Source organism: Peribacillus sp. NPDC060253, assembly GCF_042727425.1.
Taxonomy (GTDB): domain Bacteria; phylum Bacillota; class Bacilli; order Bacillales; family DSM-1321; genus Peribacillus.
The window spans coordinates 57,672-115,342 of the sequence record NZ_JBHXAS010000003.1; the positions used below are offsets into that span (position 1 = coordinate 57,672).

Annotated in this window: 61 protein-coding genes (2 of these 61 cut by a window edge); 7 read left to right on the top strand and 54 right to left on the bottom strand. The window is 40.8% G+C overall.

Annotated features, from left to right (window positions below):
• The 33 genes from pyrR to ACFWE9_RS01795 form a co-directional block, all read right to left on the bottom strand.
• On the bottom strand, positions 1-489 hold the 5' portion of the coding sequence (gene pyrR, locus ACFWE9_RS01635; protein ID WP_230158200.1) for a bifunctional pyr operon transcriptional regulator/uracil phosphoribosyltransferase PyrR. It extends 57 nt beyond the left edge of the window; only the first 489 of its 546 coding nucleotides appear in the window; its start codon is at positions 487-489; its stop codon lies beyond the left edge, outside the window.
• A 192-nt stretch (positions 490-681) separates the two neighbouring features.
• The gene (locus ACFWE9_RS01640) at positions 682-1,599 is read right to left on the bottom strand and encodes an RluA family pseudouridine synthase (protein WP_230158202.1); all 918 of its coding nucleotides are present in this window, start codon (positions 1,597-1,599) and stop codon (positions 682-684) included.
• Positions 1,592-2,062: a signal peptidase II gene (gene lspA / locus ACFWE9_RS01645; RefSeq protein WP_230158204.1), complete on the bottom strand. Its 471-nt coding sequence runs from the start codon at positions 2,060-2,062 to the stop codon at positions 1,592-1,594. Before lspA ends, ACFWE9_RS01640 begins: the two co-directional genes overlap by 8 nt.
• A gap of 289 nt (positions 2,063-2,351) precedes the next feature.
• Positions 2,352-5,120 (bottom strand): isoleucine--tRNA ligase, encoded by a 2,769-nt coding sequence (gene ileS / locus ACFWE9_RS01650; RefSeq protein WP_230158206.1) that lies wholly within the window; start codon positions 5,118-5,120, stop codon positions 2,352-2,354.
• Between the two features lie 392 nt (positions 5,121-5,512).
• The gene (locus ACFWE9_RS01655; RefSeq protein WP_057913479.1) at positions 5,513-6,028 is read right to left on the bottom strand and encodes a DivIVA domain-containing protein; all 516 of its coding nucleotides are present in this window, start codon (positions 6,026-6,028) and stop codon (positions 5,513-5,515) included.
• A gap of 85 nt (positions 6,029-6,113) precedes the next feature.
• On the bottom strand, positions 6,114-6,887 hold the full coding sequence (locus ACFWE9_RS01660; RefSeq protein ID WP_230158208.1) for a YlmH family RNA-binding protein: 774 nt from the start codon (positions 6,885-6,887) through the stop codon (positions 6,114-6,116).
• Positions 6,888-7,021: 134 nt separating this feature from the next.
• Positions 7,022-7,288, bottom strand: coding sequence for a YggT family protein (locus tag ACFWE9_RS01665; protein WP_230158210.1), 267 nt, complete (start codon positions 7,286-7,288; stop codon positions 7,022-7,024).
• Between the two features lie 6 nt (positions 7,289-7,294).
• A complete protein-coding gene (locus ACFWE9_RS01670) occupies positions 7,295-7,759 on the bottom strand; it encodes a cell division protein SepF (protein WP_230158214.1) in 465 nt (154 codons plus the stop codon).
• A gap of 21 nt (positions 7,760-7,780) precedes the next feature.
• The gene (locus tag ACFWE9_RS01675) at positions 7,781-8,452 is read right to left on the bottom strand and encodes a YggS family pyridoxal phosphate-dependent enzyme (protein WP_230158216.1); all 672 of its coding nucleotides are present in this window, start codon (positions 8,450-8,452) and stop codon (positions 7,781-7,783) included.
• Positions 8,453-8,454: 2 nt separating this feature from the next.
• Positions 8,455-9,279 (bottom strand): peptidoglycan editing factor PgeF, encoded by an 825-nt coding sequence (pgeF, locus tag ACFWE9_RS01680; protein ID WP_230158295.1) that lies wholly within the window; start codon positions 9,277-9,279, stop codon positions 8,455-8,457.
• A gap of 59 nt (positions 9,280-9,338) precedes the next feature.
• A complete protein-coding gene (locus ACFWE9_RS01685; RefSeq protein ID WP_230158217.1) occupies positions 9,339-9,608 on the bottom strand; it encodes a YlmC/YmxH family sporulation protein in 270 nt (89 codons plus the stop codon).
• Between the two features lie 231 nt (positions 9,609-9,839).
• Positions 9,840-10,619, bottom strand: a complete 780-nt coding sequence (gene sigG / locus ACFWE9_RS01690; protein ID WP_034313871.1) for an RNA polymerase sporulation sigma factor SigG — start codon at positions 10,617-10,619, stop codon at positions 9,840-9,842.
• A gap of 150 nt (positions 10,620-10,769) precedes the next feature.
• Positions 10,770-11,489 carry an RNA polymerase sporulation sigma factor SigE gene (gene sigE / locus ACFWE9_RS01695; RefSeq protein WP_230158218.1) on the bottom strand — a complete coding sequence of 240 codons (720 nt, stop codon included), beginning with the start codon at positions 11,487-11,489 and terminating at the stop codon, positions 10,770-10,772.
• Positions 11,490-11,547: 58 nt separating this feature from the next.
• Positions 11,548-12,474: a sigma-E processing peptidase SpoIIGA gene (spoIIGA, locus tag ACFWE9_RS01700; protein ID WP_230158219.1), complete on the bottom strand. Its 927-nt coding sequence runs from the start codon at positions 12,472-12,474 to the stop codon at positions 11,548-11,550.
• A gap of 561 nt (positions 12,475-13,035) precedes the next feature.
• The gene (gene ftsZ / locus ACFWE9_RS01705) at positions 13,036-14,193 is read right to left on the bottom strand and encodes a cell division protein FtsZ (RefSeq protein WP_230158221.1); all 1,158 of its coding nucleotides are present in this window, start codon (positions 14,191-14,193) and stop codon (positions 13,036-13,038) included.
• 44 nt (positions 14,194-14,237) lie between these two features.
• The gene (ftsA, locus tag ACFWE9_RS01710; protein WP_230158223.1) at positions 14,238-15,536 is read right to left on the bottom strand and encodes a cell division protein FtsA; all 1,299 of its coding nucleotides are present in this window, start codon (positions 15,534-15,536) and stop codon (positions 14,238-14,240) included.
• Positions 15,537-15,800: 264 nt separating this feature from the next.
• Positions 15,801-16,166: a small basic family protein gene (locus tag ACFWE9_RS01715; protein WP_098371078.1), complete on the bottom strand. Its 366-nt coding sequence runs from the start codon at positions 16,164-16,166 to the stop codon at positions 15,801-15,803.
• Positions 16,166-16,876 (bottom strand): DUF881 domain-containing protein, encoded by a 711-nt coding sequence (locus tag ACFWE9_RS01720; protein WP_230158225.1) that lies wholly within the window; start codon positions 16,874-16,876, stop codon positions 16,166-16,168. The genes ACFWE9_RS01715 and ACFWE9_RS01720 overlap by 1 nt, the downstream gene beginning before the upstream one ends.
• Before the next feature lie 42 nt (positions 16,877-16,918).
• Positions 16,919-17,611 (bottom strand): DUF881 domain-containing protein, encoded by a 693-nt coding sequence (locus tag ACFWE9_RS01725; RefSeq protein WP_230158227.1) that lies wholly within the window; start codon positions 17,609-17,611, stop codon positions 16,919-16,921.
• Positions 17,598-18,380 (bottom strand): cell division protein FtsQ/DivIB, encoded by a 783-nt coding sequence (locus ACFWE9_RS01730; protein WP_230158229.1) that lies wholly within the window; start codon positions 18,378-18,380, stop codon positions 17,598-17,600. Before ACFWE9_RS01730 ends, ACFWE9_RS01725 begins: the two co-directional genes overlap by 14 nt.
• Positions 18,381-18,518: 138 nt before the next feature.
• Positions 18,519-19,427: a UDP-N-acetylmuramate dehydrogenase gene (gene murB / locus ACFWE9_RS01735; RefSeq protein WP_230158231.1), complete on the bottom strand. Its 909-nt coding sequence runs from the start codon at positions 19,425-19,427 to the stop codon at positions 18,519-18,521.
• Between the two features lie 361 nt (positions 19,428-19,788).
• The gene (gene spoVE / locus ACFWE9_RS01740) at positions 19,789-20,889 is read right to left on the bottom strand and encodes a stage V sporulation protein E (RefSeq protein WP_230158234.1); all 1,101 of its coding nucleotides are present in this window, start codon (positions 20,887-20,889) and stop codon (positions 19,789-19,791) included.
• 162 nt (positions 20,890-21,051) lie between these two features.
• Positions 21,052-22,404 carry a UDP-N-acetylmuramoyl-L-alanine--D-glutamate ligase gene (gene murD, locus ACFWE9_RS01745; protein WP_230158236.1) on the bottom strand — a complete coding sequence of 451 codons (1,353 nt, stop codon included), beginning with the start codon at positions 22,402-22,404 and terminating at the stop codon, positions 21,052-21,054.
• Entirely contained in the window at positions 22,405-23,382 is a 978-nt protein-coding gene (gene mraY, locus ACFWE9_RS01750) for a phospho-N-acetylmuramoyl-pentapeptide-transferase (RefSeq protein ID WP_230158237.1), read from the bottom strand.
• Positions 23,383-23,472: 90 nt separating this feature from the next.
• Positions 23,473-24,945, bottom strand: a complete 1,473-nt coding sequence (locus ACFWE9_RS01755; RefSeq protein WP_230158238.1) for a UDP-N-acetylmuramoyl-L-alanyl-D-glutamate--2,6-diaminopimelate ligase — start codon at positions 24,943-24,945, stop codon at positions 23,473-23,475.
• A 158-nt stretch (positions 24,946-25,103) separates the two neighbouring features.
• Positions 25,104-27,026: a stage V sporulation protein D gene (locus tag ACFWE9_RS01760; protein WP_230158239.1), complete on the bottom strand. Its 1,923-nt coding sequence runs from the start codon at positions 27,024-27,026 to the stop codon at positions 25,104-25,106.
• A gap of 117 nt (positions 27,027-27,143) precedes the next feature.
• Positions 27,144-29,300 carry a penicillin-binding protein gene (locus ACFWE9_RS01765; RefSeq protein ID WP_230158240.1) on the bottom strand — a complete coding sequence of 719 codons (2,157 nt, stop codon included), beginning with the start codon at positions 29,298-29,300 and terminating at the stop codon, positions 27,144-27,146.
• Between the two features lie 2 nt (positions 29,301-29,302).
• Positions 29,303-29,659, bottom strand: coding sequence for a cell division protein FtsL (gene ftsL, locus ACFWE9_RS01770; protein ID WP_377355346.1), 357 nt, complete (start codon positions 29,657-29,659; stop codon positions 29,303-29,305).
• A 25-nt stretch (positions 29,660-29,684) separates the two neighbouring features.
• Positions 29,685-30,623, bottom strand: a complete 939-nt coding sequence (gene rsmH / locus ACFWE9_RS01775; RefSeq protein WP_230158242.1) for a 16S rRNA (cytosine(1402)-N(4))-methyltransferase RsmH — start codon at positions 30,621-30,623, stop codon at positions 29,685-29,687.
• A 52-nt stretch (positions 30,624-30,675) separates the two neighbouring features.
• A complete protein-coding gene (gene mraZ, locus ACFWE9_RS01780; RefSeq protein WP_230158244.1) occupies positions 30,676-31,107 on the bottom strand; it encodes a division/cell wall cluster transcriptional repressor MraZ in 432 nt (143 codons plus the stop codon).
• A 349-nt stretch (positions 31,108-31,456) separates the two neighbouring features.
• Complete coding sequence (gene bshC, locus ACFWE9_RS01785; protein ID WP_230158245.1) at positions 31,457-33,085, bottom strand: bacillithiol biosynthesis cysteine-adding enzyme BshC; 1,629 nt, start codon at positions 33,083-33,085, stop codon at positions 31,457-31,459.
• Between the two features lie 109 nt (positions 33,086-33,194).
• Positions 33,195-33,587 (bottom strand): DUF3397 domain-containing protein, encoded by a 393-nt coding sequence (locus ACFWE9_RS01790; RefSeq protein ID WP_377355347.1) that lies wholly within the window; start codon positions 33,585-33,587, stop codon positions 33,195-33,197.
• A gap of 4 nt (positions 33,588-33,591) precedes the next feature.
• On the bottom strand, positions 33,592-34,476 hold the full coding sequence (locus tag ACFWE9_RS01795) for a 2-dehydropantoate 2-reductase (protein WP_377355348.1): 885 nt from the start codon (positions 34,474-34,476) through the stop codon (positions 33,592-33,594).
• Positions 34,477-34,930: 454 nt separating this feature from the next.
• On the opposite strand from ACFWE9_RS01795, the gene ACFWE9_RS01800 reads away from it, so the two are divergent.
• The gene (locus tag ACFWE9_RS01800; RefSeq protein WP_230158248.1) at positions 34,931-35,419 is read left to right on the top strand and encodes an N-acetyltransferase; all 489 of its coding nucleotides are present in this window, start codon (positions 34,931-34,933) and stop codon (positions 35,417-35,419) included.
• Positions 35,420-35,461: 42 nt separating this feature from the next.
• On the opposite strand, the gene ACFWE9_RS01805 is transcribed toward ACFWE9_RS01800, so the two are convergent.
• The 4 genes from ACFWE9_RS01805 to ACFWE9_RS01820 form a co-directional block, all read right to left on the bottom strand.
• Positions 35,462-36,082, bottom strand: a complete 621-nt coding sequence (locus ACFWE9_RS01805; protein WP_230158249.1) for an RsfA family transcriptional regulator — start codon at positions 36,080-36,082, stop codon at positions 35,462-35,464.
• A 77-nt stretch (positions 36,083-36,159) separates the two neighbouring features.
• The gene (locus ACFWE9_RS01810) at positions 36,160-36,915 is read right to left on the bottom strand and encodes an enoyl-CoA hydratase/isomerase family protein (protein ID WP_377355357.1); all 756 of its coding nucleotides are present in this window, start codon (positions 36,913-36,915) and stop codon (positions 36,160-36,162) included.
• 158 nt (positions 36,916-37,073) lie between these two features.
• Positions 37,074-37,247, bottom strand: a complete 174-nt coding sequence (rpmF, locus tag ACFWE9_RS01815) for a 50S ribosomal protein L32 (protein WP_034313929.1) — start codon at positions 37,245-37,247, stop codon at positions 37,074-37,076.
• Between the two features lie 65 nt (positions 37,248-37,312).
• Positions 37,313-37,834: a YceD family protein gene (locus tag ACFWE9_RS01820; protein ID WP_230158250.1), complete on the bottom strand. Its 522-nt coding sequence runs from the start codon at positions 37,832-37,834 to the stop codon at positions 37,313-37,315.
• Positions 37,835-38,052: 218 nt separating this feature from the next.
• On the opposite strand from ACFWE9_RS01820, the gene ACFWE9_RS01825 reads away from it, so the two are divergent.
• The gene (locus tag ACFWE9_RS01825; RefSeq protein WP_377355349.1) at positions 38,053-39,261 is read left to right on the top strand and encodes a nucleotidyltransferase; all 1,209 of its coding nucleotides are present in this window, start codon (positions 38,053-38,055) and stop codon (positions 39,259-39,261) included.
• Between the two features lie 84 nt (positions 39,262-39,345).
• Here the strand turns inward: ACFWE9_RS01825 and ACFWE9_RS01830 are convergent, their stop codons facing one another.
• Entirely contained in the window at positions 39,346-40,371 is a 1,026-nt protein-coding gene (locus tag ACFWE9_RS01830; RefSeq protein ID WP_377355350.1) for a SepM family pheromone-processing serine protease, read from the bottom strand.
• On the bottom strand, positions 40,361-41,158 hold the full coding sequence (locus tag ACFWE9_RS01835; RefSeq protein WP_230158253.1) for a patatin-like phospholipase family protein: 798 nt from the start codon (positions 41,156-41,158) through the stop codon (positions 40,361-40,363). The genes ACFWE9_RS01830 and ACFWE9_RS01835 overlap by 11 nt, the downstream gene beginning before the upstream one ends.
• A gap of 309 nt (positions 41,159-41,467) precedes the next feature.
• Between ACFWE9_RS01835 and ylbJ the strand changes: the two genes are divergently transcribed.
• Positions 41,468-42,685, top strand: a complete 1,218-nt coding sequence (gene ylbJ / locus ACFWE9_RS01840) for a sporulation integral membrane protein YlbJ (RefSeq protein ID WP_377355351.1) — start codon at positions 41,468-41,470, stop codon at positions 42,683-42,685.
• 41 nt (positions 42,686-42,726) lie between these two features.
• Here the strand turns inward: ylbJ and coaD are convergent, their stop codons facing one another.
• Both coaD and rsmD read right to left on the bottom strand, forming a co-directional pair.
• Positions 42,727-43,218, bottom strand: a complete 492-nt coding sequence (gene coaD, locus ACFWE9_RS01845; protein ID WP_230157451.1) for a pantetheine-phosphate adenylyltransferase — start codon at positions 43,216-43,218, stop codon at positions 42,727-42,729.
• Entirely contained in the window at positions 43,219-43,794 is a 576-nt protein-coding gene (gene rsmD, locus ACFWE9_RS01850) for a 16S rRNA (guanine(966)-N(2))-methyltransferase RsmD (RefSeq protein ID WP_230157860.1), read from the bottom strand.
• A 458-nt stretch (positions 43,795-44,252) separates the two neighbouring features.
• On the opposite strand from rsmD, the gene ACFWE9_RS01855 reads away from it, so the two are divergent.
• Entirely contained in the window at positions 44,253-44,642 is a 390-nt protein-coding gene (locus tag ACFWE9_RS01855) for a DUF7147 family protein (protein ID WP_230157454.1), read from the top strand.
• Positions 44,643-44,686: 44 nt separating this feature from the next.
• On the opposite strand, the gene ACFWE9_RS01860 is transcribed toward ACFWE9_RS01855, so the two are convergent.
• Positions 44,687-44,962 carry a YlbG family protein gene (locus ACFWE9_RS01860; RefSeq protein WP_230157456.1) on the bottom strand — a complete coding sequence of 92 codons (276 nt, stop codon included), beginning with the start codon at positions 44,960-44,962 and terminating at the stop codon, positions 44,687-44,689.
• Between the two features lie 137 nt (positions 44,963-45,099).
• On the opposite strand from ACFWE9_RS01860, the gene ACFWE9_RS01865 reads away from it, so the two are divergent.
• A complete protein-coding gene (locus tag ACFWE9_RS01865; RefSeq protein ID WP_230157457.1) occupies positions 45,100-45,423 on the top strand; it encodes a hypothetical protein in 324 nt (107 codons plus the stop codon).
• Between the two features lie 214 nt (positions 45,424-45,637).
• Here ACFWE9_RS01865 and ACFWE9_RS01870 read toward each other — a convergent pair whose 3' ends face one another.
• From ACFWE9_RS01870 to ACFWE9_RS01890, 5 genes are all read right to left on the bottom strand, one after another.
• The gene (locus ACFWE9_RS01870) at positions 45,638-46,087 is read right to left on the bottom strand and encodes a YlbF/YmcA family competence regulator (RefSeq protein WP_230157863.1); all 450 of its coding nucleotides are present in this window, start codon (positions 46,085-46,087) and stop codon (positions 45,638-45,640) included.
• A gap of 60 nt (positions 46,088-46,147) precedes the next feature.
• Positions 46,148-46,573 (bottom strand): hypothetical protein, encoded by a 426-nt coding sequence (locus ACFWE9_RS01875; protein ID WP_230157459.1) that lies wholly within the window; start codon positions 46,571-46,573, stop codon positions 46,148-46,150.
• A 60-nt stretch (positions 46,574-46,633) separates the two neighbouring features.
• Positions 46,634-46,876, bottom strand: a complete 243-nt coding sequence (locus ACFWE9_RS01880; RefSeq protein ID WP_230157461.1) for a YlbE-like family protein — start codon at positions 46,874-46,876, stop codon at positions 46,634-46,636.
• A gap of 12 nt (positions 46,877-46,888) precedes the next feature.
• Positions 46,889-47,320: a YlbD family protein gene (locus ACFWE9_RS01885; RefSeq protein ID WP_230157463.1), complete on the bottom strand. Its 432-nt coding sequence runs from the start codon at positions 47,318-47,320 to the stop codon at positions 46,889-46,891.
• Between the two features lie 370 nt (positions 47,321-47,690).
• A complete protein-coding gene (locus tag ACFWE9_RS01890) occupies positions 47,691-48,725 on the bottom strand; it encodes a CAP domain-containing protein (protein ID WP_377355352.1) in 1,035 nt (344 codons plus the stop codon).
• 345 nt (positions 48,726-49,070) lie between these two features.
• Here ACFWE9_RS01890 and ACFWE9_RS01895 point away from each other — a divergent pair, with 345 nt between their 5' ends.
• On the top strand, positions 49,071-49,433 hold the full coding sequence (locus ACFWE9_RS01895; protein ID WP_230157467.1) for a YugN family protein: 363 nt from the start codon (positions 49,071-49,073) through the stop codon (positions 49,431-49,433).
• Between the two features lie 107 nt (positions 49,434-49,540).
• On the opposite strand, the gene ACFWE9_RS01900 is transcribed toward ACFWE9_RS01895, so the two are convergent.
• The 7 genes from ACFWE9_RS01900 to cyoE form a co-directional block, all read right to left on the bottom strand.
• Positions 49,541-50,002: a DUF420 domain-containing protein gene (locus tag ACFWE9_RS01900; protein ID WP_377355353.1), complete on the bottom strand. Its 462-nt coding sequence runs from the start codon at positions 50,000-50,002 to the stop codon at positions 49,541-49,543.
• Positions 50,003-50,228: 226 nt separating this feature from the next.
• Positions 50,229-51,131, bottom strand: a complete 903-nt coding sequence (ctaG, locus tag ACFWE9_RS01905) for a cytochrome c oxidase assembly factor CtaG (protein ID WP_230157471.1) — start codon at positions 51,129-51,131, stop codon at positions 50,229-50,231.
• Positions 51,132-51,284: 153 nt separating this feature from the next.
• A complete protein-coding gene (gene ctaF, locus ACFWE9_RS01910) occupies positions 51,285-51,620 on the bottom strand; it encodes a cytochrome c oxidase subunit IVB (RefSeq protein WP_230157472.1) in 336 nt (111 codons plus the stop codon).
• A 3-nt stretch (positions 51,621-51,623) separates the two neighbouring features.
• Positions 51,624-52,253: a cytochrome (ubi)quinol oxidase subunit III gene (locus ACFWE9_RS01915; RefSeq protein ID WP_230157474.1), complete on the bottom strand. Its 630-nt coding sequence runs from the start codon at positions 52,251-52,253 to the stop codon at positions 51,624-51,626.
• On the bottom strand, positions 52,253-54,124 hold the full coding sequence (gene ctaD, locus ACFWE9_RS01920) for a cytochrome c oxidase subunit I (RefSeq protein WP_230157475.1): 1,872 nt from the start codon (positions 54,122-54,124) through the stop codon (positions 52,253-52,255). The genes ACFWE9_RS01915 and ctaD overlap by 1 nt, the downstream gene beginning before the upstream one ends.
• Before the next feature lie 24 nt (positions 54,125-54,148).
• Complete coding sequence (coxB, locus tag ACFWE9_RS01925; protein ID WP_230157476.1) at positions 54,149-55,231, bottom strand: cytochrome c oxidase subunit II; 1,083 nt, start codon at positions 55,229-55,231, stop codon at positions 54,149-54,151.
• Between the two features lie 252 nt (positions 55,232-55,483).
• A complete protein-coding gene (gene cyoE / locus ACFWE9_RS01930) occupies positions 55,484-56,422 on the bottom strand; it encodes a heme o synthase (RefSeq protein ID WP_230157477.1) in 939 nt (312 codons plus the stop codon).
• 603 nt (positions 56,423-57,025) lie between these two features.
• Here cyoE and ACFWE9_RS01935 point away from each other — a divergent pair.
• On the top strand, positions 57,026-57,671 hold the 5' portion of the coding sequence (locus tag ACFWE9_RS01935; protein ID WP_230157478.1) for a COX15/CtaA family protein. 341 nt of this gene lie beyond the right edge of the window; the window shows 646 of its 987 coding nt (coding positions 1-646); its start codon is at positions 57,026-57,028; its stop codon lies beyond the right edge, outside the window.

Below are 57,671 nucleotides of genomic sequence, written 5' to 3' on the forward strand. Positions count from 1 at the left end.
AATTTTTTCAGATTGTGATGTCGGAACGTTTTTCCCGACAAAATCGGCACGTATCGGCAATTCCCTATGTCCTCTGTCAACTAACACTGCGAGCTGAATTTGTGACGGTCTTCCCAAATCCACCAGAGCATCCATTGCAGCTCTAACAGTCCTTCCGGTGAAAAGAACATCATCAACCAAAATCACTTTCTTGTCGCTGATATTGACCGGGATGTCTGACCCTTTTACGACGGGTTCACCATCATTGCTCTTTTTCGAGAGGTCATCGCGGTAAAGTGTAATATCCAGTTCACCTAGCTCGATTTCCTTACCTTCTATTTGATTGATCCGTTTAGCAAGTCGATCAGCGAGGAATATCCCACGTGTACGAATCCCGATTAAGACGCAGTTTTCAATGCCCTTATTTTTTTCAATGATTTCATGGGCAATTCTCGTCAAGGCTCTGCTAATGGCCTGTTCATCAAGTACTATCGCTTTCTCATTCAACATATCGGCCACCTCGATCCCTTTTTACTGATAGGTCTCCTTCAACAAAAAATCCTCATGCCAAGAAGGCATGAGGATTTTATCGCCATGGGTAGAATTATCCCACTAGCGTATCCGTTTCCTTCTCAGTCTCTCTGTACTGTGTTAAAGGTTCTTGTTAAGTTATTATTATAATATATCATATAAACGGATTTGTCAATCCTTACTTCTGCGTAATTGATTAATTAGCTTTTCAAACTCTTCCGGAATTGGAGCTTCGAATTCCACATACTCATTTGTACGCGGATGAACGAAACCAAGAAGACCGGCGTGCAATGCTTGTCCATCTAAATTAAGAGTCTTCTTCGGACCATATTTCGGATCTCCTGCAAGCGGGAAACCAATATATTTCATGTGAACACGGATTTGATGTGTCCTTCCTGTTTCAAGCTGGCATTCCACTAAAGTAAACGCATTGAAACGTTCGATGACCCGGAAATGTGTCACAGCATTTTTAGAATTGGTATCTGTTACAGTCATGCTTTGACGATCCTTTTTATCCCGTCCGATCGGAGCATCAATCGTTCCGAAATCATGCGGGATGACACCATGTACTACTGCTTGATACTTACGGGTAACCGTTTTGTCAACAAGCTGCTGTACAAGTTTTTCATGTGCCATATCATTTTTGGCAACCATCAATAGACCTGATGTATCTTTATCGATTCGATGAACGATACCAGGGCGCATTACTCCATTGATCCCAGAAAGATCTTTGCAGTGAGCCATCAATCCATTTACAAGCGTTCCAGATACATGTCCTGGTGCTGGGTGGACGACCATGCCGCTCGGTTTATTAACCACGAGAACATCTGCATCCTCATAATAGATATCCAAATTCATTTCCTCTGCCACTGCATCCAATTCCTCAAGATCTGGAATCGTAACTTCGATCGTATCGCCAGGAACGGATTTGTAATTAGTCTTAATAGCTAAACCATTTACTAAAACATGGTCGTCTTTAATCCATTGCTGGACTTGAGTACGCGACCACTCCTCATTCAAAGTGGAAAGAGCCTTATCAATCCTGACTCCTTTTAGTGTTTCATCGATGCTGTATAACCTTTTATCCATTATCTTTCTCCTTACCGTTTTTTTCTTCTAAAAACATATGAATCACGAGCAGTCCGACACCAATTGAAAGCGCAGCATCAGCAACATTAAATACCGGGAAACTGTAGCTGAAAATATAGGTGTGAACGAAATCCACTACTTCTTGGCGAGCAATACGATCGATGAAATTACCAATCGCACCTCCTAGCATGAGAGCAAGGGCCACTCCCAGCAAACGGCTTTCCTTCGCCATTTTCTGAATATAATAGACAAGTCCAATAATGACAGCGATGGTGATGATGTAGAAAAACCACATTTGACCTTGTAGAATTCCCCATGCTGCCCCACGATTACGATGCGAGGTGATATATAGAAGGTTTTCAATAATTTCAATGCTTTCTCCGTACTCCATTTTTTTCACAATCATCCATTTTGTCAGCTGATCGAGAGCTATGACCAAAAGGGCAATCAAATAATAAAACACATTTTTTCCCCCAAACTAATCAAATCTTCACTTTTGAATTGTAGCATAAACTAGAAATAATGACTAATACGAAAAACAAAAGGCTGTTAGCTGTACCTGGAGAATACAGGGCAGATTTGAAAAGAAAACAATACCTTTTGGATGATGATCTATTTTCAATATGAATTTTAGCCTTTTCTGTTTCCATTCCCACAAAAAAACCGGTCCCTTTACATAGGGACCGGTTTTTATTGAGCTTGTCTACAGTCTGACCGATCCCATCATTTAGGGACCGGCATTCGTTTTGAAATTACTGATTCACATAATGCTCTTTCACGACTGTTGCACAACGTGGGCAGAGTGTTGGGTGCTCTTCCACTTGACCTACCTCTTTCGAAACATTCCAGCAACGTTCACACGTTTCACCTTCTGCTTTTGTAACAAGAATCGCGATATCCTCAAGTTTAACTGCTTCTGATGGGGCACTTGCCACATCGCCAGCGATTTCAAATTCGGATACGATGAATAATTGTTCAAAGCTCTCCTTGATACCATCAAGCAGATTCTTTGTTTCTTCATTAACATATACCATCACTTTAGCGTTCAGGGATTTTCCGATGACCTTCTGGTTACGAGCTTCTTCTAATGCTTTTAGTACATTATCACGGAGATTCATGAACGCCGTCCATTTTTCTTCAATGACTTCAGCATTATCGATGGAAATTTCTTCAGGCATCAATGTCAACTGTACACTTTCTTCCGTTACACCAGGAATGAACGCCCATACTTCATCAGCGGTATGCGAGAGAATTGGTGAAACCAATTTCGTTAAGCTTACCAATGCTTCGTAAAGGACCGTTTGAATGGCCATACGCTCTTTACCGTTTGGTGCTTCACAATATAAAATGTCTTTCGCATAATCCAGGTAGAACGAACTTAAATCCTGTGTACAGAAATTATTGACCATATTATAAATTGTAGCAAACTCATAATTTTCATAACCCAGTTTCGACTGAGTGATCAATTTATTCAATTTAACTAACATGTAGCGATCGACTTCAGGTAATTCGTGGACTGCCACTTTATCGGTATCTGGATTGAATCCATCCAAGTTTCCTAACAGGAAGCGGAATGTATTCCGGATTTTACGGTACACTTCCGAAACTTGTTTTAAAATAGGATCGGAAACCCTAACATCCGATTGGTAATCCACAGAAGCAACCCAAAGGCGTAAAATATCTGCACCCAATTGGTTCATGACCTTAGATGGAAGGACAACGTTCCCAATAGATTTACTCATTTTACGGCCTTCGCCATCTAAAGCGAACCCGTGGCTCAGAACTCCCTTGTACGGTGCCTTTCCTGTTACGGCAACACTTGTAGAAAGTGATGAGTTAAACCAGCCGCGGTATTGATCGGAACCTTCCAAATAAAGGTCAGCCGGCCGCTGTAAGTCGTCTCTTTCTTCAAGTACCGCTTGATGTGAAGAACCTGAGTCGAACCATACGTCCATGATATCCGTTTCTTTCGTAAAGATACCATTCGGACTGCCTGCATGTGTATAACCCTCCGGCAGAAGATCTTTCGCTTCCCGTTCAAACCAGATGTTCGAACCGTGTTCACGGAATAGGTTTGAAATATGGTTGATCGTTTCATCCGTAATGATCGGCTCGCCGTTTTCTGCATAAAGGACTGGAATTGGTACGCCCCATGCACGTTGACGGGAAATACACCAATCCCCACGATCACGGACCATATTGAATAGGCGAGTTTCGCCCCATGCAGGTACCCATTTGGTTTCTTCAATTGCTTCCAGAAGTTCACTGCGGAAGTCTTTGATTGAAGCGAACCATTGCGCCGTTGCACGGAAGATTGTCGGTTTCTTCGTCCGCCAGTCATGTGGATATGAATGTGTAATGAACGTCAAGTTCAATAACGCGCCTGCTTCTGTTAATTTTTCAGTAATTGGTTTATTCGCTTGATCATAAAATAATCCGGCAAATTCCCCCGCCTCTTCCGTCATGACACCTTTTTCATCTACAGGACAAAGTACATCCAAGCCGTATTTTTGTCCAATGATAAAGTCATCTTCACCATGTCCAGGAGCAGTATGAACACAACCCGTACCAGCTTCAGTTGTTACATGCTCACCCAACATCACTAATGAATCGCGGTCATATAGAGGGTGTTTGGCAACGGCGCGATCCAACTCGCTCCCTTTTACCGTTTTCAAGATTGACGGGTTATCCCAACCTAGGGTTTCTGTAACTGATTCAAGAAGCGCCTCAGCAATTAAGAATTTTTCATTTTCAACAGCCACTACCACGTAATTTAATTGCGGATGCAATGAGATACCAAGGTTTGCAGGAATCGTCCAAGGAGTTGTCGTCCAGATGATGATTTTTACGCCCTCTTCGATTACACCTTTGCCCTCTGTGATCTCAAAAGCAACGTAGATCGATGCAGAACGTTTGTCTTGATATTCGATTTCAGCTTCGGCAAGGGCTGATTCACTTGATGGAGACCAGTAAACAGGTTTTTTGCCTTTATAAATATAGCCTTTTTTCGCCATATCACCGAAGACCTTGATTTGCTGTGCTTCATATTCAGGTTTTAACGTGATATAAGGATTATCCCAATCTCCACGGACCCCTATTCTTTTAAACTGCTCACGTTGATTGTCAATCTGAACGTAAGCATACTCTTCACAAAGCTTTCTGAATTCAGCTACGGTCATTTCTTTCCGTTTCACGCCTTTTTTTGTCAATGCCGTTTCGATTGGAAGCCCATGTGTATCCCAACCAGGAACATACGGTGCTTGAAAACCGCTCATTGATTTGAAACGGACAATGAAATCCTTTAATACTTTGTTCATTGCATGGCCCATATGGATATCACCGTTAGCATATGGAGGTCCATCATGCAAAATGAATAAAGGGCGCCCTTCCGTTTGTTCTTGCACTTTTTTATAGATGTTCATTTCTTTCCATTTCTCTTGGATTTCCGGCTCACGTTTCGGCAAGTTTCCACGCATTGGAAATTCAGTTTTAGGCATCAATAAGGTATCTTTGTATTCCATCATAAAATCCTCCATCCGTCTTTACAAAATTTCATTAGAACCTAGACATAGATATCCGGCCAAAATAAAAAGCCTTCTCATCCCTAAAAAAGGGACGAGAAAGCTTTGCTTCCCGCGGTACCACCCTGGCTAGAAGGATTCACAAAGTGATCCAACCTCTCGAGCATTCGTAACGTGAATGAAACGCTTCGTTTACTTACTGCAAAAGCAGGTTCAACTCAGAACTCAAGGGTGATCTTCAATAACTTCGCTTATTCCGGGCTTTCACCATCCCCGGTTCGCTAGAAATAAGTGTGTGAAGTATTTACTTTCCCTGTCATCGTCTAATGTCATCATGAATAGTATTGTTAAAAAATTATATGCGAAAAAAGTGTTCCAAGTCAAGGAATCGGTTAAATTTCCTCTTCCACTCTCTCATTTAATTCTATTTCAGTCGCATCTACTTCATAATCAAGAAGATGGTCCCAATCATCATTGTCCAGTAAATCCAGTTGTGCACCGACAAGCATTTTAAAACGGGTCCGGAATACTTTGGACTGTTTTTTCAAGTCTTCAATATCCATCGCTATTTTCCTTGCTTTCACAAGTGACTCATTGACAATTCGGTCGGCATTTTTCTCTGCTTCCTTAATGATCAGTTTCGCTTCTTTTTGGGCATTGCGCCTTAATTCTTCAGCTGCTTCTTGTGCGACAATAATCGACTTATTAAGTGTACCTTCAATTGTCGTAAAATGTCCTAAACGATCATAAGTCTCGTTCAGTTTATCTTCAATTTCTTTTTTCTCCCTCAAAATCAGTTCATAATCTTTAATGACCTGGTCGAGAAACTCATTTACTTCATCTTCATCATACCCTCGAAATACTTTGTTAAATTCCTTATTATGTATATCTATCGGGGTTAAGGGCATTACGGCACCTCCAGAACGGTTTCTACTCTAGTATATTAAAACTCTATATTCGACAAAAAATGTATGAATCCTGCTTTATATTGAATTATTTTTGCCTGCCTAACGAGATTCTCCACTTATCCTTCTTGGTTTTTCCATCAATTGACGCTATTTTACATCTGCCAAAACCTCTGATGGAAAGTGTATCACCCTCACGGCATTCTTCCGAAACGTTTTCCGTTTGCTTGAAATTCACCTTTACTTTCCCTGAAGTTATCAAGGCTTGGGTTTTTTGACGGGACATATTCAAAACGGACGAAAGCACACTGTCTAGCCTAAGAGAACTAACGGTGGTGACTTGCTCTTCCCATTTTTCATTCACTTGGATGATATTCTCGATAGGAAGCCGTTTGATGGCAACGGAAGCGTTACCTATTCTTTCTAAATTTCCTGTGAGATATAAATCCATCTCCTCGGCCGCAATAAATTGAATATGATCCTCAGTCACTATGATATCACCAAATTTTTCTCGTTTTACCCCTAGTGACATCAAGGTTCCAAGTATTTGCCTATGTTCAAGCGTAACAAATTTCTTTGGATAGGAGATATCATATAAGGAGATATTGAAATCCGATTGTTCAGGAGAGTAATAATCAGGGTAAATGAGCACACGTTTTCGCTCAACGAAATCGCTCCCGCCATTAAATTGCAGCTTCGCATCCGGATCATTCCCTATTAAGGAAGTAAGGATTTCCTGCTGGCGCGGATCAAGAAAATCAGATAGTTTCGGAGCGTAAGAATTTTTCACCTGATCAATCCAATTCATTGCCTGGTCAATAAAATCTTTTTCCTCCGGCCTGAAATGCTGATAAATACTCATGATTGAATAAAAGCTCCTTAGTTATCAAATTAATGGTCGACCATAAGGAATTGATTAAATGATTCTTCGTTGCTACTACACAGCGGAGTCTCATCCGACTGTGTAGTGAGATGCATGTTCAGGTTCATTGTTGATTATCCTATTAAAGTCTGTAAGTAAAAAATTCCATAACCGCTGGCAAAGTTAAGCACCAGCAGAGCTACAAGCGGTGAAAGATCGATCATGCCAAGTGGTGGTATGAACTTTCTGAACGGTTCTAAATATGGTTCGCAAATCTTTTCCAGGAATTTCCCAATCGCTGTTTCCCTTGCATTGGGAAACCATGACATCAATATGTAAACGATTAATGCCATTGAATAAATTTCAATTAAATAATATAAGCCTTGAAGCACTACACCCATTAATCATTACCACCTCGCTTCTTCGTACTCCTCTTCCGCGGCGAAGCCGGTGATATTACCGGAAACATCGACATTGTCCGGGGTACATAAGAATATATCTGTTCCAATTTTTTGGATATCCCCACTGATTGCATAAACAGTCCCACTTAGAAAATCGATGATTCGCTTTCCTTGATCGTGCTGGATCCGTTGAAGGTTCACGACAACAGCACGTCTGTTTTTTAAATGGTCAGCTACCTCTTGGGCTTCTGCATAAGCACGAGGCTCCAATAATACTACTTTAGAAGATTTTTGTACGCTTTGCAAACTTACGATATTCTGATTGGTATTATTCCCTGCAGAAGCGGGCTGCTGCTGTTTAGCTGACTTCACGACTTTTCGTTCAGCCTCCTCTTCTTCCATCTCTTCATCCGTGTACTCATACTCATCATCCAGCGCGAAATAAGATTTAAATTTTGATACGAACGACATCTAAAGCGTACCTCCTTAAAATTATTCGCCTACAAGTGCAGTACCAATCCTAACCATTGTAGCGCCTTCCTCAATGGCAATCATGAAATCGTTGGACATCCCCATGGACAATTCAGTACAGGGAGCATACTTCAACCCAGCATTTTGTATTTCCACCTGTATGCCCTTCAGTTTCCGGAAGCATTCCCGCAAAACTTGTTCATCATCCGTCAAAGGCGCCATCGTCATCAGTCCTGCAACATTCACCTTATCAAAATCTGATAACCCTTTTATGAAATCCAGTGTGGCTTCAGGATTCAAGCCATGTTTTGATTCCTCACCTGAAACATTTACCTGCACTAAACAGTTTATCGGCTCGCTTGCCCGTTTTTGAATTTCTTCTGCCAAAGAAATGCGATCCAATGAATGGATATACGCGATTTTGTCGATGACATTCCTTACTTTGCGTGTTTGCATGGAACCAATATAGTGCCAGTTGGGCTTGTCCTTCAGCACTTCATATTTTTTTAAAAGCCCCTCGTCACGATTTTCACCTAAATCGCTGATTCCGGCTTCCAATGCTTCCATTGCTCTCTCGACCGAAACATATTTCGTCACGGCAATTAACTTTATATCTTTACGGTCCCTGCCACTATTTTCACATGCTATATTTATTTTTTCTTCGATGTTTTTTAAATTGTCCGCTACTTTCACTGTTACCCTAAATCCTCCTTCCAACCGATAAAGCTCATCAATCTACCTGTCTTTCCGTTATCGCGACGATGTGAAAAAAACAAATCGTGATTGCAGCTTGTACAGTATGATGTAACGTCGATCTGACTTTTTGGAATTCCTGATTTTTGAAGAATCAATGCATTTAGTTGCTTAAGATCTAACTGATATTGTCCTTCACTGATTAAATTATATGGCTTTTCGTCATTATCTTCCAGCATATTCTGCACTAAATCTATGACTTTATCATCAACCACATAGCACTTCGAACAAATCGACGGTCCTATTACAGCAAATATCTCCGTTTCCTTAATACCCTCACTCCGCCATGCTTCAACCATTTTTCGTGCAATTCCATTAACGCTACCCTTCCAACCAGCATGTGCCACCCCAATCATACCATGTGCCGGAGCAAGAAAGTATAAGGGCACGCAATCCGCATAGCAAAGGGTCAATAAAGTTTTTTGATCCTTCGTATAAAATCCGTCAGTAGCTTTAAAGGCCGAAATATAATCCACTGCACCTTTCCCACCATCGAGACTGGTCACTTGCTGGATTTGCGTTTCATGCGTCTGCTCGGCTCCTATCCATTCAGTCAGCGGAAAAAACAGCTTTTCCGCTAAAGTCCTGCGGTTTTCCTGGACATCTTCAAGCTTATCCCCTACATGAAAACCGGTATTCAATGTTTGATAGTCACCTGAACTGACTCCTCCATTTTTCGTGGTGAAGCCCGCTACGAGCTGGAGATTTTGTTTTCTCCAGCTGTCTATGAGCATATATTGGTCTTCAATTATAACAAATGGCTCTATCATGATTTAAACCTCTTTATTTTTAGTCTAGTGTATCATATATTTGCGCGATGTACCCTTTAAAACCGTTCATCTTTCAGTTCTGCTTGAAATACCGTCTGATGTTCAACAAGAATGACATCTGCACCGATTTTTTTTATTTTGCGCCATGGAATTACAATATCCTGGTCCTTGCCGAAGAAACCCATTAACCTGGTGCCATTTGAAACCACTATGGCCTCAATTTTCCCTGTGGCCGTATTAATTTCAAGATCTGACATATTACCCAATTTCTTTCCGTCTGCTATATTGACAATATCCTTAATTTGAAATTCGGAAATCCTCGTCACATCACTCAGCTCCTCAAAATTTCATCATAGATGAAGGTCCTATTCTTATGTATATGACATGATTCACTCAAGGATGAAGAATACGATAAATAAACGTCACTTCAAATCAGGAATTACCTTTAAAAAGGGGGGGAACATAATAAAAAAGCCGCTATGGATAAGTTGCTGAAGAGCGGGTAATCTACATTTTTGCACTACCCGCTTCAGCTAACTTATTCTCATGCTCAGCTTCTACTGTTGGATATTTTTATTCATTTGCTTTATAGCCGCTTTTTCCAACCGGGACACCTGCGCTTGTGAAATGCCAATTTCCTCGGCTACCTCCATTTGCGTTTTCCCTTGGAAAAACCGTTTGCGAAGGATCATTTTTTCCCGGTCATTCAACCGTCTCATGCCTTCATTTATCGCTATTTCATCAATCCAAGTACTATCTTTATTCTTTTCATCACTCAGTTGGTCGAGTACATAAATCGGATCCCCGCCATCATTATAAATCGGTTCAAAAAGTGAAACTGGATCTTGTATAGCATCTAAAGCAAAAACTATTTCTTCATGAGGTACTTCCAACACCTTGGCGATTTCTTCAGCTGTCGGCTCACGAAGAGTCTGACTAATGAGCTTTTCTTTAACCTGCAAAGCTTTGTATGCGATGTCTCTTAAAGAACGGGAAACCCGAATCGGATTATTGTCACGAAGATATCTCCTGATTTCACCAATAATCATCGGTACAGCATACGTTGAAAACTTAACATTTTGACCTAAGTCAAAGTTATCTATCGACTTCATTAACCCTATACAGCCTACCTGAAATAGATCATCTACATACTCTCCCCGATTGTTGAAGCGTTGAATGACGCTTAGAACGAGTCGAAGATTCCCGTTTACCAGTTTCTCTCTTGCTGAAATATCGCCATCTTGCAGTTCTTTAAAGAGTTTTCTCATTTCTTCATTCTTTAAAACCGGTAATTTTGATGTATCCACACCGCAGATTTCAACCTTATTTCGAGACAAATTTATTCCCTCCTCACAGGAGCGCTGTACAAAAAACAGTATTTCCGCGGGAGGGAAAAATATGCACATGGCTAGAACAGAAAATCACCATTATTTTTCAATATCGTTATCAAAGTATTGATTTAATTGGCATTTAAGCACTTTATTTTTTTACACCATTTTATTAAATTCTTTTCGAAGCCTCTTAATAATCCTTTTTTCCAAACGTGAAATGTAAGATTGGGAAATCCCCAGCATATCGGCAACGTCCTTTTGCGTTTTTTCTTCTCCTCCTGCAAGTCCAAATCGAAGTTCCATAATCTGTTTTTCGCGATCGGATAGCTGTGTAAGTGCTTTCGTCAGCAGCTTTCGGTCCACGTTTGCCTCGAGGTCTTTCGTGATAATATCATCGTCAGTACCTAGGACATCCGACAATAGAAGCTCATTTCCATCCCAATCAATATTCAGAGGTTCATCAAAAGAAACTTCAGAACGGATTTTGTTATTTCTGCGTAAATACATTAAAATTTCATTCTCGATACATCTCGAGGCGTATGTAGCCAATTTTATTTTCTTCTCGGGATTGAATGTATTCACGGCCTTGATCAAACCTATGGTACCGATACTTATTAAATCTTCAATATTGATTCCCGTATTTTCAAATTTCCTGGCAATATAGACAACCAGCCTCAAATTCCGTTCAATTAAGATCGATCGTGCAGCTTCATCGCCCTTAGGCAATTTATTGATCAGTATTGCCTCTTCTTCCTTTGAAAGGGGCGGCGGAAGTGCCTCACTCCCTCCAATATAAAATATTTCGTCCGTTTTCAATCCGAGCTTGAACAATAGTTTGTACCAAAAATAAGTGAGCCGAAGAATGAATTTCTTCAAAATAATTCTCCCTTCTAATAAACGGATTATGGGTCAAGTTTTAGAGTGAATCAATAGTTCAGGAGGCATTTTGCACCGGAATCCCGGTTAACATTTTCGGGTGAACGATAGATTGATAGCTATTGTCGGGAGAGAGTTGCAAGAAGGTAAACGAAACGAGACCCTGCTTGACATGATATTCATTTTCCCCTTGAATGATTTTGATGTAATCCGGTTTGATTGCGGTTAACAATTGATGATCATGGCCCACGACTTTATAAGGAATGACCCGCATTCGTCCTGTCCATGAATACTCGGGTTGTTCTTCCTGCTTAATCAGGTTATCAGGGTTTTTAAAGAGCTCTAGCATATCGTGGGGAATCCCTGCTTCCCCACCTGAAAGCGAGATTATCATAACTGGTGAACGTGATATGGGATCATATAATTGATTGCCGCTATCCACAAGTCCATGAAACGTTCCTTCAAAGTCAGAAATTTTAACCGAGACCGTAACCATTTGTTCATGTGTAAGCTTTGTCATCTCCATCCCTTCGAGTGTTCGCTTGGAGAATTGCCAGGCGAGCGGGAACCCTATCATGACAAATATCCAGCTGACAGGATCGCCAAATCGATTGATTCCTGCATATTTAACAGGGTCCTTTGAAACGATTTGAAATTCAAATAGATAGTGAAGGCCCAGAAGGATTCCTCCCGATAAAAACGTTACAAAGTATAAAGTGGCCACCGATTTCATGAAGAGTTTTAGCCTAGTAAACCCGAATGTTGCCAAAACCATTACCAGGGATACTAAAATCTTCATGTACACTCGGTCGGCAAGAACATAAAAAGGAGTGAATGCCAATACGATAATGAAGGAACCAATCAACCCGCCGATACATACTCGCCAAAGCGCTACCCTTCGTTTGAGAATGATTGCGGTCCAATATAAAAGGAGGCAGTCAAATAACCAATTCAACAACCAGATAACATCTAAGTATAAGGTCAAACACCCTCCCCTCCTTATAGGAACTAACCTTCCACTAGCAAAAAGTATAGCGTACCTGCCCTAAGAAAGTGTGTCACTTTTTGTATTGAAAACTTAAGAGTTTTTCAGTCATTTTTACCCTTTTTGTAGAAAAACAGCTATTGATATTTTCAATACTTTCTTAGAGACTATCCTGCTCCCTTTTGCTTCTGTCGATTTATGTTATAAAAGTTTCAGAATTTCTTGACGCTCCTTTCTTTTTTCCTCATCGGAATGACAGCAAACAAGTGATGGAGACCTCGACCCCCTTACGCCCTCCAAACCATCTAATTATGAAAAAAGTTCAATAATGAGGCATTCTAACATATGGAATAAAAGGATTTTTCACTGAACCTTCAATCAACACTAAAAAGGTGTTCCAGATATCGATTATCAGGCCATTCGGTGATCAGCGAACGATCGGAAAAGCACCAATAAGATAAAGGCCATTGGACGCAAATATATAGCATCTCCTTCAAAAGGAATTCCTTTTTACACACAAAAAAAACCGTCCCCGAATGGGAACGGTATATGACGTCGATATTAACGGCGTCTATTGCGGTTACGGAGGAATGTTGGAATATCCAAGGCCTCTTCACCTTGATTAGTATTACGTGCGGGCTGTTCATTTACTTCTTCTCTCTTCACTTCACGCTTCACGTTTGACTGTGGCGTTTGTTGTGTCTGAGGTCTTGATTGCTGCTGCTGCCCAAGTGTTGGACGACCAGCAGGCCTTATTGTAGCTTCAACCTCGTTAAAGCCCGTTGCAATTACTGTAACGACGATTTCATCTTTTAGGTTTTCATTGATAACCGAACCGAAAATCATATTTACGTCCTGATCGGAGGCAGTAGCCACGATATCGGCTGCTTCCTGGACTTCAAAAAGACTTAGGTTCGTTCCGCCAGTAATATTCATCAGTACGCCTTGTGCACCATCAATCGATGTTTCGAGCAGGGGACTGGAGATGGCTTTCTTCGCCGCTTCTGCTGCACGGTTTTCACCGGAGGAAATCCCGATTCCCATTAGAGCGGAACCTTTGTTGGACATGATGGTCTTAACATCGGCAAAGTCCAAGTTAATAAGACCTGGAACAGCTATTAGATCTGAAATCCCTTGTACACCTTGACGAAGTACATTATCTGCTTCACGGAATGCTTCAAGCATTGGCGTGCTTTTATCGACGATTTCAAGGAGACGGTCATTTGGAATGACGATTAGTGTGTCAACCGATTCCTTCATGGATGAAATGCCGCCTTGTGCTTGTGTTGCACGTTTTCGGCCTTCGAAAGTAAATGGACGTGTAACTACACCCACTGTAAGCGCTCCTAAATCTTTAGCGATGCCAGCGATGACAGGAGCAGCCCCCGTTCCCGTTCCGCCGCCCATTCCAGCAGTTACGAAAACCATATCGGCACCTTTAAGCGCTTCTTCAATCTGCTCTTTGCTTTCTTCTGCTGCTTTTTTTCCTACTTCCGGGTTGGCACCCGCACCCAATCCGCGTGTAAGCTTCCCACCGATTTGCATTTTAATTTCAGCTTTTGATAGATTAAGAGCCTGTGCGTCAGTATTGACAGAAATAAACTCAACACCTTGTACGCCATGCTCGATCATTCTGTTTACCGCATTGTTTCCGCCGCCGCCAACACCTATTACTTTTATCGTTGCTAATTGTTCTAAATTAGAATCAAACTCCAACATGACAATCCTCCTATTTTGACGAAATTCCCGATTCTTTATGATTGTTATTCAAAAAAGTAACCCAGGATTTTTTTGAATTTAGATTCACCTTTTTCACCTTGTTTTTTAGCCAGGTTCTCTTTGCTTTTTTGAGAAACCTTTTGGCTGCGCTGGTCGTTATCTTCTTGTGCTTGTCCAGCTGCTACAGGAGTTTTATTGGCGGTGTTTTTTAGCATTCTCTCTTTCTTGCATGCGTGTTTAATCAGACCAACCGCTGTCGTATATTGGGGTTCCCTAACACCGATGTAATTCGGCTCGGCCGTCCTTACACGGTTTTGGAACACATACTGAGCAAGCTCCAGGACTCCCGGCATCTTGACGACACCCCCGGTCAACACGAAACCACCCGGTATATCCTGGAAGCCAAGTCTCCTCAAATCATCTTGAATCAACTCGAATATTTCGGTCACTCGCGCTTCAATGATATCCGAAAGCATTAACTGGTTGCAGGGCTGCTGCTGGTCGCTGCCGATGATTGGTATTTGGAATACTTCATCTTCAGAAGCGTCATCATAAAAGGCATGTCCATGCTTTACTTTTATTTTCTCAGCCTCTTCCATCGTTGTCCTTAGAACGATGGAAAGATCCTTCGTCAGTGTTTCCCCGCCTATAGGTATCACCGACGTGTATTGTAAATAGCCTTGTTCGAAAATTGCCAGAGTCGTTGAACCTCCGCCAATATCGACCAGAGCAACACCAAGTTCTTTTTCATCCTTGGATAAAACAAGGGAACCTGCGGCTAAGGGTTGAAGAGCGATATCGGTTATTTCTAACCCTGCCCTTTCCACACACCGCAGCGTATTATGTAAAATTGTCCGAAGACCTGTGATTAAAATCCCTCTCATTTCCAACCGAACACCTATCATGCCCCTTGGATCACTGATTTCATCAAGTTCATCAACCTTGTAATGGATTGGAACCACGTCGATAATTTCCCTGTCGGATGGTATCGTTATTAACTCCGCTGCTTCTCTAACACGAAAAACATCATGTTCGGTAATTTCTTTATTGTCACTGGATACCGCTACTACCCCATGACATGGCTGAAGCGTCACGTGATTTCCGCTTATACCGACGATTACCTTTTTTATCTCCATCCCTATCATCCGTTCTGCTTGCTCTACAGCCTTTTGAATGGATTGGACGGTTTCATCAATACCGACGATCGAACCTTTTTTAAGCCCCTCTGATTTAATATTTCCTACGCCAATTATATTTAATGTGTCATTGACCATTTCCCCAATGATAACTTTTACACTGGATGTACCGATGTCAAGACTTACGTAAATTTCGTTGCTGTTCATTCCATGGCACCTCCTTCAGTTTTATACATGTTTTAGTAGAATAACATTTTTATATCGAAGACCTATTCATTATAGAATGACAAAACTGATTACAACAACTCGCAAATTTCATAATAAGCGGTTCATTTCATATTTCCCAAACAATACTCGCAGATTTCTCACTTTATCGTGCCTTATTGTTCGCTTCTCAATGAAACTGCTATCATTTCTAAACTAGATACTGCCATAAACTATTCGTCATTTATCACGTAATTCCCTTTAAAATTATAGATTTTTTTTCTGCTTTTTCCGGGAAATGGACCATTTTTCAATTAGGATCCTTCTAATCAGGGCAATATTTTGAAAGAGTCTTACGCCGAACACAAAGATTGCGGCTAAATACAAGTCTACACCAAGATGTACACCTAGAAAAGCCAAACCTGCGGCCAAAACAATATTAAAGAAGAATCCGGTAACAAATACTACTTCATCATAAAGATTTTGCAGATGAGCCCGTATGCCTCCAAATAAGGTATCAAAAGCTGCAAGCACCGCAATGGAGAGATAATTTGAATATTCATGTGGAATATCGAAATCCACCAAAAAACCGAGGGTGATTCCAATCAGGAGTCCAAAAACTGGCAGCCACATTACGATTCCCCCCCATCCATAATGGGTTTCATATGCTCCACATTAATCTCATTTTGGTATGCCGGCAATGTCAACTCACCAGAAGGCGTCTTAATTTGCACTTCAAAATTATCTATAAAGAAATCATCCATTAGTTCAGAACCTTCTATACGCTGCTTCAGCTTCTTTGGATTAACGGTCAGTGCCTGCATTTCGACAGGGTAATCAACTAGGGGATATCCATCTATTTTCGGCTGACCATTAATATCACGAATCACCGAAGATGATATGTACCTTTGTCCTGAAATGGAAATTTCGTCAGCACCAAACCTATACATCTCATTAATGAGCCTTCTTAGCAATACAGGTGAAATGTACTCAATCCGCTCACCAAGAAGGATCTCTTCTTTAATCGGTTGTATGGACACGATTACCCCACTGCCTTTTATTTCGGTCAAACCTGCGTCAGTCTTTAATTCCGTCAGGGTGTCACGCAATACTTCTTCTTTACTCTCATTTTTCTTTGTTTCATAGGATGCAATCTTTCCCTCAAGCTTACTAATATCCTCTATTAAATCCACCTGGGTCTGCTGTTCTTTCAATAAATCATTTTTCAGCTCCCACATATCCCTTGTATCGGAAACGACAGGTTGATTCACCAAATTGAATTGAATAGCGAGCATGAAGCCAGCAATCAAAGTAACCAAACTAAAAGCAAGCTTTTTTTTCATTTCCAGTTTCTCACCAATCTTTCATCAAATCCGGCGATCTAATCAACCTCCAATAATTGGATCAAAAATGATATTCTTTTGCTTTTCCACTGTAAAGATAATATTTTCATTAACCAGCTGTTCCTTAATGCCACCAGGCAAGTCCAGGGAAGCACCAAGTACCTCAGGGTCCCCAATTGCAGAAATGATAAATGGAGCAGGATGCTGATGGCCATCGATTGTTATCACAGGTCCATTACAGATTATATAGGAATCATGATTTAACCGTTGACCATTAATCGCAATAGCCTCTGCACCTGATATGTATAGTTCATTGACAACCTTGAAGACATGCTGCTCATGAACCAGGTAGTTATTTACATTGGCTTCTGAGCCCATGTCTGTACCATCTTCAAGGGTCACCTGAAGGCCCGTTCCTTTTACTTTCACTTTTCCGAGATACATCCGGTATTTCTCCGTATCCTTTGCCAAATTGAAAAATAGCTGCTTTTCCTGCGCTAAGTCTTTTTCAATTTTGGATACATTTCCTTGCTTTTGAAGGAGTTCCCTCTGAAGTTCCCGGTTTCGTTCCTCTTGCTCGATCAGTTGCTGCCTGAGTTCATATTCTTGATCCCAGGCTTTGTCCTTCCTTACTCCTTTACCATCTTTAGTCAGATTGTAGGAGAAGGCAATCATAAATCCGAGAACCACGCAAACCAGGGGTAAAACCACCCGTTTGCCCTTAATTTTCATCATTCGTGTCTTCCTTTTGGTCAGCGTCTTTATATGCTTTGAAATAAGAACCCACTTCAAGATCGATGACTCCCTTTACCTTTGGATCCAACTGACTGACAATCGATGGATAGTGAATCATTTTCTCGTATAAAGTCCGGCTTGTCGCACTTACTTCAAACCCATCGTTCATAAACATGACAATATGGTAGACATCGGTTTTGGTTGGATCATAATGAATTTCCGAAATGGCATTCTGAATCTCAACAGGAAGCTTGTCCAGCTCTTCTAAAAGCAACTTTAATTCTTTACCCTCTTTGAAACCAATTAAAACTGGGGCAAATACTGGAATTTCGCCAGTTGCTAACTCATCCAAAACGGTCCCGTTTTCCAAAATGGGAGCAAACTTCCCATTATTGGACAGATATGCCATTCTGTTATGCTCCGAAACCGTAATTTTAATGGAATTAGGAAATACAGGAGTTACCTTAACGCTTTTTATTTCCTGATTTTTTTTAATATTAGCGGCTGCTGCCCCAGTATCAACCTTCCAAATGCTCCGATCCTTCTTCACTTTACTCAATTTAATGATTTGCTTGGAAGTGAAATAGCGATTCCCTTCTACCTGCACGGATTTCACATAGCTTAACGGGGATAAGAAATAAAGCACACAAGCAACCAGAATGAAGAAAAGGGAAAGCAAAAGAACAAGTCGTCTGTTTGCTTTGCTTTTTCTTAATTGTTTTAATTTCGGGATGCGGTCCTCAATGGAAACGATTTTCCCCTTTTCCATCCCTTTCACCTCTTCCTGAAAAAATGGATGGTTTTATGTCACAATACGAAAACTAGACAAGCTCAAAATTCGGTATTTCTAAACTTAAAAGGTAACACATTATACCACAAAATTTGGATATAAAGAATAAATCCTCTATTATTTCCGGCCGATGATTTCCACTTCTGTTTCCATTTCAATGCCAAACTTATCATACACTGTATCCTTCACATGCTGGATCAAGGCTTGAACATCCGCTGCACTTCCATTACCTGTGTTAACGATAAAGTTACCGTGCATCGGGGAAATCTGCGCTCCGCCAATCGAGTGGCCCTTCAGGCCGGCATTCTCCACCAATTTACCTGCATGATGGGGAAGCGGATTCCTAAATATGCTCCCGGCACATGGAAGATTATACGGTTGGGTATCTTTACGATAGTTTTTGTTATTCTGCATTCTTTCAACGATTTCGGTTTTATCGCCCTCAGTCAATTGAAAAATGGCTTCCAATACGATTCCGGGTCTTTTCTTTTGAAGTAAAGAAGTACGATAAGAAAACTCCATTTCTTCCTTAGAAAGCCAAGCCAAAGTTCCATCATCAAAAAGAACATGTGCCTCCTTAAGGATTTCACTCATATCGGAACCGTGTGCACCAGCGTTCATATAGACAGCGCCACCGACCGAACCGGGGATCCCACTGGCAAATTCCAATCCCGCATACCCTTTTTTACTGATTTGAACGGACAAGCTGACAAGTGACACACCTGCGCCAGCTTTAATCTCCGCGCCATTTATCTCAAGGTGGTCAAGTCCTTTCCCCAGTTTAAGCACGGCACCTTCAATTCCGCCATCACTGACAAGGAGGTTTGAGCCCCTGCCAATCGCCCTCCATGGTATGGCTGTTTCTTTGATGACCTGCATCGTCTTCTCTATATTTTCAATGGAAGATGGCACGATGAATAAATCAGCCGGCCCTCCAATTTTCATAGTTGTATGATTCGCAAGTGGTTCCTGTTCAAGAACTTTGCCGATTTTCATTTCAGTTAATTGCTTTATCACTTTATCCATGATAAACCTCCTCGTTGTTCCAAAAACTCCAAATAATGATTTTCATTTCCTCTTCCATGAGGTCACTTATTTTACAAGAATGATAACACCTTTTAAGCAGAAAAATGAACAGCAGCAAGCGCCAGTACGGCCTAACCCTCTTATACTATAGTCTAAACAAAGACGTATTGCCAATATTTATTGTGGATTCCCCAACATTCATTACTGGTAATATTTAAGCGTCATTTCATTTTTTTCTAAATTTCCGAAAGATGCCCTTCAATATCGTTTTCCTGCAAAGGTTTTCAATTTAAAAATAAAAAAAGGGAAGCCCCATGTTTAACAGGACTTCCCTTTTGCCATACCTTTTATTTTCTTGATGTCAGAACCTTGAATAGCGGCTAATATTCAATAGCACCCCGATTGCCATCAACATGAGTGTCAGCGATGAACCGCCATAACTTAAGAGGGGCAAGGTGATACCCGTAACTGGCATCAATCCCGTTACTACCCCTATATTGATCATCACTTGAATGGCCACCATTGCAATGATTCCGACCGCTACAAGGCTCCCATACAAATCAGGGGCTCCAAGAGCGATTCGAATGCCACGCCAAAGCATTAGCGCGAATAACAAGATGACCAGAGAGCCTCCGATGAACCCCAGTTCCTCGGAAAGTATGGCAAAAATGAAATCGGTCTGCGGTTCCGGTAAATAGAAAAACTTCTGACGGCTTTGCCCAAGCCCCAGCCCGAACAATCCCCCGGGGCCGATTGCATAAAACGATTGAATCATTTGAAAGCCGCTACCCAAAGGGTCTTCCCATGGATCCAGAAATGATGTGATCCTCTTTATCCGGTAGGGCGCTGACAAAATCAGACCGATAAAACCAGCTATCCCGATTAACCCCAAGCCTAAAAAATGGCTGACTTTTGCCCCGGAAATAAAAATCATAACGATGCATGTTCCTACCATTACCGTTCCCGTTCCAAGGTCGGGCTGTAACATGATTAATCCAAAAGCCAAAAATACTAACCCCAAGGACGGAAGCATTCCTTTTTTAAAGGAGGTGATCAGCTTTTGCCGTTCGGATAAAAACTTAGCTAAAAAAGCGATCATTGCCAGCTTCATAAACTCAGAAGGTTGGACAGAAAAGGCACCTACACCAATCCAGCTCCTCGATCCATTCCTCGCCATCCCTATACCTGGTACAAGCACTGCCAAGAGCATAATGAAACAAATGATGATCAAAATCTTGGCCCAAGTCCGCCACGTCCAATAATCCACATTCATGATGAAAAACATGGCTATGACCCCAACGCAGGCAAACAGCAACTGTCTTTTTGCAAAATAAAATGAATCATCAAATTTATATGTTGCCCAAATGGCACTCGCGCTGTAAACCATGATTAACCCAACGGTCAAAAGACTTAAGGTGACGATAATGAGAATGAGATCGGGATTCGATTTTTTTAATGGCACGGACATCCACCTCTAGGAAGTTTTTCGAGCCTGTACGAATATAAAACTCAATGGCTGATTGCTTGTCAGCACTTTAGTCAAAAAAAAAGCGATAACGGCTCATTATCGCTTTTTTCCAAGGTGTCAACGTAGAAGCAGGTTCACTTCTTTCTGCGAAAGCTGTTACTTAAGTTTATGCACGGCCTCCATAAACATGTCTCCTCTTTGCTCGAAAGTTTTATATTGATCCCAGCTTGCACAAGCTGGGGAGAGGAGAATACAGTCGCCTTCATTTGATAATTCAAATGCAGCCGGTACGGCCTTTTCTACATTATCGACACGTTTTATATTCGTTATTCCTATTTCTTTGGCTACCCGCTCTATTTTTTCAGCTGTTTCGCCAAAAGTTATCACCGCTTTGACATTTTTCATAGCCGGTTTTAACTCATCGAATTCATTTCCGCGATCCAAACCGCCAGCCAATAAGATGACTGGTTCCGTAAAGGATGTTAGCGCTTTGGAAGCTGCAAGAATGTTCGTCGCTTTTGAATCATTATAAAATTTGCGATTTTCGATCGTTGTTACGAACTGCAGACGGTGCTCCACACCATAAAATGTTTTCAGTACAGTCTGAATGGCTTCGTTTGCGACACCCTTCAGTTTGGCCGCTGAAATAGCTGCTAGCACATTTTCCAAATTATGTTTTCCAGGAAGGGCGATCTCGGAAACTTCAATGATTTTTTCTCCACGGAAGTAAACGGCTCCTTCTTCAACATAGGCTCCATTTTCATGTTTCACTTCCGTTGAAAATGGAACAAGTTCAGCCTTGGTCTTTTTCGCCATGGATATAACAGCATCTTGATCTGCATTATAAATCATGAAATCTGAAGCTAGTTGGTTTTTTGCAATCGCAGCTTTTGCTTCTGCATATTCCTGTTTGGAGCTGTGATAATCCAAGTGCGCATCATATAAATTTGTCAAGATAGAGATTTCTGGACGAAATTCTTCTATTCCCATTAGCTGAAACGATGATAATTCGATGACGATCGAATCATCGGATTTTGCTTTCTCGGCGACACCAGAAGCTACAGTCCCGATATTCCCAGCGATAAGCGGTGATTTCTCACCGGTCTTCAACATTTCGAAAACCAATGTAGTCGTAGTCGTTTTCCCATTTGTACCCGTGATGCCTATGAAAGGCGCCTCACTAATCTGATAAGCTAATTCAACTTCCGTAATAACCGGGATTCCTTTTTCCAATGCACCTTTTACTATAGGGTTCCGATAGGGGATTCCTGGGTTTTTCACGATCAATTCGAAGCCCTCATCAAGAAGTTCAATCGGATGACTACCGCAGATGACTTTGATTCCCTGTTCTAGAAGTCCTTGAGCCTCTGGATTTTCCGATAATGGCTTCATGTCATTAACCGTCACGAATGCACCTAATTTATGTAGAAGCGAAGCTGCCATCACTCCGCTTTTTGCCAATCCCAAAACCAATATTTTTTTCTCTGAATACTTGACTGTCTCTTTCAATTATATCCACACCTCTAAATAGATTCCGAGTACCGCACACAGCAGGCCTACTGTCCAGAAGGTCACGACGACGCGCCATTCAGACCAACCAGAAAGCTCGTAATGGTGGTGCAGCGGACTCATTTTAAAAATACGTTTACCAGTCGTTTTAAAAGATCCTACCTGTAAGATTACCGAGAGCGTCTCTATAACGAATACTCCGCCAATGATTACCAGGAGAATTTCAAGCTTCGTTAATAAAGCGATGGTAGCGATCGCCCCTCCAAGTGCCAAGGACCCTGTATCTCCCATGAATACCTTTGCGGGATGTGCATTGAATACTAAAAATCCGAGTACTGCACCGACAACAGCCACCGAAAATATAGCGACATCATATTGTGACTGACTCCAGGCCAAAATGGCAAAGGCACCAAATGCAATGGCTGACGTGCCTGAGACAAGTCCATCAAGCCCATCCGTTAAGTTGACGGCATTCGAAAAACCTACCAGCCAGAAAATAACGATAAAGAGATAGAACCAGCCAAAATCAACAGAAAAGTCAGTACCTGGAATCGTCAATTCCGGATTAAAACGGTCTGTCTGCTTAAAGACGAAGTAAAAGATGACCGAAATCACTATTTGACCAATCAGTTTTTGCTTAGATGTCAGTCCTAGGTTACGCTTCATGACCACTTTGATGAAATCGTCCAAGAAACCTAGTAAACCAAAGCCCAAAGTTACGAATAATAATAAATACGTTTCTGTTGAAGGTACCGAAAATTTAAAAGTCATAACCAATGTAGCGATGGTAACCGATAATAAAATGACCAAACCGCCCATGGTGGGTGTTCCCGTTTTCTTAAGATGCGATTGTGGGCCTTCTTCTCTGATACTTTGCCCGAATTTCAACCTTCTTAAAAACGGGATGAAAACCGGCGAAAGAAGTACGGTTACTAAAAACGCCACCAAAATCGTATAAAAAATTACTTGTTCCAACATTCCTTACTCCCTCATTCCTAACACAATTCAAATATAAAATTCTGCTTGTTGTCTTTTCTTGTTTGCAGCCGGGGCTAATTCAACGTTGATTCAAACTGAACCTAAACGTCTTTGAATCGCCTTTTCCGCTTCTTCACGGTCATCGAAGTGAAGCACTTCGTCACCGACCAATTGATATGTTTCATGCCCTTTTCCGGCTATTAAAATAACGTCGCCCTCTTCCGCCTTGGAAACAGCATAAGCGATAGCCTGCCTGCGGTCTTCAATAACCGTATATTCTTTACCCACTACACCAGCTTCCATATCCCTAAGGATTTGTGCTGCATCTTCACTTCGTGGATTATCCGAGGTGAAAATAGGGTCAGTAGCCAAGCTGCATGCAATTTCAGCCATGATAGGGCGCTTTGTCTTGTCTCGGTCCCCGCCGCAGCCCACTATCACAAAAATTTTCTTTTCTGCAAACTCACCCACAGTTTTCAGTACATTTTCTAAACTGTCCGGAGTATGGGCATAGTCAACTATGACTGGGAAGCCCTGATTTGCTGTAATGAGCTCAAAACGGCCCGCAACACCTTTTATTTCCTCGATGGACCTAATTGTCTCATCCAGATCGTTCCCAGCGCATAAAGCGCTTGTGATGGCTGAGAGTACATTATAAACACTGAATTTCCCAATGAGCTTCAGCTGAATGTAACGCTCTTCTTTACCTGCTGTCAAGGTGAAAGATGTGCCATTTGCATTGATTTTTATATCCCTGGCCCTAATATCGGCTTCTTTGTCTATGCCGTATGTGACGACAGTAGCAGCGGTCGCTTTAATGAAATCACCCGTTGCCTCATCATCAGCATTAAGTACAGCATATTTAGGACGATTTTCTATGTAAGCATTTCCGAGCTGTGAGAAAAACAAGGATTTTGCCTGTCGGTATCTGTCCATGGTTTTATGAAAATCCAAATGGTCCTGTGTGAGGTTCGTAAAAACAGCAATATCAAAATCACAGCCATGAACGCGCCCAAGTTCAAGTGCGTGCGAAGAAACTTCCATTATGGCCGTTGAGACAGACGCTTCGGTCATTTCATGAAAAGCCTTTTGCAGCGTAACGCTATCAGGCGTCGTATTCTTGGTTTCATATACCGTATCGGCAATTTTTGTATACATCGTGCCTATCAATCCTGTTTTTTCATGTCGATCCTCGAAAATCTTTTCAAGTAAATGACTGGTGGTCGTCTTTCCGTTCGTACCTGTAATTCCAATAAGACGCATCTTTTGGGTAGGATGACTATAATATGCATCGGCAAGTACCGCCATCGCCCTGTTTGAATCCCTGACAACGATCACGGGTACTTCCAAATCAAGCGGCCTTTCGGCAATGATTGCCGCAGCTCCATGTTCAACAGCAGATTGGGCAAAATCATGACCATCGACTGTATAACCTTTTATACAAACAAATAGACTTCCGTCTTTGACTTTACGGTTGTCATTTTCAATGGAGGTGATTTCAGGATTCTCTCCTTCATAGGTGAATAAGGAGTGTAAATAAGATAGTAATTTGTGAAGCTTCATTTTTCCATCCCTCTCAACTTAATTTGAGGATTCATTATATGTGATTAGCCTTGGCTTGTCGAGAAACCATTTTTAATTATACGGGGTTATCTCGACTCCGTAAACAAAGCGGCTGATGTTTCTTCAGCCGCTTTAACTATTCATCTATTATATTATACTTATTCTGTATTTTCGCCAAGATAAATTCTTATTGTAGAGCCTTCTTTTACTTTAACACCTGGATCTGGTGCTTGATTTATGACTTTATCCCCATTACCGGCAATATCCAGCTTAAGATCAATGAGCTGTGTTTGCAACTCTTTCTTGCTCAGGCCCACAACATCAGGTACCTCGACCATTACTGGATCTGTCCAGACCGCCTCTTTCTCAATCTGGTTTTTTCTAGGCTTGACACCCATGGCCCTAAGTGAATCCTCCATGATATTCCCAACGATCGGAGCGGCAACGACCCCACCGAATTGTACCGTACCCTTCGGATTATCCACCGCGATATAGACGACGATTTGTGGATCATCAGCTGGAGCGACACCAATAAATGAGAGAATATAATTATTTTCAAGATATCGGCCATTTTCAGCTTTTTGCGCTGTACCTGTCTTCCCGCCTACTCGGTACGACTCCACGAACGCTCCTTTACCGCTGCCTTGCGCTACAACAGATTCAAGTGCTTCACGGACTTTCTTTGAGGTCGCTTCCGAAATCACCTTTTTCTTGGCCTGTGGGGTCTTTCTCATTAATACTTCACCAGTTTTTGGATCAACCAGTTCCTTGGCGATATAAGGCGTATACAAAGTTCCACCATTCACTGCGGCCGATACCGCTGTCACCTGTTGAATGGGAGTTACTGCAACACCTTGTCCAAACGCAGTGGTTGCCTGTTCAACCGGGCCAACTCGATCCATATTGAACATGATTCCTTTTCCTTCTCCTGTTAAATCAATTCCCGTTTTTTGTCCAAACCCAAAATCATTGATATATTTAAACAGCTTGTCTTTACCAAGCCGGTTCCCTAATTCTACAAATCCAGGGTTACATGAGTTCTCGACAACTTCAAGAAACGTTTGGTCCCCATGTCCTCCGCTTTTCCAGCAATGAAGCGTTGCCCCCGCCACTTCTACATGCCCGGAGTCATAATAATGTTCCCTTTGTAAATCTACCTTCCCTTCCTCCAGCGCTGCAGCAAGGGTGATGATCTTAAAAGTCGAACCCGGTTCATATATACTCCAAACTGGTAAATTGCGATTATACACTTCGGAGGGGACATTTTGAAAATTGGCCGGGTCAAAGGTCGGCCTGCTGGACATCGCTAATATTTCGCCGGTATTCGGGTTCATAGCTATGGCAATTAGGCCATCCGGATTATACGTTGCCTCCGCATTATCGAGCTCCCTCTCCACGATTGTCTGGATTTTGCTATCGATTGTCAGCTTCAAGTTATCTCCATCAACTGGAGGCTTATAGTCATCGGCCATATTCTCAAGTCTTTTACCTTTGGCATCCGAATAAAATTTAACAAATCCTTTCTCCCCACTTAGCTCCTTATCATAAGACAATTCTATTCCCATCAATCCTTGGTTATCAGAGCCCGTAAAACCAAGAACATGTGAAAGATATTCTCCAAATGGATAGTGACGCTTTGAGTCTTCAGCGATATATACACCTTTTATACCTAATGCCTTAATTTCCTTCGCCTTTTCATGAGATATCTTTCTGCCTTCCGGGATTCTGACACTCATCGCCTGTTTCGTTAACCATTGATAAGCCTTTTCCTTAGTCATATCCAATATTGAAGCAAGCTGTTCCGCCGTCTCCCCAGGATTTTCAATCTGTCTCGGGATGACATAGACGGTTGGTGCTGATATATTCGTTGCCAGCTCCACACCATTCCGATCCAAAATCTCTCCTCGCTTCGCTTCAAAAGGAATATTCCTGCTCCAGGAGTCTTTAGCCAGACCCGTCAACTTATCCCCAAGGTAAAATTGTACAATTCCCAAACGGATATCAATGATAAAAAAAACAACGATACCTACTGCCAATGCGATCGCCAGCCGTTTTCGGACAGTAACATTCGAAACACGCAAAAACAGGCACCTCCATTTCATACATGCTTCAATATATGCTTGTCTACTCCAAGCTAGACTAAGAACAATTCAAAAAAATAAAGAGGGTGATCCGTTTGGATCACCCCCTCCTCATTTTCACTCGGTTTTCTCTTTAGTCGGTATATCTTCAGAAGCCCCTTCAGGCTGGGATAATTCAATTTTGAAGGAGTCACCTTCCTTCATCTTTTTCCCTGCCTCAAGATTTTGTTTACTCACATACCCAGTTCCTGTAGTTTGCAGATCCAGCTTCGCAACCTTAGCTAATTTCATAACATCGCGTAAGGACCAACCTTCCATATCAGGAACTTTCATTTCACCTTCCGTTCTCAAGATTATTTTTTCACCCTGCAGGAGTGTACTCCCGGATTTCGGCGATTGATCGAGTACTTTCCGCCCACTTCCGATCGTGCTTACATCATAGCCAAGTTCCTTCAGCTCCCTGAGGGCTGAACTCTCCGTTTGATTCGTATAGTCAATGATTTTATTTGCTTTTTGTTTTTTCACATCAGAAGGCTTTATGTTTAAATATTGCAAGCTATTTTGCATAACAGGATTGAATATCTCTGACAATGGGTCTGCCCCAACATAAGATACACCTAGCTTTGGCTTCTTGACCGCCACATACATGACCAATTGCGGATCATCTTTTGGAGCCATACCTAAAAAGGAGAATACATAGTTATTTTTCCCTACTAAATATTTACCTGTCGGACCAGCTATTTGTGCTGTACCGGTTTTCCCTGCTACATCATATCCATCAATGGCATATTTCTTCCCTGTTCCATTTTTTGAAGAAATTACCGTTTCCAAATAGTCACGGACTTGTTTTGCACTTTCTGCCGAAATCGGTTCCCCGGTCACTTTTGGCTTTGTCGTTTTCAAAACCTTTCCAGTATCCTGATCCGAAATGCTTTTAATCACGTACGGCTGCATCATTTTTCCGTCATTAGCTATCGCGGAAGCTGCTTGGATCTGTTGTATCGGGGTAACGGTCGAACCTTGTCCAAAGGAAGTTGTCACTTTTTCAAGCTTATACTTATATTGAATTTTACCGGTTATCTCGTTTGGCAAATCTATCCCCGTTTTTTTATCGAAACCGAACTTGGTCAAATACTCACGGAAGGTATCAGCTCCGATCTTATCCATAGCAAGAGTAGCAAAAGCTACGTTGGAAGAACGTTGAACCCCTTCAAGAAAAGTCATGTTTTTTCCTCTTTTAATGCCACTATGATCATGAATTTCCCCTGAACCCGCTTTATAAGTTCCTGATACAAAACTATCATTTGGATTAAAGACCCCTTCCTCGACAGCCGCGGCAAGGGTGAATGTTTTCATGGTTGAACCTGGTTCGAAGGTTTCTTCAATAGCAAGGTTACGCCATGTATCCGTTAGCCCCTCTTTTGTTGTTGGATGGAAGGTAGGCCTTTGCCCCATCGCCACGATCTCCCCCGTTTTGGGATTGGACACAATTGCTATGATTTGTTCGGGATCATATTTTTCTTGCACTTTGCTCATCGAATCTTCCAAGAAAGTTTGGATCTTCTTGTCGATGGTCAATGTGACATCACTGCCATTATCCGGTGCAACCACCTTTTCTTTCGTATCCGGTAAGAGAAGACCCCATGAGTCACTGTCATATGTCAACTCCCCGTTCGTTTCCTTCAATTCTTTATTAAGGTACCTTTCAATTCCGAACTTACCAGCCATTTCTCCTGTTTTCTCATCTTTTTCTACATAGCCAATCAGATGGGATGCGAAGATACCATTTGGATAAAAACGTTTATTGGTTCTTCCAAATGTTATTCCCGGCAGTTCCAATTTTTCTATTTTCTGTTTGACGACCTGGGTCAAATCCTTGCCGGCACTTCCAAACTCCACCTGGTATGCTTTTTCTTTCGTAAGGCGCTCATAGATTTCCTGTTCATCCATGTCGATATATTTAGCGAGCTTGGCCGCGGTCATTTCCGGATCTTTGACGTGCTCCGGTTCCTTTTCACTGAGCACAGCCCTTAAAATATAGGAAGAGGTATCCTCGGCGATGACTTCACCATTTGTATCGAGTATGCTGCCCCTTTTTGCCTCTATGACCTGTTTTTTTTCATATTTCTTCTCCATTTTCGATGCCAGTACTTCCCCACCAGCCGTACCTGTCACCTGAATATACAAAAAGCGGCAGATTAAAACAAAAAAGAGCAGGCCGAATAAGAAGAATAATCCGGCTGCCCCATGCTTCATATTTTTTTGTTTCTGCATTATCACTGCACACCCTTCACATTATTCTTATTTAACTTGAACCCTAGCGCTGCAGCTTTTTTCCAAATTCTCTCGTATGTACTAAGTTCAGCAACCTGCACCTTCAAATCATCATTCACCTTACTCTGTTCATCAATGGACTTTTCAACTTGCTGGATCTCTTTATTCGTTTCATAAATGGTCGCTTGATCGGAAACTATTTTCACACCCATAAAGGCAACCATAATAGCAAGGGCACATAGTAAGAAAACTTCACCAATGGATATCTTCGCTTTACGGATGACCACTGTTTGATGTGTCTGTTGCTGCTGTTGGTCTTCATATTGCTGTTCTTGTATTTTTTTGGCTATGGAACTCATTCATGTTCCCCCTTACTGTTTTTTTCTATAATTTTTGCTTTTCGGCGATTCTTAGCTTAGCGGATCGAGAACGATTATTCCCTTCCAATTCATCCTCTGAAGGTAAGATTGGTTTTCTCGTTATTATTTTCATGGATGGTTTGAATTCTTCCGGGATAACCGGTAGTCCAGGCGGAAGGTCTGGCAAGCTACTAGCTTTTTTGAATACCGTTTTACATATTCTATCTTCAAGCGAATGGAATGTAATGACAGATATTCTTCCTTCCAAATCCAGGAGTGAAATCGCCTGCTCCAAGGAATCTTCAAAGACGCCAAGTTCATCATTTACAGCAATTCTTATTGCTTGGAATACTCGTTTCGCAGGGTGTCCGCCTTTACGTCTTGCCGGGGCCGGTATCCCATCTTTAATAAGCTCAACTAGCTCAAATGTCGTTTCAATCGGTTTAATTTCACGTGCCGCTTCAATTTTCCTGGCAATTTGCTTGGAAAACTTTTCTTCTCCATATTGAAAGAAAATTCGCATCAATTCATGGAATGACCAAGTATTCACGACATCATAGGCAGAAATGGCAGCACTTTGGTTCATCCTCATATCCAAAGGGGCATCATGGTTATAACTGAATCCCCGCTCCGGTGTATCCAATTGTGGCGATGACACACCTAAATCATAAAGAATCCCATCCACTTTCTCGATTCCCCGGGCATTCAGCTCTTCTTTTAAGTATTTAAAATTATTAGGAACAAGAACAATACGTTCGCCATAGCTTTCCAATTTTTCCTTAGCATTCCGGATCGCCGTTTCGTCCTGATCAAAAGCATAAAGCCTGCCCTTGTCAGAGAGCTGTGAAAGCAAGTATTCGCTGTGACCGGCTCCTCCTAAAGTACAATCCACGTAAATTCCATCAGGTTTGATGTTCAATCCATCAACCGTTTCTTTTAATAACACTGTTGTATGTTGAAACATGCTAGACATCCTTCCAATCGGTTATTGAGTGACTCTATTTCTGAGGGCAGCCTTAAATATCAAAGCCAATCATATTTTCTGCTATCTCAGCGAAAGAATCCTCCGAAGCTGAAAAATAGTTTTCCCAAAGGGATTTGCTCCAAATCTCAATACGATTGGTAACACCAAGAATTACACATTCTTTTTCCAATTGGCCATATGAAGTAAGCGGCGTGGGAATATTAATTCGCCCTTGTTTATCTATTTCGCATTCTGTTGCTGCTGAAAAGAAAAAACGGGTAAAGGCTCGGGCATCTTTTTTTGTTAAAGGCAGGGCTTTAAGCTTTTCTTCAAGCTGCTTCCACTCTTCCATAGGGTAACCAAATAAACATTGATCGAGTCCACGGGTCAGGACAAATTGCTCCCCGAGATTATCCCTGAATTTCACTGGGACTATCAAACGACCCTTTATATCGATGTTATGATGGTACTCTCCCATGAACATACCCAATACCCCCACATTCTAATCTCAATGTACCACATTCCCCCACCTTTCTCCACTTGTTTTTACTTTCTCTTTCCAAGCAAAAATTCCCTTCTTTTCTAAATAAGTTTATTTAGTCAATTTATTTAAGAAAACCTGAAATTCGCTCGAACGAACTCATACGAAGGCGCAGACCCACTTTTACTGTCGAAGCACTACCTGCCCCGTGTTCTTGGAACAGAAAAAAGACAGGCTGGACGCCTGTCTCTTTTTCCATTTTTCATTTATCCCTCGTCAGGATAGGAATGTGGAAACTGTTAATCAAATGATCAGTTCCCCACTTTCCCCCAAAAACTCATGGTTCGTCGTTCTACATGAAAATCAATTTATGCTGATTATTGAACCGGTATTCCAGTTTCATGATATCGCGAACGAAATCCGGTCCATATTGATTCAGGTAATAAAAAACATTCCAGATCCTCTCCTGGGGTGACTCCAGAGGATACAACGAATTTGCTATCCGTTCATATTTTTTCAATATAACCGAATGACGTTCCTTTGTCCGGTCACCGATCTTCCCATACATGAAATCCAATTGCTTTTGGATGAATTCAATGTTTTTATGTAACATCGGCTCAAGTCCTCTATCTAAAGAAACGGCGTGTTCGAAAAGCTTTTCATGGTTCTCTTCAAGCTGCGATTTCAGCGTACCGAATAGATGATCGATCGTCTCATCTTTCACGGAATCAAGGAAACTTTGTACAGCATTAGCGGTACCCTCAGTCAGAACAGTTTCCAAACCGAGTTCCATTTCTTCAAGATCCGTTTGGACACTTCGTTCTACAAGCGTGATGTTTAATCGAGGAATGATTGGCGGCATCTTCATTGCGAACAACTCAAATGCCTGTTTTAATTCTGCCCAATAGGCAATTTCCCCTGGCCCAGAAATGAAAGCCAATACAGGGAAAAGCATTTCCTGCATAAGTGGGCGTGTAATGACATTGTTGCTAAGTCGTTCTGGATTATTTTTGGCTATCTTCAGGAGTTCTTCCTTGGAAAATGATACCTCACCATTTTTCCCGCTGAAACCGCCTTCTACACGTTCGAGTAAACATCGATCCTTTTTTTCTGGATCATAATAAAATAAATTCGCGGCTTGTTTATCCATTTCTATCATTTTTGCGTACCCTTTGGCATGCATGTATGTTTGTTGTTCCTCGACCACTTCAGCAATCCGTTCACTTTTATTGATCATCAACTCAAAGTAGCCCTTCTCGATTTGCCTTAATTCCGAATCTCCGGCATCGACAAGTAAAAGGCCATATTCCTGAAACCACTCATGAATCAGCCGTGCAAAAAAGTCAACAAAGGTTTTCGATTGACTAATCGTTTCTTTCATATCAATCAGGAGTTTATTCGTAAAGGCAGTTTCTCCATAGGTTTCAATAATTTCTTCAAACCACTTCCCTGCCTTTTCCGTTTCAAGCTCCACATCTGAAACCATTGTTTTATACGGCTGATAGGAAGGATAGGTTTTTTTGTCCGGTTTACCGTTTTTCATAACATAAACATGATTGACTTCAGCCAAATCATGATCTTCTCCAGCTATCCAAAAAACTGGAATGACTGGCCGCCCCAGTTCTTTCTCTTGTTCTTCCGCAAGCTTAATGATCGATATCACTTTATGAATGGTATACAGCGGACCTGATAATAACCCAGCCTGCTGGCCTCCAATCACAACAACGGAATCATCCCTGCGCAATCTTTCAATATTTCCATCAACAGCTGCACTGCTTGGAAGATGAGACATGTATTGTTGTATGTAATCCGATAATTCACCACGTAAAAAAGAGCGATTCATCAATTCATTATATCTATTACGATAAATGTCCGGCTTAGACAAGTCATAGTGAAAATAATCCTCCGCTTCAAGACGGTTTTGTAAATAGTCCGATGCAAAACGGTTTAAAGATGGTAACGCGAGATCTTTCATCTCCATTTCTGTTCTCCCTTTCTCTGCAACTACAATTCTTTTTAGAGTATAACATTCCGGTTTAAGAAAACAAAAGAAGTTGCCCAGCAGCAGAAAATTGTTGCGATGTTCTATGTTATGTAGTCAAGAACTTCGTAATACTTGTTATTAATCCGATGGAGAATAGCAGAAGGTAAGCGACAAAAAAGAAGGCGAAGTTCACTCTCCAAAAACCCTTTAATACCTTATGGAAAATGATTTCTCCTTTCACCTTGTAATGGACAAGGACCACAACGAAGGCGTTGATGAGCACGATGAGCATAATCACCCAAAGAATATGCTTATCCCAAATTGTAATAATTAAATAATGGACGGATAATACGAAAAACAGCGTACTCATGTCCATCGCAAATTGAACGGAGCACCTGTGGTTTCCGGTGAATTTTTTGGCACTTACAAAAAAAAGTATATACCCTACAAAAGGCAAGGTAATAAATATCGCGGCAAGACTTGAAACAACGTTCGTCACACTCTCATCCCCCCTGAGACTCTTTTCCTTTGACCATCATATATAGGGAAGACGTCAGGCAATCACTTTTCCCTTTACGCTTTGCCTCCGAGAGGATATGACCCAAAATAGCATCAATTTCCGTTTCACGGCCGTTTTCTAGATCTTTAAGCATAGACGATCGGTTTCCCGCTGTCGCCATACAAACGGATTTTACATGTTCAAATGACTCCGTTTTATTCCGCAATTCCAAAATACCGGAGATTTCTTCAAAAAGAGCTTGAAACAACCGATAATAAAAGGCGTTAGTGATTAAACCGCCATTTTCCACATTAAGTATCGCTGTTAATGGATTTATTACTGCATTAACGACAAGCTTACCAATCAGCATCGAGTGATAGTCCTCACTCTTAGTAAAAGGAAATTGAGCAATATCTTCATTCAATAACGTGAGTTGATCAAGATCCCCTTTAAAGGAAGCGATCCTTGTAATGCCAGGTCCCGTATGCTCCACGGTATTCCTGTCATGCCTCAATGCCCCATGCTCCACTACCCCCACATAGATGGCTGGAGATTGCAGCTGTTTCAAATAAGAAATATGCCCGTATCCGTTCTGCAAGAATAGCAATGGGACCTGAATACTCTTGATTGCAGGCAATAATTCTGGCAGATGATATTGTTTAACCGTCGTTATAAGTAGATCCTGATCCGTAATCCCCTCATCCAAGCCCTTCGAAATGATGCCGGAAAACACTCGGCTTTCACCATTCTCAATAAGACGGATACCAGCACGATTGATGATGGAGGCCTGTTTTGCAGTGCGAGTATAAAGCGTCACTCTATGTTTTCCACTCAAACGGGACGCAAACAGCAACCCGATGGCCCCTCCTCCAATGATTCCAATTCTCATAATACCCTTCCTTACTTTTCGAAATATATTTACTATTCTAACACATTATCTTTTTTATCCTGCATCATTTTTCACAGCCTCACTTTCATAAAACCGGCTAAATTAGCATAAATGAAACAGCCCAACAATAAAATTCAATGGAAAGTATTATAAATACGCCATTGAAGATATATTTCCTTCTTTAAGGTAAAATTTAATGGTATATTAGATACGAAAAGCTTAGCCATTTTTAGACTTTATAGGATCAAAAGATACCTCCAATCTCAACCGACGAGTAATCGAAGGAATAGGACGGAGGATAAAAGGCTGTAAGCATTTAGTCAGCAAGGGTGAATCGATCGATGTCATGCTAGATTTTGCCTTAAGCTGGGTTCCACATGGTAGCGATCAGTGGGATGGACTTTAGATGGGGACTATCACAAGAGGTTTATCAGAATTAAGGGGGAGCTTTTTTATGGAATACAAGGTGGAAAGATTACTTGTGAATTTTAAAACGCTTGAGGAATTCAAAAAATTCAAAGAATACGGGATCCAGGAACTTTCAATGCTAGATGATCTAGAGGGTAACATCATTGAAAATGACAGCCAATCACCTTTTTACGGAATCTTTTATGGCGACAAACTTGTAGCCCGGATGAGCCTGTATAAAAGAAGCGCTAAATTTGACCAGTATTTTGACAATTCGAGGGACTTCCTTGTTCTTTGGAAACTTGAAGTCCTGCCTAACTATCAGAAAAAAGGCTACGGAAAAGCATTAGTCGAATTCGCCAAAAGCCAAAAGATGCCTATCAAAACCAACCCAAGAGTTCATTCACAAGACTTTTGGAAAAAGATGGGGTTCTCTGCTGTATCCTATGATATGGAAAGGGACCTTGGAGAAAACCCGCTGATTTGGAGCCCATTTGACAAACAAGAAGATATAGAAATAGATACACAAGACTAAGAAATTAAAGAAAATGCGGGCGGATTTTTCCACCCGTATTTTTTATTTATTGACCCTCTCTAAATTACCATTCTTATCCATTTGGAAACTCACTTTCGGATTCGTCTTTTCGTCTTCTTGTACACTAAGCTTTCTCGCCCGCTCCATAATTTGCATTAACGCACGATAATCCTCCTCAACCGCTTTCAGGTTTTCTTTTAACAAGGCATTTTCTTCCTGCAATCGGACATTTTGCTGTTCTAGAAATAGGTACTGCTCAGAAATCCGTTCTTTTTCCTTATTATCAACCTGGAAGAACTCATCCATTTTAGTTAAATATAATATGACTTCCTGAAGGGTAATAGATTCTTTTTCTTCTTCCTGCGGCGCTTTTGGTTCAATAGTGTTATTTTCGACCACTGCAACGGATTCCCTTTCCATTTCAGCATCATTGACTACCTGTTCTTTCCTTTGTTTTTTTGCCAGCTCGATCCCTGATTTATATTGCTTTCTTACAAAAGAATTCCAACGAAATCCACAAGCAGCAGATGTTCTCGATAACTGCTTCCCTACTTCTTCAAAAGCCTTTAATTGTGTACTGCCCTCTCGTATATGCCTTAGCACCACTTCAGCCAACAACAAATCCTCATCCTGAGTCCATGCATCTTGTCTCGCAATCGACATCTCTCTACCTCCCAGCAAGTTTTAATTCATAATATGCACATGCTAGGAAAGATAGAAGAATATAGAGCGTGTAATATTTATTTTTTCTTAGTTAAAAAACGATTGACTGCGGCATGATGGGCATCACTCGCCCACAGTTTAGCACATTCCCTGATTTCCGCATCCATTCTTCCTTTAAGCCCGCTAGCCTGCCATTTATTGACCAACAATTTTTTGTAAGCGATCAATACCCCTGTCTCATGGCGAAGGAAATCTTCTGCGAACCTTTCCCATCCATCACTGCCCTCTCCGACTATCTCATCTACGAAACCAATTTCCACGGCTTCCTCTGCTTTATGTATTTTTGCATCCATTAATAGCTTTAGCGCTTTTTGCTCTGGTATTTTTTCAAGTAAAAGTGAAGCACCGCCCCAACCTGTCGTGATACCTAGAGTTCCTTGTACAAAACCTAGCTTAACTCCGCTTTTCGCTAGCCTGAAATCACAAGCTGTAGCTATTTCGCATCCCCCGCCGATTGCGCTTCCATTGATAAGCGCTAGTGTTGGTTTTGGAAAAACTGCTAGTGTATAAAGAATTTCGCCCATTTTCGATAACATACCAAAGGCCTCTTCTTCTGTATACAGATCATGAAATTCACTCAAATCCCCACCAGAGCAGAATGCCTCGGACCCCACTCCTGTAAGGACTAGCAACTTCACTTCGTCATCGATTGCCGCTTCCGACAAAATCGTCTCAAGTTCGTCCATCAATTGATAATTCACAGCATTCCTTTTCTCCGGTCTATTAAATTGGACCTTCATGAAACCGCGTATATCCGTTTCAACCTTAATCATCTGATTCACGTAAGCACCTTCCCCGAAATCCTCATTAAACTTGAACAATTCCAAATATTGCGCCAAATTAACTTGTAAAAAAAGCACAGAGAAAAAATCTCTGCGCTTTGATTAGCGTGTTGCATCAAGAAAGCAAAGCTTTCAAGTAGGTCAAGAAATTATTTTGCGACAACTTCTTTTCCTTTATATGTTCCACATTCTTTACACACGTGATGTGAAAGAGTCATTCCACCACAGCTCGGGCATTCTACCATACCAGGTACTTGAAGCTTGAAGTGTGTACGACGTTTTCTTTTTACAGTTTTCGACGTTCTTCTAAAAGGTACAGCCATTATTCCCACCTCCTTAAAAAATATAAAAAAGCTGGAAAAATCGAATTAACGATTTTTCGTTCCAATCAAGATTCTTTATTGTTGTCAAAAAAGTCGGCAAGCTTTGCAAATCTCGGATCAACCTTATGTTCATTTTCTTCGACAGAAATAACAGCCCAGTCTTTCCCAGATCGAGGAGCAGCTTCGTTCGAATCGACATCCTCACAAAAAACCTGCATCGGAATTTCTAGCAATAAATTTTCTTTAATTACCGGTATAAGGTCTACAACGTCACCTTCCACAACAGTGACATCATCTCCGTAGAAATCAGTGCCATCTGCCTTTAAAAGAAAGGTTTCCTTTGTATCAATATCAATCGGATATTTAACGTCTACCAGTGTACGGGAGCAAGGTAATGTTAATTCACCAGTAAGATGCAAGTGAAAAGTAATCTCGGTCGAGTTGATATCAGCTCTTCCTGCTACTCTAATCGGAGAAACGTCGCGTATTTGCGGGTCTCTTTCTCTAATGTCCAAGACATCCACCAGCTCATCAAACCGTAAATCTTTGTCCCGAATTTTTTGAAGTTGACTAATCGTCCATTTCAAATGAAATCACCTCAAGGCAACAAAAATAATTATAGCTTTCAATTATAAGTTTGTCAATATTTTTTCTTTACACTATAATGTAGTCATCCTAACAGATTATTCAAGATTATGATTCATTTCAAACAAAAAATCACGACGAATCATTATAGTAATTTTACTTGAAATACTATTTTAGCACTAAGTTGGAAAAATACAAAGTTTTTCTCTGAGGTGATCGAATGAAGGCTTGCGGTTTAGTAGTCGAATATAACCCTTTTCATAATGGACATGTTTTACATGCAAGAGAAAGTAGAGAAACAACGGGGGCGGATGTCGTGGTGGCGGTTATGAGCGGGCCCTTTTTACAGCGCGGCGAACCTGCTATCGTCAGCAAGTGGGCACGTACTGAAATGGCATTAAATGGCGGCATCGACCTTGTTATCGAGCTTCCTTATGCTTTTGCAACGCAGAAGGCGGAGATATTTGCAAATGGATCCATTTCTCTTTTGGAATCCCTTGGGTGTGACTCATTTTGCTTTGGAAGTGAGGATGGCAGAATTGAACCATTCATCACAGCCCATAAAACCCTTTCGGATAATTCGGCCGCATTCGATGCAGCCATTAAATCGGCGATGGACGCTGGGAATAGTTATCCGGCAAGTGCAGCCCAGGCCTATCAATCGATCATCAAAAGTGATCTGGCCCTGGATTTGACGAAGCCTAATAATATTCTTGGAAAGGAATATGTAAGTGCAGCCCTTTCAAATGGCTATTCCATTCGCCCTTACACGATTCAAAGGGTTTCTGCCGGATACCATGAAACAAAGTTATCCAATGATCGTATTGCCAGTGCAACGGGTATACGAAAAGCCATCCATGAACAAAACCAGGAATTAGATCCTGTTTCCAGTTATGTTCCTCAACCGACAATGAATGGACTAAAGCAATACTTAGCGCACTACCATTCCTTACATGACTGGGAAATGTATTGGCCTATGTTAAAATACCGAATTCTCTCGTCTTCTTTAAACGAATTGGCAGGGATATACGAAATCGAGGAGGGCATTGAGTATCGAATAAAGGAGATGGCCAAACAATCTTCGAACTTCACTGGATTCATGAACGCACTTAAAACAAAGCGCTACACATGGACCCGACTCCAGAGGATGTGTGTCCATATATTGTCCCATACATTAAAGGAACAAATGAAACATAAAGAGCATCCATCCTATATCAGGCTTCTTGGCATGACTCGCAGGGGGCAGGAATATCTTCGTACCGTCAAAAAAGGCTTACCGATCCCGCTCATCTCTAAGCTTTCTTCCTATCAGGAGCAGGACATTGAAAACGACTTACGAGCGGCACAGGTGTATGCATTGGGCTTATCCGAACCATATCAAGCAGCCTTGATGAAACGGGAATATGCAGCCCCCATCATTATTGAGTGAATCGCTTTCAGCCTGGCATATTGCTTATAAAAAAGAAATTTCATCAAAAAAAAAGCGCAAACAGATGACTGTCCGCGCTTTTTTTCATTTTTCTTTTCCTTTTAGTTTCGATAGATAGGCTAACGCATCCTCAAAGTTATCAACTGGAACGATCTTCATGTCCGTTTCAATGTCTTTTGCAGCTATGAGTGCGTCTTCATAATTGGAACCATCTGCTCCGTTTTCATTTGGGGCAAAGAAGATTTCGGCTCCAGATTTATCGGCTGCCACTATTTTCTGTTGAATCCCGCCAATTGGACCTACTGTCCCATCATCCGACATCGTTCCTGTACCCGCTATATCGTATCCTTTTGTAAGATCCCCTTTTGTCAACTGATTATATATTTCCAAAGAAAACATTAAACCAGCAGAAGGACCGCCTATTTGTTCTGAATCTATGGCAATCGCCGGTTTTGTAGTCACTTTTCGATTATCATCTAGTGAAATGCCTATCCCAACCCTATTTGGGTCTTCTTTAAAAGGCTGTAATGAAAGAACGGCTGTTTTCTCCGTCTCCTCCCGCTTATAGACTATTTTGACTTCATCTCCAGCTTTTTTTCCGTTAATGTAGTCCATGAATTCTTGTGCAGACTTGAATTTAACATCATCGACCTGAATGATTTGGTCGCCCGCTTTCAGCTCTTCGGCTGCCGGCATTCCTTTAAGCACGTCCAAAACATATACACCCAAGTATTCATATTCGACTTCTTTCCCTGCTTTTTCATAGGCTATCTGAATGGCATTATTTTTAGAACCATCCATTAAGTGCAGCTGCCTGATGTTATATTCTTCATCTGTTTCATCTTCGCTTCGAATGGAGGTTTCCGGATATAGCTCTTGATATTTGCTCCACTTCGCCAGCATATAGGAATAAATATTCGCCCGGCCCATCCTTACAGTGGTTAACATAAAGCTCCCTTCAGCTTCATCACCTCCGGACACCTCTATGATTGGCTCTAATTCCTTAGCCATTCCTGGTTTTGATACATAAAAAGGTAGGGAATAAAGGGCTGATGCTATGAGAAGTATAGCGACCACCAGGAAAGTGCGTACATACATTTTACGGCTCATCTTCAAAGGACTCCTTCCAAGTAACAATGCTTTGCTTAATTTGATCTATCTTTCCCCTTGCTGCTTCTTCTCCAATACTAATTATTTCCTGTACATTTGTAAATGATTTCGAGCTGTATTTCTCAACCCTGGGACGTATCATGACGTCTGAAGCAAACTCCCGGCTTTTAACCAGCTCCATTTGCAGGATATCGAGGCTTTGCATGATAACATCATAGATGGAGTTTATCTCCATATCTTGTTTCACATGGGCGACATCCACACCAATAATGATGTCTGCTCCCATATCCTTCGCGACAGATACAGGAACCCTGTCAACGACTCCGCCATCAACCAGCATTCGATTTCCAATTTTTTCGGGAATGAAAATTCCGGGAATGGAAATGCTTGCCCTTACAGCTGGGGCGATGGGTCCTTCCTGAAAAATGACCTTTTCCCCCGTTTTTATATCAGTGGCGACAACTGCTACAGGAATATCTAGTTCTTCAAATGTCTTACCATATGTAAATACCCTGATTAATTCCTTAGTACGTTTACCTGAAATGAAGCCCATTTTAGGAATCGTAAAGTCTAAATAATACTTTCGTTTAAATGCACGGGACAACTTATATAGCCTTTCAATATCCGAACCCGCTCCATAAAAGGCAGCAACCATCGCCCCCATGCTGGTCCCAGCAATCATATCTATCGGAATTCCTTCTTGCTGCAATACCTTTATCACCCCAATATGTGCAAACCCCCTAGCTCCTCCTGACCCAAGTGCAAGCCCGACCTTTGGTTTCGACAAAGATATCCCCCCTCGCATACATGATAAAAATATTGAAATAACACTCATTCAAAGTTATGGTCTTAAACGGATTTATAGAAGCATATTATTTATATTGACAGTGATACAAGCATTGCGGAAAAAGTCTATGTACCTGTGTGCTTGTTTAAAAAAAATCGCATTGTACGATCATCCTCATTTATACATGTCATTACAATTCATATTCCATTACGCACCTTACTTTTTTAAGAAAAGGAAGTTCTTATCATATCTTTATTATATACGAAACGAACTGCCCTTATTTAGTAACCTTCAAGAGGAGGCTGAATTTTGCTTATATCAAAATCTAAAACAGTATTGTTAGCCACCTCCGTCACGATGATGGCAATTGGCTTGATCATCTTTCCCCAAGAATCTTTTGAAGCTTCCAAAGGTGGACTGAATATGTGGTGGAAAATTGTTTTTCCTTCACTTCTGCCATTCTTGATTTTCTCGGAGTTATTGATCAGTTTTGGGGTTGTCAGGTTCATCGGCGTCATGCTCGAACCATTTATGCGTCCATTATTTCGGGTACCCGGGGTGGGGGGGTTTGTCTGGGCGATGGGACTTGCATCCGGGTTTCCAGCTGGAGCAAAATTCACGGTAAGGCTTCGTCAGGAGGAACAATTGACCCGCATTGAAGCCGAAAGACTCGTTTGCTTTACTAATTCATCCAATCCATTGTTTTTGTTCGTAGCCGTCGCGGTTGGTTTTTTCCATAATCCTCAATTGGGGATCATCCTTGCACTTTCTCATTACCTAGGAAATTTTTGTGTAGGCATCATCATGCGTTTTTACCGGCAGAAAGAAGAGAAATCCTATACAAAAGCAATGACCAAGCTCCCGTCCATTAGACAGGCCTTTAGCCAGATGCATCGAACCCGCTTAAAAGAAACAAGACCATTTGGCAGTTTGCTTGGAGATGCGGTTCTCTCATCCATTCAAACCCTATTAATGATCGGGGGATTCATCATTCTTTTTTCAGTAGTCAACAAGCTTCTATTTCACATGAATATTACCGTACTGCTCGGATCGTGGATCGGAGGGATTTTACATATTTTCAATTTCCCGGATTCCTTAAGCCTCCCGTTCATCTCAGGCATGTTTGAAATGACTCTTGGTTCAAAATTAACCAGTGCGGTCGAAAATGCAAGTCTCTTTCAAATGACGGTGATGACAAGCTTCATCTTAGCTTTCAACGGGTTCAGCATTCAAGCGCAAGTTGCCAGCATTATAGCCGCAACGGACATCCGTTTCACTCCATTTTTTCTTGCAAGGATAGCGCATGGCTTTCTGGCATCCATCATTACCATCTTGCTTTGGGAACCGCTCTATAAAGGCGATAAGTATAGCGTCAACCCGATACACGCCTTACCAGTCAGTGTATCCGGTGAACATGCGAGTTCTCTTTACCAAAATATGCTTGATTTCGGTCCTATTCTTACAATCGGGTTTCTTGCCCTTTACATCATCATATTTACAAAAAGGCTGTTCAAAGAACTTTCTTAAACCGAAAAAAGAGCATTGCGCGGTTGGCAATGCTCTTTTTTCTATTCTTTCTGTTGCTCGTACTTTTTGGCAAGAGCTTTCTGGACAACAGGAGGCACAAGTTCGGAGATATCCCCTCCATATTTGGCAACCTCTTTGACGATACTTGAACTCAAGAAAGAATATTGATTTTTCGTCATGATAAAGAATGACTCTATCTTACTGTTAAGAAATCGGTTCATTGAAGTTCCCTGCATTTCATATTCAAAGTCGGAAGTTGCCCTTAATCCCCTGATAATGGCATTGGCGGAAACGCTTTCAGCATAGTCGACCGTCAATCCTTGATAGAAATCCACTTTAACATTTGGCATATGGGCCGTCGCTTCAGTAATCAATTCCAGCCTCTCTTCCACTGTAAAAAGGGAATTTTTCGCTGAATTATTCACGATGACCACATATACTTCATCAAAGACATTCGCTCCTCTTTGAATGATATCAAGATGACCAAACGTTATTGGATCAAAACTCCCCGGACAAATCGCTATTTTGGACATTCATAGTTCCCCCTGTTCGTCTACGTTTCCCCATTGATAAATCGTAACAGCAATCATGCCATAAACTTCTTTTCTCTTAATGGTAAAGTCGCCAACTGTTTCAGGCAATGTAACATCATGGCCATGCTCACAAACAATATATCCCATATCGTTCAGCAATCGGTATTTATGTATTTCTTCAAGAATATCCACAAGCTTCTGTTTCTTATAAGGCGGATCAAGAAAAATTAACTCAAAAGTCATTTCCCTTTTCACCAATGCTTTTAAAGCACGCTCTGAATCATTTTTATAAACTTCTGCACGGTCTGAAAACTTGCATAGTTCCAAATTGGTCTTAACCGTTTGATTTGCTTTGAAATCCCGGTCGACAAATATGGCTTTATCCATGCCCCTGCTTAACGCTTCAATTCCCAGTCCACCGCTACCAGCAAACAAATCAAGGACTAGCCCACCTTCGAAATAAGGTCCAATCATATTAAAAATGGATTCCTTGACTTTATCCGTAGTCGGCCGGGTTCCTGTACCCGGTACAGCCTTAAGTGGTCTTCCTTTACAAGTTCCGGAAACGACCCTCATCATTCTCACCACATTTTATGACAAATTTCTGTTACTTTCCTATCCTAACATATTAGAAAAAACTAGCCAATAATAAAAGCCAATTCCTTCATTCCAAGATAAACATCCACTTATGAATTTTTTACATTGTATAGTAGACAATCATTCTTTTTATAAATCTCTTTCATTTTGAATAATAAAGTCGTTTTTGGCAATAATGTGAATAACAACATTCCTTTTTAGGTGTTGTTGCCAACCGCGGAGAAGGCTTACGTTTCCCCATAAGTTCTTCCTCCGGTTTCTCCTCTCCCTTTGCCTTCTGGTCCTTAAATAGACATAGAAGGACCCTGCAAATTTTTGCAGGGCTTTTTTTTTGTAAACCTCTGATGTCTAGTGTTCTTTGTCAATGAAGTAGTCCTTCTCTTTTATGAGGGAAAATGATAAAGTAATGAATAATAAGTTAGTTAGGAGAGGTTTAATTGATTCAACGTTTTATTGAACTTGGACAAGGATATTCCGATATATATGAACTGCTTGAAGTAGGACGCAATCAGAAGCATCGAGTTGCAAGGCTATTGGCCCTGCATACTACAATGCATGATAAAAAGGTAACCTCATTGGTGATCGTCATGTCGCCTACAGACCCAGGGAAATTCCAACCGCTTTATATTTGCCGTGAAGGAATACCAAACCCTCATGTCACCAAAAACAAACGGTATGAGCTTTTTGAGAACTTGTCGGAGGAACTAGATAAACCCATTATTGAAATCGATGTGAAATCTTCGTTTCTCTTTGCAGAAATCGAGTTATACTACCAGCACTTAATCGGCATTTTGCGAATGAATAGGTACCTACCTCCATTAGGCTGATGCTCTGAATTGAAAAAAGCTGACTCCGCATGAGTCAGCTTTTTTCAAATTCCCATTTTATAATCATATTCTTTCGCTTTATCCGGTTTGGAGTTTTCAAATTCCAACTTCAAAAAAGGCTTATAAGAAAGGTCCACTTTTTTTACGAACGAATAATTATTCAATTTCTCCACCAGTGGTTCCACTTCGTCCATATTCGTATAGAGGACTACATATTTCAACTTTTTTGAAACATAATGGATATTTCCAAACTTCCTAAGCATTTTGGCTTGTTTTAATGTATGTAAATAGACGATGATTCCTTGTCTCGCTCCAAGCATATCAATAACTCCCTTTTATAAAGGTTTTAACTAAGTGTAGCATAGCAGAATCTTTACTTTCAACCAAGAAAAAAGATTATAAACGAAATTCTCTTACTATTATGAATATATATACTTTGAAGGGAGCCAACAAATCAATGGATTTAGATCAAATTTGGCATCAATTTATTGATCATCTGTTAGATAATGAAGAAATTACACAAGCTTCGTTCAGGAAGTTCACCGGCATACCATTTATATATATCCATTATCATTTGGCACAAAATGATAAAAGTAAGCTTTTTTTCTTAATAAAAAAAGCCGCAAGCCTTTCAATGCGCGGCAAGCAGCTCCATTGTGAAACCATTTTTGTACGGCAGGAAGAACATGTATATGTATTCCGCCATCGTTTTTTTGTGCCGCAACAAAAGATGTTTTGCTGCGGCAACCTTTGTCCCGACTGTATCCTATTTCGCAGTTAAACGTTCAGCGTTCGTTGATTGCAACTGGTAAATGCAGCCCTAAAGCTTCGTATGGGATGAGGTTCAAGTTAAGCATGCCTCGGTTGATTATATCCCACTGCCCCGATGGCGGTTTTCTTACATGACACAGCCACCGAAATCCGAAAGCAATACCGAATTTCGATGGCCTTATGTCATTGCATGAATGCCAATTCGTAGGCATTCGTTATGATTGCTAAGCGGAGCACCCACAACTTCCACCAGTTCCGCAGCTTCCCGATGAACATCCACCGGATGATACAAAAAATGGATTTCCTGCAGGGGTTTTGACCTGTTCGGAAACCGCACGGCCTATTCTTCCGCTTATCTCATCAAGAACGGATTGCAATTCGGTCTCCGCCCTTTTAAACTCAGCAACGGCAGGATGCATATCCATATCTCGTTTAGCTTCTCTTGTCTCTAAATTGATGCGTTTATAATCCGGATGATACTTACCGAACCTCTGAACATCTTCAAAATGATCCTTTAATGAAGTAAACTTCGAAATCTTCCGCTGTGCCTCTTTGTCGCTCTGTAATTTATATAAACTAAGGAGATATTCTTCCCCTATATCAGAATGAAGGATCATATCAGCCAATCCGTCAGCCTGTTGTAAAATGTCGATGATTTCCATAGTAGCAAGCATGAACAAGCTCACCTCCATCATCATTTTACCATTTCTCTCTTTCAGATGCTAATGGTTTGATTAAATCGATGAAGTGATATGTACCTTAAACTCTTTTTGCAACCCTGTTTTTTCACCTGAATCATTTAAGATCTCCAGCCTTATTTTATGCATGCCATTCGGGATATCCTTTAAGATAAATGCTGCCGTTCTCATATCGACTTTCTTTTGATTATCAATAAATACGGACACAGTTGCCAATTGATCGGAATTCGCTTCAGAAAAACCATAGTTTTTCAAGTAGCACTCTACGTATACAGAGTTGCCTTTCACAAAGGTATTTACCCGAAAATCTTCATCTGAATCTCGGACGCTTGATACAGTGGTGGCAGCTTTTAGGGTAGATACATCTTTTATAGCTGCTCCTGAATTCTCAGGTTCCGGTATTTTCTTTCCACAACCTGCAGCTGCCATCAACACTGTTAGAACCAAAATCAACTTTCTCATACCATCGTCCCCCTTTTGCCTTTATTGTTCGCCAAAAGGAGTATTTTACTCTTTTTTTCTTCATTCACCTGGAGCGTTCATTGCCTGGAACATATGGAGCATCATGGAGGCAACCTGAACGCTTTCCGAAAATTTAGAAACCCGATGGGGAATCGACTTCTCAAAATAATATTTCGCTTCGGTTTCAAAAACATCCACTTCATGGGGATTACGCATTAGTCTTTTATACCACCCAGGTTGTACTCTCAAGTAATTTCGCATATCTTCGTTTGTTTGAATGAATTCATATATATTTTGACGCATGAAATGCCCTCCTTAATCTTTGGTGAATATAAAAGGGTTAGCTCTCTGCTCTTTTTCTTTTGGTGGAGAACTGGACTCACCTGATTTATTCCCTTGGAAAGCAGATAGAACTCCTTGGATTGCTCCAATGGCCTGATTGGCATTGGTAATATATTGTTGAATCTGGCCCATATCCATATTTTTAACTGCACTCATTAACGAACCGATCAACTCTGTACCCTGTTCTCCCTTATCTTCCGGCTGTGACGGGGTTTCTGAATTCACCAAGGAATCTTTCACACTGCCGTCAGCCTGCCAGCGTGGATGATCTTCCCCGAGTAAATACCATTCTTCAAAAAGTTCCTGCCATGTTGCTTGCTTGTTTCTCACTTCGTTCACTAAATAAGGATGCTTCTTGACAAACTCCCGAAATCCATCGACGGATGGGCGCTTTTTTTTTGCCATTACTCTCACCTCACACATAGACATCGCCTATTCCACCATATGCTACAGTGAAATAAAAAGTGCATCCATTCCTTTGAAAATGCAATCGAATTTCCTTATCGTGTAATACCAGTGAAAAGGAGGTATAAACATGTTGGATTAAAGCAAAAGGAAAATATTGATATATTTCATGCTTGTTCAATTACATAAGGATGTAGGCAAACAGGGGATGAATTAACGTGTACGTGCCAATTTATACATAGAATTTTCATTGAGGGGAAGGTCTACCATGATGAGTGTGAACTTCGTGCTGTATTGACAGGGAACTTTTTCATCTTGATAATGAAAGGAGCCATAACAAAAAAACGGACCCAAATTGGATCCGTTTTTTTTATTTTTTTATAAAATTCTGGGTGTAGTACTTTTTATAAACCCCAACACCCAGTCCTGTAAATTCCTCGTTAAGCATCGCATCCCGATGCCCTTTACTATTTAGCCAGCCTTCCATCACTTCCGCTGCGTCCACATACTTAGCCGCAATATTTTCACCTGCTGCTTTGTATTTAACATGACCTGCATCAAGACGTTTTTCCAAGTCCCCATTTGCTTCAGAAACATGGGTTCCTTCAGGAGTGTCCGTCATTTCCCGGCTATGAAGGTAAGCAACCTCCGCTGCAGGACCATCCCACTCTAAAGGCTTCAAATCAAATCTGCGGCGCATGATATTCGTAATATCGAAAATCTGCTGCTCATTTCCATCTTCCACCTTCACCAAGTCTTCTTTAGAAAGGTCCTCAACTGTCAAAAGTTTTCCATGATAGGTCAACTCATAAGGCTGCTGCTTTAAAAGGGCGGAATCATCCAGAAACCGAATACTTGAAACAGTTCCTGTGAATTTATCCAAATACAGCTGAACATGTATGTCGCCTAGCTGAATCAAAGGCCTCATGTTCATATCTTCCTCCGACAATTCAAAACGATAGGAACTGTCGTCAACCTCAATATCAACAGTAGGTTCCACATATAAGCTGGAATAGATGGCATCAATGGATTGTCCAATTTTAAAAGGAGCCACATTTACCTTATCACCGATTCCATAAGCGGATACCACTTTTTCATTTTCTATGGCTAATTGAAAATAATTGTTATAGTCCTTTTTATAAATCCACCATTCATATCCATAGGCGGACATATCAATTCGATCAGGCTCACCGTATTCCTTTTCTATCTCTTTTACATGTTTCCCGATTGTTACTGCCAGACCTTCTGTCGCTTTAGTCGCCACTTCTTTTTGGGAAGAAGTACTCTTTTCATTTATATGTTCATTGGGGTTAATACCATTGTTACCATCAATAAGAAGGTTTCCTTTATCTTCATCACCGATATTAAGATAAATACCGATTACGAAAAAAATAACGATTAACACCAACACCTTACCTAAACTGCGCAGAGGAACACACCCTCTCTCTATCTAATTTATGTATCCAATGCAAAAACCTTTCTTTCCTGATTATATCATTGTTCAATCATATTTTTCTAATTTACGTTAGACTGCCGCTTCATTAAATTTATTTAAAAGTGGAACTTTTTTGAATGATTAAAATACCATGGTTTTAGTTCATTGCAACTTCCACCATTTCATACTATTATAAAATATAGGATAAAATGGTATATTATAAACATACTTGGAGATTTTTAATATATTCATGTACATAATATTTTCCCGGTATGTCATTTTAATTCTCAAAAGTAAACATAGGAGGTACTACTCGTGAAATTTGAAAGCTTTGGAATCGAAAACATCACAGCCGACTTAAACCGATTAGATGACCTAATGCCGCAGTACGGTTTAATACGTGCAGAACAATGGGATTATGAAAGAGTCAGTTACGATCGTAAATTCGAATTAAAAGAAGGCACGTTTTACCTGCGAATACTTGGCTATGCTACAGAAGGTGATGTAGGCGCTCACAGGGCCGTCATCAAACTAATGGTTCCTCTATTAGGGAAACACTATTATCCACACGGAGTTGAATATGGCGAAGGAGAGGACTTCCCTGCATCACTAGTTAAACAATGCGAAAAAAACCTCGCTCAGATCAAAGAAGAACTTACTCAATTCAATGGCCTGTAAAAGCCGTTAGTACAAATGCGGTACAAAAGAGGGTATCATATTTGATGCTCTCTTTTTTGCATCCATTACAAAAGCCTGATGCTTTTTGCACCAGGCTTTTTCATTATTTAAAATCCTAGGATCGCCTTTATTAAAGAGGTTGTTTCTCCGCCATGATAAATGACATACAGCAGAATGTAAACGGCTACTCCAGTAATCCCAGTGAAAAACCAAATGATACTTGTCGTAGGCCCGATTTTTTTATGAATGACAAATTTCCCTTTAAACCCAGTGGTAAGCATGATGATTCCCAAAACAGCTCCAGTTGTAGCAAGCGTTATGTGGAAGATCAAAAAAATCGTATAATAAATTTTAATGTCAGCGGGTCCACCAAATGACGTACTGCCAATAAAGACCGTACGAGAAAGATATATAGCGAAAAAGATTACCGCAAAAACAGCAGCTACCATCATGGTTTTTTTATGGGTCTCGATCTTGCGTTGTTTAATTTGATACCAGCCTATTGCAACAGTGATGGCACTTAATACAATAAAAGCTGTACTTATCGTTGGAAGGATTGGTAAAGACATATGAATTGTAGTCCTCTCTATATTTATTAATCAACTACCATTTTATAAGAGGTAATCATAAAATACAATAAAATCAAGTATTATTAACAGAATGCTCACTTTTATAGAAAAGCCAAGACAAATCACTAGCTATTTGCTTTTCAATTGATATCCATTCCCCAGCAATACTTAGCAGCAATGACATACAAAAAACTTGTCCGGCCTAGACAAGTCTTTTGCGGTTCACCTATTTTACAGTCTGAAAATCCGAAGGAACCGGATCGATATCATTTTGCCCGCCATTCTCCTGTTTGAACCAAGCAAAGAAAATGACACCTAATACATAGCCTAATACGATTTCTTGAATCACCTTCATCAACACCCCACCAAGCTGTTGATCCTCAAGCAATGGCAATCCATTGAACATTTCCGGACCACTGAGCGTTAAATTTGACAGTGCTGAAGCAGGTACGCAAAGTTCCATGGCACTCGCCCAAGATTCAGCATTCGTAAATGTATCATACATTGGGGCATTAGCAAAAATGATTAAAGCACAAGCTGGAGTCATTAATATGCCACTTCCGAAAATATAAGCCACCTTTTTTACACCCGATAGGCTTTCGTGTTCTGGCAGTTGATTAACAAGTGGGAACCACATCAGAACTGCAGTCGTAAATAAGAGCACCGTGTATCCGGCATGAATCCACATCCCCGTTTTGATAAAGTCGAACACTAGCGGGATATGGTACAACGAGAATAGGACATTAAATAGTAAAAGGGCGACAAGGGGCCTCGTGAAAAAATGAAAAAACGCATTCACTCCCCTTGAATTTATGAAAGATCTCCAAACCCAATCTGGTATCGCAATAATAAATAAAGGCGGAATCACCAGATAGAGCAAGGCCATTTGAAACATATGGGCACTGAACATGATATGGCTCAACAAGTCCAGTGGCGATCCTTTTACTATATAAAGTAGGATCATAGCAATTAAAAAATAAGTTGTCTGTTTAACGAAAGGGGATGAACTTCCCGAAAACTCTTCCCTTTTTTTTGTCACCAGCCAAAAATAGCCAACGGTTATAAGTACGAGGACGGCAAAATAGTAAGGACTCCATAAAGCTCGAAATCCGAAAATATCAATAGACAAAAAAATCACCTCGTTCATAAACTTTTTCTTACTTTATTATACCTAAATTAAAACTTAGTAACAAATATAGATAAACTTGGATTCCTTTTCTGGAAAATCAACACATACATAAAGAAAACCGGCTATCATTCAATAGCCGATTTTCTTTATGATTTATAACCAAACGATCGTTGTGAATACAAGGACAGTTATCAAGCCGACTGCAAGGCCAGAAAATAAAAACAATGCAATGGTACCATGCCCTTTATGCTTCATATGCATAAAATAATACAGTTGGAAAATCACTTGTATAACTGCCAGCAGCAAAATGACCGGTTTAATGAACCAATGTGAAAAACCTTCAATTCCTACTGCAGCAAAAGATAGTAATGTAAAGAAAATCATTAGCACAAATGTTATCACTTGATGTTTCATCTCTTCAGCATTTTTCTTACGGCGATATTTTAAATCGACATTCGGGTTCGCTGAATTTGACTGTTCATTCGCCATCAGTTATCCCACCATTCCCATTAAGTATACGACTGTAAAGATAAACACCCAGACTACGTCAATGAAATGCCAATAAAGACTCGCGATATAAAATTTAGGGGCATTGTATAAATTCAAACCCCTTCTTGCATTGCGCACCATCAGAGATATGAACCACATTAAACCAAAGGCAACGTGTCCACCGTGAAAACCGACTAACGTATAGAAAGCGGAGCCGAATGCACTACTTGTAAATGTATGATGATATTCATGAACATAGTGATTAAATTCATAAATCTCAAGGCCTAGGAAACCAAAGCCAAGAGCAATCGTAATGACAAACCAGGCTTGCATTTGTTTAAAGTGGTTATTTTTCATATGGTATACCGCATATACGCTTGTTAATGAACTGGTCAATAACAGCATGGTCGCAACAAAAGTAAGCGGTAATTCGAATAAATCTTTTGCTAGGGCTGCTTCACCATTTGGTACTTTATCCTTTAAGGCAAGGTAAGTTGCAAATAGGGAGGCAAATAGGACTGTCTCTCCACCAAGAAACAACCAAAATCCCAAATACTTATTTTTCCCTTCCAGAGTTGCTTTTTCGGGAGCAGCAGGCCAAGTGGCATCCGTGAATTTTTCATCTGTTTGCATTATGCCTTCCCTCCCTTGTCTTTATCGTCCATTAATTCCTCTTTATGGATATGGAAACCATGATCATCTTTAACGGAACGGATTAACATCGATCCGAATGTGATCAAAAGCCCAACGATGATGATAGGCAGTGTCCATGACTTGTCATCCATATGATATAAAGCACCGAATGCGGCTACAAATAAACCCAAAGCAATCGTTACAGGCAGAATGGATGAATTCGGCATATGGATATCCCCAAGTGGTTCTGCAGGAGTCATTTCCTTTTTACCTTCCATTTTCTCAACCCAGTAAGGATCTAAACCGCGGACCAGCGGAAGTTGTTTAAAATTATAAAACGGCGGTGGTGATGCAATGGCCCACTCAAGCGTACGGCCATCTCCCCATGGATCATTGCCGACTTTTTCATTTTTTACAGATGTAATGATTATATTGATGACCATAACCAAGACACCAAATGCCATTAAGAAGGCTCCAACGGTACTTATCATATTACCTGCATTGAAACCTTGATTGTCCAAGAACGTAAATACGCGACGAGGCATACCCATCAGACCTAAGAAATGTTGAATGAAGAATGTTAAATGGAAACCAATCAAGAACGTCCAAAATGTGATTTGCCCCAATTTTTCACTTAACATCGTTCCAAACATCTTCGGCCAATAGAAATTGATTCCAGCCAGTAATCCCAATACAACCCCACCGACAATTACATAATGGAAATGGGCAACAACGAAATAACTATCATGGTATTGATAATCTGCAGGTGCTGATGCAAGCATGATACCTGTCACGCCACCCATCGTAAATGTAGGAATAAAGGCAACGGCATAAAGCATCGGAACCGTGAACTTGACACTTCCACCCCACATCGTAAAAATCCAGTTGAATATCTTAATACCTGTTGGTACCGCGATTGCCATGGTAGCTACAGCAAAAATCGCATTTGCGATAGGTCCCAAACCTGTTGTAAACATATGGTGGGCCCATACCATGAAACCTAAGAAACCGATTAAGACGGTTGCGAATACCATCGAGGAATAACCGAACAATCTTTTTCTCGAGAATGTAGCAAAAATTTCAGAAAAAATACCAAATGCAGGAAGAATCAGGATATACACTTCCGGGTGACCGAATATCCAGAATAAATGCTCCCAAATGATCGTATTTCCCCCTGCTGCTACATCGAAGAAATTCGCGCCAAACATCCGATCGAACATCATTAGCACCAATCCTACGGTAAGCGGAGGAAAAGCGAATAATATCAATGCAGAAACGACGAAAGTTGACCATGTAAACAGCGGCATACGCATATAGGTCATGCCCGGCGTACGCATATTAATAATGGTAACAAGGAAATTGATCCCTGCCATTAGTGTTCCAAACCCTGATAATTGTAGTCCAAGGACATAAAAATCTATGCCATGGCCAGCGGAGTGCAGGGAAAGTGATGCATATGATGTCCAGCCTGCATCAGGAGCCCCCCCTAAAAACCACGAAAGATTCAAAAAGACTCCTCCGAAGAAAAATAACCAAAAACCTAACGAGTTTAAAAATGGAAACGCAACATCACGTGCCCCTATTTGTAAGGGTACGACCGCATTCATTACAGCGAATACTAATGGCATGGCCGCCAGAAATATCATTGTCGTACCGTGCATGGTCAATATTTCATTATAAAATCCGGCACTTACGAAGTCATTATTTGGAATTGCAAGCTGGATACGGATAAACATCGCTTCCAAACCGCCGATTACAAAGAATAACCCGCCAGAGATAAGATATAAAATGGCGATTTTCTTATGGTCTACCGTCGTCAGATAATCCCAAATCGTAGCGCCAAATCCTTTTTTATTAGCGTACGTACTCACGATTTAACCTCCTTAATTAATGTTCTATTTTTCTTCCACTTTAAGCTCTAAAAGATAAGCTGCCAGTGCATTAATATCTGAATCTGAAAGTTCACCGTAAGTACCTGTCATCGTGTTACCCGGTTTATACTTCTCAGGATCCTTGATCCAATTTTTCACATTTTCTTCAGTGTGATCCAATACGCCAGCAATTTTTTGACGCTCACCGAAGGTAGACAGATTCGGTGCCTGACGAGCAGCCTCAGGCCTGCTGTCATTTGGTGTCACCGCATGACAACCTATACAACTTTTATTAAACACAGCTTCACCCTGCTTGGCTACATCACCTTCCACGACAGGCTCTTTCGTGGCTTTCATATCTTTAGCCCAAGCTTCAAAGTCACTTTTAGACTTCGGTACGACCTTAAAATCCATCAAGGCATGGGAAGGACCGCAAAGTTCAGCACATTTCCCGTAAAATAAGTTGTTCGAATCTTCTGCCTTTTTACTATCGAATTCTAAGTAAAACTTATTGACTCCCTCTGTATTTGTATCCATCTTTCCTCCGGCAGCCGGTATCCAAAATGAATGCTTGACATCTGAAGCAGTAAGATTGAAATAGACTTTTTGGTCGGTTGGCACAACCAAATCCTGACTTGTGATAACGCCAAGGTCTGGATATTCAAACTCCCACCAATAAAGGTTCGCCCTAACATTCACGACAAGAGCATCCTTCGTTTTTCCATCCTTATCTTTCTTATCCATTGCCTTTGTGTCAGCTAAGTCGAAAGTCGTGACGACAGTTGGAACAGCCAGAACAATTAAAAGAAGGATAGGGATAACAGTCCAGATAATTTCGAGTTTATGACTTCCTTCAATTTGTTTCGGTATTGTTTCGTCGCCTTTCTTCCGACGGAAGCGCAGTAAAACTACAACGAACAAAATAATCACAACAATAATAACCAGTACCATGATTAGTGTACTCAATATCAGTAAGTCATACTGAGATTGCGCAACATCGCCAGCTGGCTTCAGTGCGGATAGAAATGGTTCGCCGCAGCCCGAAAGGACAAGTCCTACAATACCCAGCAAAGCAATTAGGCGCCATTTGTGCAGCCTTTTTTTCATAGTTTCAGAAACCCCTCTTTCGTCAAAATTTTCTCACAAAAATAAAAATGGGCGCAATTGCGAATATTCTCTCTATGTCAATTTCTAAAAAGAAAGAATCCCTAATCTAAGGAATTACTACGAAGATTCATGTAACCGCTCTTATGAATGACCTGTTGACTCCGTTAATATGTATGAAATGGCGGTTAGTGCATTATTTATTGGTAAGCTGAAGCCTGTACAAGAACAGGCTTCAGTTTAATTTAACCAAAACTAGATAAGTGTAACAATAACCATCGCTACAAATAAAATGGTCATATAATTTAAAGAATATACAAACATGGATGTTGCCCATTTAACATCATCTTTCTTTTTGTACCCTTTAATCCCCAAAATAAGCCAACCTGTGCTCAATAAAGCAGCAAGAACTACCAGTGGAGTTCCTAATGGAGTTAAGAAGAAAGGAATGAACATTAAACAAATGATCCATAACATAATTGATCTTTTAGCAGCCTTGAACCCTTTTACAACCGGAAGCATCGGTACCCCCGCTGCACGATATTCTTCGACACGCCTCATTGCAAGTGCATAAAAATGAGGCGGCTGCCACAAGAACATGATTGCAAACAGAACCCAAGCAATCATATCAAGGTTAGGGTCAACGGCAGCCCACCCGATTAGTGGAGGTACCGCTCCAGATATGCTGCCTATAATCGTATTTGAAACAAATCTGCGTTTAAAAACCATGGTATATAAGACAACATAGGCGAAGACGCCAAGTGCACCAAGGATGGCAGTTGTCATATTTGTCAATGCGAGTAAAATCAGCCCGGCGGCAATTAAACCAAAGCTTAACGCCAATACCTTTGAAGGTTGTACTTTCCCAGTTACCGTTGGCCTGTTTTTCGTTCTTTCCATTAAATGATCGATATCACGGTCATAATAATTATTGAAACTGCATGATCCCGCCATAATAAGTGCCGAGCCTGCAAGTGTATAAAACACTACATCCAGATTACTTAAGAAGCTAAGCCCCGAAAAATGAAGGGCTAACCATACGCCGGTAAAGGCTGTAATTATATTTGAATTGACAATCCCCACTTTTATCAGTGCGAGAAAATCCTTCCAAGCAGTTGTTTCCGGTATATCCGATTGAAGGGCGGCTTTACTGTCCTTCATGACAGCTTCCGACAAACCCCTTGTTTCTGACATTTGTTTTCCTCCTTTAAATCCATTCAGCAAAGACGCAATGTAAAAAAAAATACTTACATATGCTATAGAACATTATTTCATACTTTTTGATATTTGTAACCAAAGAAGCGTAAACAAAAAGTAAATTATTTACCAATGACCGTTACCAATGGAATCCATCAATAGCTACTATTCTTAATATCATGCTTAAAAACAGTAAAATTTAGTAAAATCATTTCTTCAATATATTAAAGCATATTTTTGGAAGCTTTTGTGAAAATTTTTTGTATATTTTTGACCAATTTGTGTCTCGATAATTTCACTGCACATGATAAGTTTGTCATCAAGAACACGAATCGTACGTTATTATGATCATCCCCTAGGTCTATCTCTATTTTGCACCTACTTGAAGGTTTACACTCCCTTTATTTCTATCAAAGTCTTTTGCAACTTTCAACCATTTCGGGCATTTTAATTAATGGCCATAATATTAACTGAACTTGTAAAATCATTCTATTTTGTGTAATATCGAGGAAGTTCGACAAATATTATGTAAAATCTTATGCTATTATGAATTGTATGGAATAAACTAACTTGTCTACAGAGAAAAAGGTGGGACTACTAGTGAAATCGTCTCTTAAATGGTTTGCTGTTTTAACTACGATTGTAATGCTTTTCATCTTACTGGGTGGAGCTTTAGTCACGAAGACGGATTCCGGCATGGGATGCGGCAGGTCCTGGCCATTGTGCAATGGTCAATTGATCCCTGACAAAATCACGCTTGAATTGATCATTGAGCTTTCCCATCGACTCGTTTCAGGTACAGGAGGATTCCTGGTTTTAATTTTATCGTATTTATCTTGGCGAAAAATTGGCCATATTCGCGAAGCACGCTTCTTATCCGTTCTTTCTTTTAGTTTTCTGTTATTACAAGGGCTGATTGGAGCAGCAGCCGTCCTTTGGTCACAATCCGATTTCATTCTGGCCCTGCATTTTGGCATATCACTCATTTCCTTTGCTTCCGTCCTTTTACTAACACTATTGATTTTTGAAGTGGACAAGAAGTTCGAAGCAGAAAAACTTATAGTTGATAAACGAATGAAATTCCATATTATCGGCGTATTGATTTTCAGTCTAGTAGTGGTATATACGGGTGCCCTTGTGAGGCATACAGAATCTAGTTTAATCTGTAAGGATTGGCCTTTATGTGTGAATGACAGCCTTGCGCTCCCCTCCAACCTTTATGAATGGGTTCAAATGGGGCACCGTG

Coding starts and splice junctions, on each gene's coding strand:
- ACFWE9_RS01860 (WP_230157456.1), bottom strand. CDS start 44,962: ATGCTTGGAGCGAGACAAGGAATCATCGTCTATTTACATACATTAAAA.
- ACFWE9_RS01885 (WP_230157463.1), bottom strand. CDS start 47,320: ATGGCAAAAAAAAAGCGCCCATCCGTCGATGGATTTCGGGAGTTTGTC.
- ACFWE9_RS01865 (WP_230157457.1), top strand. CDS start 45,100: ATGGATTTAGATCAAATTTGGCATCAATTTATTGATCATCTGTTAGAT.
- ACFWE9_RS01720 (WP_230158225.1), bottom strand. CDS start 16,876: ATGAAAAAAAAGCTTGCTTTTAGTTTGGTTACTTTGATTGCTGGCTTC.
- ftsA (WP_230158223.1), bottom strand. CDS start 15,536: ATGAACAGCAACGAAATTTACGTAAGTCTTGACATCGGTACATCCAGT.
- ileS (WP_230158206.1), bottom strand. CDS start 5,120: ATGGAATACAAAGATACCTTATTGATGCCTAAAACTGAATTTCCAATG.
- ACFWE9_RS01795 (WP_377355348.1), bottom strand. CDS start 34,476: ATGAGAATTGGAATCATTGGAGGAGGGGCCATCGGGTTGCTGTTTGCG.
- coxB (WP_230157476.1), bottom strand. CDS start 55,231: ATGAAAAAAAGGCTGCACAAATGGCGCCTAATTGCTTTGCTGGGTATT.
- ftsL (WP_377355346.1), bottom strand. CDS start 29,659: ATGAGTTCCATAGCCAAAAAAATACAAGAACAGCAATATGAAGACCAA.
- ctaF (WP_230157472.1), bottom strand. CDS start 51,620: ATGGCGAATGAACAGTCAAATTCAGCGAACCCGAATGTCGATTTAAAA.
- ACFWE9_RS01915 (WP_230157474.1), bottom strand. CDS start 52,253: ATGCAAACAGATGAAAAATTCACGGATGCCACTTGGCCTGCTGCTCCC.
- ACFWE9_RS01730 (WP_230158229.1), bottom strand. CDS start 18,380: ATGGAAAAGGGGAAAATCGTTTCCATTGAGGACCGCATCCCGAAATTA.
- ACFWE9_RS01765 (WP_230158240.1), bottom strand. CDS start 29,300: ATGCAGAAACAAAAAAATATGAAGCATGGGGCAGCCGGATTATTCTTC.
- ACFWE9_RS01800 (WP_230158248.1), top strand. CDS start 34,931: ATGGAATACAAGGTGGAAAGATTACTTGTGAATTTTAAAACGCTTGAG.
- murB (WP_230158231.1), bottom strand. CDS start 19,427: ATGGATAAAGTGATAAAGCAATTAACTGAAATGAAAATCGGCAAAGTT.
- rpmF (WP_034313929.1), bottom strand. CDS start 37,247: ATGGCTGTACCTTTTAGAAGAACGTCGAAAACTGTAAAAAGAAAACGT.
- ACFWE9_RS01805 (WP_230158249.1), bottom strand. CDS start 36,082: ATGTCGATTGCGAGACAAGATGCATGGACTCAGGATGAGGATTTGTTG.
- ACFWE9_RS01660 (WP_230158208.1), bottom strand. CDS start 6,887: ATGAGTATTTATCAGCATTTCAGGCCGGAGGAAAAAGATTTTATTGAC.
- rsmH (WP_230158242.1), bottom strand. CDS start 30,623: ATGTTTCAACATACAACAGTGTTATTAAAAGAAACGGTTGATGGATTG.
- ACFWE9_RS01655 (WP_057913479.1), bottom strand. CDS start 6,028: ATGCCCTTAACCCCGATAGATATACATAATAAGGAATTTAACAAAGTA.
- bshC (WP_230158245.1), bottom strand. CDS start 33,085: ATGGAGATGAAAGATCTCGCGTTACCATCTTTAAACCGTTTTGCATCG.
- ACFWE9_RS01715 (WP_098371078.1), bottom strand. CDS start 16,166: ATGTGGCTGCCAGTTTTTGGACTCCTGATTGGAATCACCCTCGGTTTT.
- ACFWE9_RS01875 (WP_230157459.1), bottom strand. CDS start 46,573: ATGAGAAAGTTGATTTTGGTTCTAACAGTGTTGATGGCAGCTGCAGGT.
- ACFWE9_RS01870 (WP_230157863.1), bottom strand. CDS start 46,087: ATGCTTGCTACTATGGAAATCATCGACATTTTACAACAGGCTGACGGA.
- rsmD (WP_230157860.1), bottom strand. CDS start 43,794: ATGAGGGTCGTTTCCGGAACTTGTAAAGGAAGACCACTTAAGGCTGTA.
- mraY (WP_230158237.1), bottom strand. CDS start 23,382: ATGTTGGAACAAGTAATTTTTTATACGATTTTGGTGGCGTTTTTAGTA.
- coaD (WP_230157451.1), bottom strand. CDS start 43,218: ATGTCCAAAATAGCGATTTGTCCGGGGAGTTTTGATCCAATAACGTTT.
- ACFWE9_RS01725 (WP_230158227.1), bottom strand. CDS start 17,611: ATGATGAAAATTAAGGGCAAACGGGTGGTTTTACCCCTGGTTTGCGTG.
- ACFWE9_RS01830 (WP_377355350.1), bottom strand. CDS start 40,371: ATGAGCCGTAAAATGTATGTACGCACTTTCCTGGTGGTCGCTATACTT.
- ACFWE9_RS01810 (WP_377355357.1), bottom strand. CDS start 36,915: ATGATTAAGGTTGAAACGGATATACGCGGTTTCATGAAGGTCCAATTT.
- cyoE (WP_230157477.1), bottom strand. CDS start 56,422: ATGTCAGAAACAAGGGGTTTGTCGGAAGCTGTCATGAAGGACAGTAAA.
- mraZ (WP_230158244.1), bottom strand. CDS start 31,107: ATGTTCATGGGAGAGTACCATCATAACATCGATATAAAGGGTCGTTTG.
- ACFWE9_RS01825 (WP_377355349.1), top strand. CDS start 38,053: ATGAAGGCTTGCGGTTTAGTAGTCGAATATAACCCTTTTCATAATGGA.
- ftsZ (WP_230158221.1), bottom strand. CDS start 14,193: ATGTTGGAGTTTGATTCTAATTTAGAACAATTAGCAACGATAAAAGTA.
- ACFWE9_RS01670 (WP_230158214.1), bottom strand. CDS start 7,759: ATGTCGTTCGTATCAAAATTTAAATCTTATTTCGCGCTGGATGATGAG.
- ACFWE9_RS01880 (WP_230157461.1), bottom strand. CDS start 46,876: ATGCGTCAAAATATATATGAATTCATTCAAACAAACGAAGATATGCGA.
- ACFWE9_RS01755 (WP_230158238.1), bottom strand. CDS start 24,945: ATGAAGCTTCACAAATTACTATCTTATTTACACTCCTTATTCACCTAT.
- ACFWE9_RS01640 (WP_230158202.1), bottom strand. CDS start 1,599: ATGGATAAAAGGTTATACAGCATCGATGAAACACTAAAAGGAGTCAGG.
- ACFWE9_RS01665 (WP_230158210.1), bottom strand. CDS start 7,288: ATGGGTGTAGTGCTTCAAGGCTTATATTATTTAATTGAAATTTATTCA.
- ACFWE9_RS01900 (WP_377355353.1), bottom strand. CDS start 50,002: ATGTCTTTACCAATCCTTCCAACGATAAGTACAGCTTTTATTGTATTA.